Source organism: Agromyces intestinalis (assembly GCF_008365295.1).
GTDB lineage: Bacteria > Actinomycetota > Actinomycetes > Actinomycetales > Microbacteriaceae > Agromyces > Agromyces intestinalis.
The window spans coordinates 1,932,298-1,989,742 of sequence record NZ_CP043505.1 but is presented as its reverse complement, the minus strand read 5'-3'; the positions used below and the strand labels follow the sequence as shown (position 1 = coordinate 1,989,742).

The following is a 57,445-nucleotide window of genomic DNA, read 5'->3' as shown; positions in this document are numbered from 1 at the left end:
GCGGCGTTCGCTGCGCCTGCTCGGTTCGCTGCTGCGCCCGATGCGGTGGCGGTTCGCGCTCATGCTGCTGCTCGTGGCATCCGCCCAGGGTGCGAAGGCGCTCGGGCCGCTGCTCGTGGCATCCGCCCTCGATGCCGGGCTGCCCGCCCTGATCAGCGGCGACCCGACGCGGATCCTGTTCGACGGCGGCGCCTACCTGACCGCGGCCGTCGCGGGCGGGGTCCTCACGCTGTGGTTCATCCGCTTGAACGCGCGGATCTCGCAGGCCGCGCTGTTCGACCTGCGCAAGCGGGTGTTCCTGCACACGCAGCGGCTCAGCCTCGAATTCCACGAGACGTATACGTCGGGGCGCATCATCGCGCGGCAGACGTCCGACCTCGACGCGGTACGCGAAGTGCTCGACTCGGGCGTGAACCAGCTGCTGTCGGGATTCCTGTACATGGCGTTCATCGCCGGGCTCCTGTTCGTGCTCGACCCGTGGAGCGGGCTCGTGCTGCTCGCCGCGGCGGTACCCGTGTGGTTCCTGACGAGGTGGTTCCAGCAGCGATCGCAGCTGCACTACCGCTCGACGCGCGTCGCGTCGGCGAACCTCATCGTGCAGTTCGTCGAGACCATGGCCGGGCACCGCGCGGTGCAGGCGTTCCACCGCGAGCGCCGCAACCTCGACGAGCACACCCGGCTCGCCGACGAGTACCGCGTCGCCGACCAGCGCGCGGTCGGGCTCATCGGCGTCTACAACCCGGGCCTGGTGCTCATCGGCAACGTGACCGTCGCCGCACTGCTGGCCGTCGACGGATACCGGGTGTTCTCGGGCACGCTCGCGGTCGGTGCGCTCGTGGCCGCGGTGCTCTACGCGAAGCGGTTCTTCACGCCCGTGCAGGACATGGCGCAGTTCTACAATTCGCTGCAGTCGTCGGTCGCCGCGCTCGAGAAGATCTCGGGCCTGCTCGAAGAGCAGCCGAGCATCCGCCCGCCGCGCCAGCCGGTGCCGCTGCCGCGCGCGGCCGGCCGGATCGAGTTCGACGACGTGCGCTTCGGCTACACGCCCGAACGAGACATCCTGCCGCACCTCGACCTGGTGATCCCCGCCGGGCAGACCGTCGCGCTCGTCGGCTCGACCGGAGCGGGCAAGTCGACCCTCGCCAAGCTCGTCGCCCGGTTCTACGACGTGACCGAGGGTGCCGTGCGCCTCGACGGCGTCGACGTGCGCGAGGTGGCGTTCGCCGACCTGCGCCGCGCCGTCGTCATGGTGACCCAGGAGGCGTTCCTGTTCAGCGGCTCGATCGCCGAGAACATCGCCGTCGGCCGACCCGAGGCGACCCCCGACGAGATCCGCGCCGCGGCACGCGCGGTCGGCGCCGACCGGTTCATCGAACTGCTGCCCGACGGGTACGACACCGACGTGAACAAGCGCGGTGGGCGGCTCTCGGCGGGTCAGCGTCAGCTCGTGTCGTTCGCGCGCGCGTTCCTCGCCGACCCGGCCGTGCTGATCCTCGACGAGGCCACGAGCTCGCTCGACCTGCCGAGCGAGGCCCTCGTGCAGCGAGGGCTCGCTCGCCTGCTCGACGGACGCACGGCGATCATCATCGCCCACCGGCTCTCGACGGTCGAGATCGCCGACCGCGTGCTCGTGCTCGGCGGGGGAAGGCTGCTCGAAGACGGCTCGCCGGCCGAGCTCATCGCCGAGGGCGGCGAGTTCGCCGAACTGCACGCCGAGTGGGAGTCGACGACGGTGTGAGACAGACCCGCTCCGCTGGTCGAGGCGCGCGGGCGGGCAGCGACGGTGCGTCGAGGTCCACGCGACCCAGCGGATCTCACGGGGTCTCGATACGCGTGCTCCTTCGTCGCTCGCCACTCGCCCAGCGGATGGGTGCGGTCGCTACAGCCCCTTCACCGCGGTGAGCACCTTCGCGAGCGACTCCTTCGCGTCGCCGAACAGCAGCGTGGTCTGCGGTTCGTACAGCAGGTCGTTCTCGATGCCGGCGAAGCCGGGGCGCATCGAGCGCTTGAGGAACACCACCTGCTTCGCGTCGGCCGCCTCGAGGATCGGCATGCCGTAGATCGGCGACCCGGGGGTCGACTTCGCGGCGGGGTTCACGACGTCGTTCGCGCCGACGACCAGCGCGACATCCGCCTGTTTGAACTCGCTGTTGACCTCGCCCATCTCCTTCAGCGCCTCGTAGGGCACGTCGGCTTCGGCGAGCAGCACGTTCATATGCCCGGGCATGCGGCCGGCGACCGGGTGGATCGCGAACGACACCTCGGTGCCGCGCGCCTCGAGCGCCTGTCGCAGCTCGGCGACGGTGTGCTGACCCTGTGCGACCGCGAGCCCGTACCCCGGCACGATGATGACCTTCTGCGCGTAGCCCAGCAGCACCGCGACGTCCTCGGCGTTCGACGAGCGCACCGGGCGGTCGCTCTCGGTCGTCGATCCGGCGGTCGACCCGCCCTTGAAGGCCCCGAACAGGATGCCCGCGACGCTGCGGCCCATCGCGTGGGCCATCGCGCGGGTGAGGATGGTTCCGGATGCTCCGACCAGCGTTCCCGCGATGATGAGCAGCACGTTGCCGAGCACGAACCCCGATGCGGCGACCGCGAGGCCGGTGAACGCGTTCAGCAGTGAGATGACGATGGGCACGTCGGCGCCGCCGACCGGCAGCACGAGCAGCACGCCGACCACCGCGCCGAGGGCGAGCACGACGACGGCCGCCCACACGGGCGCCGCGACGACGACCCAGGCACCCGCCGTGATCGCCGCGACGATCACGAGCCCCATCACGACGGGCAGCCCCGGGAAGAGGATGGCGCGCGCCGACATGATCCCCTGCAGCTTCAGGAACGTGATGATCGACCCGGCGAACGAGATCGCGCCGATCACCAGGGTGAGCACGACCGCGAGGCGGATCCACCAGTCGCCCGCGTGGCCGAGTTCGAGCAGCGCGACGATCGCCGCCGCACCGCCGCCGACGCCGTTCAGCAGGGCGACGAGCTGCGGCATCTGCGTCATCTGCACACGACGTGCGACGGGCCAGGCGATCGCCGTGCCGACGGCGATCGCGGCCAGGATCCAGGGGATGTTCTCGAGCCGGCTCGACAGGAACACCGTGACGACGGCGACGAGCGCACCGAATGCGCCGATCAGGTTTCCGCGTCGCGCCGTCTTCGGTGAGGAGAGACCTTTCAGGGCGAGGATGAAGCAGATCGCGGCGACGAGGTAGAGCAGCGCGCTCCAGGTCGGGTCGAGCACGCTCACTCGGCGGCTCCCTTCGGGGTCGTGGGCTTCGAGGCATCCGCCGCTCTGCGTCCCTTGAACATCTCGAGCATGCGGTCGGTGACGACGAAGCCGCCGACCAGGTTGGCGGTGGCGAGCACGACGGCGAGCAGCGCGAGGGCGAGCACCCACGGGTCGGATGCCTGGCCGGCCACGATGATCGCGCCGACGAGCACGATGCCGTGGATCGCGTTGGTGCCGCTCATGAGCGGGGTGTGCAGGGTGCTCGATACCTTCGAGACGACCTCGAAGCCGACGAAGATCGCCAGCACGGTGATGGTGGCGAGGGCGATGGCGTCCATCAGGCGATCCCTTCCGTGGGGCGGGCTGCGACGGATGCCTCGGCGAGCGCCTGCGCGGTCGGCTGGTGCCGCACCTCGCCGTCATGCGTGAGGCAGGCGCCGGCGACGACCTCGTCGTCGAAGTCGGGCGCGATGACGCCGTCGTGGGTGAGCAGTTCGATGAGGTTCGACACGTTCTTCGCGTAGAGCTTGGATGCATCGTGCGGCATGCGCGACGCGGCATCTTTCATGCCGACGATCGTGACGTGACCGTGGCCGCCCGCGACGGGCACCGGGACATCCGACCCGGCGACCGCGCCCTCGACGTTGCCGCCGGTCTCGGCCGCGAGGTCGACGATGACCGAGCCGGGCTTCATGGCGGCCACCATTTCGGCCGTGACCAGTCGTGGGGCGGCGCGGCCCGGGATCGCGGCCGTCGTGATGAGCACGTCGGCCTCGGCCACGTGCGGGGCGAGCAGGCGCCGTTGCAGCTCGGCGCGATCCTCGCCGAGTTCCTTCGCGTAGCCCCCCGCGGCGTCGGCCGCAGCCAGGTCGAGGTCGATGAACGTGCCGCCCATCGAGCGCACCTCGTCGGCCGACGCCGCGCGCACGTCGTTCGCCGACACGCGAGCCCCGAGCCGCTTCGCGGTGCCGATCGCCTGGAGGCCGGCGACGCCGGCACCGAGCACGAGCACCTTCGCGGGCGGGATGGTGCCCGCGGCGGTCATGAACAGCGGAAAGAACCGCGGCAGCCGCATCGCCGCCTCGAGCACGCAGCGGTAGCCGCTGATCAGCGATTGGCTGGTCAGCGCGTCCATCGACTGCGCTCGCGAGATCCGCGGCACGAGTTCGAGGGCGAACGACGTCGTGGATGCCTCGGCGAGCGCGTGCACCGTCGCGAGCTCGCTCGCCGGCGAGCCGAGACCGACCGTCACGGCACCGGCCCGCAGCTTCGCCGGCGTCTCGGGGTCGAGCGGTCGCACGTGCGCGAGCACATCGAGCTCGCCGAGGTCGAGCGTGTCGACGAGCGTCGCCCCCGCGTCGACGTACCCGCCGTCGGGGAACCCCGCGGCATCCCCGGCCCCGCGCTCGACGATCACCTCCAGCCCGATGCCGCGCAACTGCCGCACCGACTCGGGTGTGGCGGCCACCCGTAGCTCGCCCTCGCGTCGCTCTCTGGCGATGCCGACCTTCACGTGTACTCCTCACGACTCCGCGGCGCGCGGGATCGTCGACGGAGTCGAAGATGCCCCGCGCTGCTGCATCTCTGGGACGAGCGTAGGCACCCGGGTGCGGGATTGGCCACGGTTCCGGTGTTTCCGTGGCGAAAGTTCGGCGATTCCTTCACCGGGCGGAACTCGAGCCGGCGCCGAGTCGTCCATCCTCGCGGATCAGGAAGGAGTCGGCGACACGCCGTCCATTCGGGTCCGACACGCCGGGGAGTCGGGCGGCCTTCCTGAACGGCGAATCGTGGGCGCGGCGGAAGAGGTCAGCACGGTAGGGACTCGTGCCGACCTTCGGCGAAGCTGACGCCGAACCGGCGCATCCGGACATGTACTGGGTGAATGCATCGAAGGAGGGCCTGATGACCGACCCGCTCGACGACCTCGTGCGCGCTGCCGCGCCGACCGCGCTCGGGGAGGCCGACGAGACCCGCGAGCTCGCCCTCGCGCTCGCGGTCGCCGCCGCACAACCCGCGAACCGGCGCCGCCGGCGAACCGGCCGCCTCGCGATCACCGTGATGCTCGGGCTCGGCCTGCTCGGTGCGGGAGTCGGCGCTGCCGCAGCGGTGCCCGCGATCGCCGGCTGGCTCGATTGGGCGCCCGACGCCGTCGCCGAGCGGTCGTTCGAGTTCGGCGAGGGCACCCCGCTCGGGCGGTGCGAGGTGCTGGTCCGCGTGCAGCCGGTGTACGGCGCGCTGCCCGACTCCGAGGTCGATGGTCGTCTCGAGCAGGCGCGACGGTTCCTCGCCGACGAGAATTGGGACGACGAGCTCGCGTCGATCACCGAGCGCGAAGTTCGTGCGGCGTTGCAGCAGGACCAGGCGAAACGCGATCAGCTCGCAGCCGAGGATCCCTCGGTGACACCGCCGCCGGCGACCCTGTCGCTCGCCGCGACCCGGATCATGTACGCGCGGTTCGCCGCTGAGTTCGAGCAGGCCGGGTTCTTCGACGACGGCAGCGTCTCGCTCGAGGCCGCTGCCGGCCCCTGCGACGGGGCCCGTGGTGGCGCCCGCGACGATGCCTCCGACGCGGACGACGAGCGATGACGGCCGAGCACGACACCGAGACATTCGAGGCATCCGAGGCATCCACCAGGCTCGAAGCGGCCTATCTGGCGAACGCGGCCGACCTGCTCAGCTATCTCGGGCGTCGAGTCGCCGACCGCGCCGACGCCGCCGACCTGCTCGGCGAGACCTTCCTCGTCGCGGCCCGCCGCGCCGCACTGATCCCGCGCGACGAAGAGCAGGCGCGGATGTGGTTGTTCGGCGTCGCACGACGAGTCCTGGCCAACGCCGCGCGCGGCGACGTGCGGCGCGTCCGGCTCGCAGCACGGCTGCGGGAGCAGGTCGCCGCGCTGCCGCCCGAGCTTCCGACCGACGATGCGATCGAGGTCCGGGCCGCCATCGAGCGCCTTCCCGTCGACCAAGCCGAGGTCGTGCGACTCGTGCTGTGGGACGGCTTCACCCTGGCGCAGGCCGCCGCGATCGTCGGTGCCAGCGAGCCGGCCGTGCGCAGCCGGTACCAACGGGCCCGCGCCACGCTGCGTGCGCTCCTGCACGAGCACCACTCCGGACGGAGCATCCGATGACCGAACGCATCGAGCCCGCCGCGATCGCCGCAGCCTCAGGAGCCGAGCGGACGGCGGCGACCCGCCACGAGCAGCCGCGCGGCGATCGCGAGCTGCATGGCGCCGGCGATCGCCAGCACGACGGGCCACGCGCCGGTGATCGCCAGCGAGTCGGTCAGTGAGGGGTTCGGGTCGGAGCCGTAGTAGCGCCCGCCCGCGGTCGCCGCCGAGTCGACGACGAGCAGCGCGCCCAACCACAGCAGCGGTGCCGAGATCGTGGCGATCAACCGGTCGGCCGAGCCCCAGCGACGCGATCGCAGCACCACGATCACTCCCACCAGCCAGAGCAACGACCCGGCGATCGCGAGCCACGCCGCCACGATGGCGGAGCCCGCAACCTCGCCCGGGGCGGCCGGCTCGGCGGTGCGCAGCGCGAACACGGCGGCCACCGCGACCGCGCCGAACAGCATCGCGACCGCTGCAGCGATCGCCGCGGGCCATCCGTCGAGCGAATCGACCTGTTCGCGCGCCGACCGGAACCGCGCCGCCGCCCAGCCGACCGCGACGAGCACGAACGGCAGCACGAACCGCGCGAGCGGGTCGAGCAGCGCGACGGGGTCTGGCAGCCCCGGCGCCAGATCGATACAGACATCGCCCTGACACGCCCGCACCCCGGGAATGGAACCGATCACTCCGCTCAGCGTCACGGCGAGCACCGCACCCGCCGCGCCGGTGGCGAGCACACCCAGGATCCGCTCGGTGGTGCTCCAGCCGCGCGAGACGAGGAGCTCGGCGATTCCGACGGTCAGCACGAGGGCGGCGATCCAGCCGGTGACGGGCAGCGCGGCCCACGAGCGCGACACCAGCGTCGGCACCGTCACGATGGCCGTCGCGACCGGCACCGCCGCGACCGCGAGCACCGCACCGGGCCAGCGATCGGCGACGCCGAGCACCCCGCCGCGCGGCGCGTCGTATCGAGGCGCCCGCGGCACCTGCAGCACTCGCCACCGGTCGTCGGCGCTGCGGCGCAACCGAAGCAGAAGCACGAGGGCGATCGCCGGCGGCGCCAGGACGAGGGCGGTCCAGAGGTACCCGAATCCCGTCGTACGCAGCACGAGCAAGAAGAAGGCCATGGTCGCCGGGATCGCCACCGTCGCGAACACCTTGTCGCCCAGCCGCCAGCGCCGCGAGTTCCAGAGCAGCACGAGGCCGACGAGGAAGGCCCAGAAGCCGGCTGAGATGACGGGGATCCCGATGAGCACGAGCGTGATCGCAACCCCCGCCGTCGAGTCGAGGAACCGGCGCACCCCGGCGGTCGGCACGGGGCGGTCGGGTCTCGAGACCGTCCCTCCTTCGTCGGTCGCTCCTCGCCCGGCGGTAGCGTCGTCGGTCGTTCCTCGACCAGCGGGTGCGACGGGGTCGCCTGCGGGCCGCTCGACCGCCGCCGCGATGACCGCCGGGTCGCCGAGGTCGCTGAGCGCGGCGTCGAGGTCGAACGCTTCGCCGCGCTCCGCGGCATCCGCCCTCGCCTCGCGAAGGTGCTCGGCCAACTCGGCGACGATGCCGTCGGCCTGCGCCGGATCGATCGCCGCGACCTCGCGGCGCACCTCCTCGAGGTAGGCGCGCTCGGTCACCTCGTCGTGCGTCTGCGTCACCGTCGGCCCTTCTCGTCGTGCTGCTCGTCGTCATGGGTCTCGGCCACGACCGCGAGCGCGGTGTCGACCGAGCGGGCGAGGTCGCGCCAGGCGCGCTCGAACTCGACCACCGCGTCGGCACCGGCCGCCGTCAGCCGGTAGTACCGGCGCGGCGGCCCGCTCGCGGATTCGGCCCAGCGCGTCTCGACCCAGCCCGACTCGCGCAGCCGGGCGAGCAGGGGGTAGAGCGAGCCCTCGCTCGCGAGGAGGCCGAGGTCGGCGAGTCGGCGCGCGAGGTCGCGTCCGTACACGTCGCCGCCCCGCATCACGGCGAGCGCGCACCACTCGAGCACCCCCTTGCGGAGGTTCGTCTGCACGCGCTCGGCTGGATACATGTGATGCAAGGTACCAGAGCACGCAAGGTAGGCGGAAGGGTCAGGGCGTGAGGACCGCCCGGCTCGGCCCGGTGTGCGCCCAGGCGCGCCCGACCTCGGCGAGCCGGTAAGGCGTGTAGGTGACGTCGAGTTCGCCGCGCCCGATGCGTTCGACGAGGCCCGGCAGCGTGCGGAGCACGTCGTGCATCGACGCCGACCCCGCACCACTGCCCGACACCCGGATGCGCCGCGAGCGAAGGAGCGAAGCGGGCAATGAGGCCATGGCGCCCGCGACGGCGCCGATCTGCACGTACGAGATGTCGGCTGCGTCCTCGTCGACACCGCGCCGGGCCAACGCGGTGAACGCCAGTTCGGCCACGGGCCCCCACACGAAGTCGAGCACGAGGTTCGGCGGGTCGTCGCGCAACGCCTCAGCGAGGGCCTCGCCGGGGTCGACGAGCGACACGATGTGCGCGCCGCGCGCCTCGAGCTCATCGAGCACGGCGGCATTGCGGCCCGCAGCGACCACGCGCGAGGCGCCGAGCGCCAGCGCCGACTGCACCGCGAGCCGCCCGGCCATTCCGGTGGCGCCGAGCACTGCGACGGTGCCGAGCTCGCCGCGCGCCTCGAGCTGCTGCTGCAACGGCATCCATCCGGCGCCGGCCGGATTCATCCCGGCGGCGACGGCGAGCGGATCGGCGCCATCGGGCAACTCGATCCCGAATCGCGCGACCATGCGCTCGGCCATCGTGCCCCACGGCGCGCGCACGAGCCCGGTGTAGTAGCACTTGCCGTCGTCGCCCCGGCCGACCGCATCGACCCCCGGCACCAGCGGGTACGCATCGGTGCTGCCGTAGTGCGCCCCGGCCGCCATCGACCGCACGACCTGATGCAGGCCCGCCCCGACGAGTTCGAACTCGCGAAGGCCCGGCCCCGGCGAGGGCTCGGCGAACTCCGCGTACACCGGGACCGAACCCGGCGCATTCACGACTGCAGCGTGCATCACGATCTCCTTAACAAAGTTCAAGTACGCCTCCACCATCGCTTAACTTTGTTAAGGTGTCAAGCATGGCGACCACCGCTCCGAAGGGCCTCACCCGTGCGCGCATCGTCGAAGCCGCGCTCGACGTGCTCGACGACGACGGCATCGACGCCGTCACCGTACGCGCAGTGGCCAAGCGACTCGGCGTGCAGGCACCGGCGCTCTATTGGCACGTGAAGCACAAGCAGGAGCTGCTCGATGAGATGGGCACCGAGATCCAGCGACGGGTGATCGCCGCGAGCCAGCCGGTCGCCGACGCCGCGTGGCCTGAACTCCTGGGCGGCTACGCCCGCGCGCTGCGCACCGAATACTTGGCCCACCGCGACGGCGCGCGCACGTTCAGCGGCACCCGGACGACCGACCCCGCCGTCCTCCGTGCGCAAGAGCCGATGCTGCGCGCAGCCGTGGCCCAGGGGGTCGACCTCGAGCACGCCGTGACCGCAGCCGAACTCGTCACGGCGTTCGTCGTGGGCTGGGTCATCGAGGAACAGGAGCGGGGTTCCCGCCCACAGGAGTACACGCTCGCAGAACGCACGGCCGCGCTCGGCGACGACGCTCCGCTGACGGCGGCGGCCGGAGGCATCCTGGCCCGCGACCGCGAGCAACGCTTCGAGCAGCAGCTCGCGACCATCCTCGCCGCGGCGACGGGCCCGGCCGCGGCCGCGGCGCCACGCCCCGAAAACTGATCAGCCGATTTCGTTCCCCAGCCCCTCGACGACCTCGACCCCGGGCAGTGCGCACAGCACGTCGCCGGGCAGCATGATCTTCGCGCCGCGGATGCCGGCGCCGATGATCGCATCGGGCACGTCGCGTACGCGCGCGTCGACGAGCACGCGCCAGCCGTCGGGCACGCCGATCGGCGTGATGCCGCCGTACTCCATGCCGGTGAGGGCCACCGCGTCGTCCATCGGCGCGAAGCTCGCCTTGCGCGCGTCGAGCAGTCGCCGCACCGCGCCGTTCACGTCGGCGCGGGTCGTCGCGAGCACGACGCACGCGGCGTAGGTGGTCGCGTCGCCGCGGCGGCCAGCGACCACGAGGCAGTTGGCGGATGCCTCGAGCGCGACGCCGTACGCGGCGCAGAACTCGGCGGTGTCGGCCAGGCCCGGGTCGATCGGCGCGACGCGCACTCGCGCCGCCGCGGCCGGGTCGGTCGCCGCGAATTCGGCGAGCGCCCGCGAGACGGGCGCGGCCAGCAGTTCGGATGCCTCGAGCGCGGGCCGCAGATCGAGCGACGTGCGAGCGGACGAGAGAGCGGGAGCGGCAGGGACGGCGGGGGAGTGGTCGGTCACGAGGGGAGCGTACTCTGCGCCGGCGGTTCGTCGGCCTCGGGCGAGTGCCCCTGTTCCCCCGCGCGGCGGTGGTGTTGGATGTGCCCATGAGCGGCTACATCACGCCCCATCGCCCGGCTCCGACGCATGTCAGCCGCATCGGCGGCCCCGAGGCCTGGCTCGTCTGGGTGCTCGCCACCACGTTCGTGGTGTGGTTGTTCGCGATCCAGACCGGGTACGCCGTGGTGTCGCCCGAGATCCAGGAGTCGGCCGATCTCACGCTCGCGCAGGTCGGGCTTGCCGCGTCGACGTACACGTGGGTGTTCGCCCTCGTGCAGTTCTTCTCGGGTTCGCTGCTCGACCGGTTCGGCAGCCGGCCGCTGCTCGCGATCGCCGTCGCGTTCGTCGCCGTCGGCGCGTTCCTCTATGCAGGCACCACGAGCTTCGCCACCCTCGCGATCGCCCAGGCCGTGCTGGCGATCGGCGCCTCGTTCGGGTTCGTCGGCGCCGGCTACATCGGCGGCAAGTGGTTCGAGGCTGCCAAGTACGGGTTGATGTTCGGTCTCGTGCAGGCCTTCGCGAGCCTCGGCTCGGCCGTCGGCCAGCCGCTCATCCTCGCCCTGCTGAGCGCACTCAGCTGGCAGCAGCTGCTGCTCGCGTTCGGCGTGTTCGGGGTCATCCTGGTGGTGCTGTTCCTGGTCTTCGTGCGCGATCCGGTCGTGACGACCGCGCCGACGGATGCCTCGGAGCCGCGTCGGAACGTCTTCGTCGACATCCTGACGGACCTCGGGAAGTGCTTCGCCAACCGCAACGTCGTGCTGTCGGCGCTGTTCGGCGGCGCCGCCTTCGGCACCATGCTCGCGATCGGCACTCTCTGGGGGCCGCGCGTGATGGAGGCCCGCGGCGCCGGCGCCGACTTCGCGACGGTGCTCACCGCGCTCGCGTGGCTCGGCCTCGCGGCCGGCGCACCGCTCATCAATGTGCTCTCCGACCGGTGGCACAGCCGAAAGGTGCCCTCGGTGATCTGGCTGCTGCTGCAGGCAGTCGCGATCACCCTCGTCATCTACCTGCCCGCCGAGGGCAACGGCGCGGCGATCACGCTGATGTTCGCGGTCGGCCTGTTCTCGGGCGTGCAGATGCTCGGGTTCACCGTCGCCGGCGAATCGGTCGACGGGTCGCTGATCGGCAGCGCGTCGGCGATCGTCAACGGCTTCTGCTTCATCATCGGGGGCCTGCTCACCTCGATCCCCTCGAGCCTGCTGCCCGCCGAGCCGACCATCGCCGACTACCAGGGCGTGCTCTGGCTCATGCCGGCGGTGCTGCTCGTCGGCGTGGTCGCGGCGGCGCTCCTGAGAAGTTCTCGCACATCGGCTGAATCGTGATCTAGGCTCGCGAACAGGGGTCCGGGGGGATCCGGAGAGCAGGGGGACGTGCCGTACCACCTTCCGACCGGACAGGACTCGCACGCGATCCGCGGGCACATCGTGACGCTGACCGGTGATCCGTTCTTCTCGTCCGACGCGCTCGTCGAGCACACCGACGGGCTCATCGTCGTGCAGGGCGGAGTGATCACCGCCGTCGGCCCCTGGGCCGACCTGAAGGACGCGATCCCCGACGACGTGCCCGTCGACCACTACCCCGACGGCCTCATCACGTCGGGATTCATCGACACCCACGTGCACTACGTGCAGACCGGCATCATCGCCGCCTTCGGCGCCCAGCTCATCGACTGGCTGAACACCTACACGTTCGTGGCCGAGCAGAAGTTCGAGGATGCGGACTATGCCGCGCGCGTGGCATCCGTCTTCTTCGACCAGCTGCTCGCGAACGGCACGACCACCGCGCTCACCTTCTGCGCCGTCTACCCGCAGTCGGTCGACGCCTTCTTCGAGGAGGCGACAAAGCGCAACATGCGCATGGTCGGCGGCAAGGTCATGATGGACCGCAACGCGCCCGAGCACCTGCTCGACACCGCCCAGACGAGTTACGACGATTCGAAGGCACTCATCGAGCGTTGGCACGGCACCGGACGAAACCTGTACGCCGTGACGCCCCGGTTCGCGCCGACCTCGACGCCCGAACAGCTGGCCGCGGCATCCGCGCTGCTGCAGGAGCATCCGACCACCCTCATGCACACCCATGTCAGCGAGAATCTGGGCGAGATCGCCTGGGTGCGCTCGCTGTTCCCCGAGTCGAAGGGCTACCTCGACGTCTACGACCGGGCCGGTCTACTGCGCCCGGGGTCGGTGCTCGCGCACGGCGTGCACCTCAACCCGCAAGAGCGCATCCGCGTGCACGAGACCGGTGCGGCGATCTCGCACTGCCCGACCTCGAATCTGTTCCTCGGCAGCGGGCTGTTCCACGTGCACCAGGCGAAGAACCACACCCACCCGATGAAGGTCGGCCTCGGCACCGACATCGGCGCGGGCACGAGCTTCTCGCTGCTGTCGACCATGAACGAGGCCTACAAGGTCGCGCAGCTCACGCAGTACCCGCTCGACTCGATCAAGATGCTGTACCTCGCGACGCTCGGCGGTGCCGAGTCGCTCGGACTCGAGGGCGAGCTCGGGTCGATCGAACCGGGGAAGACCGCCGACCTCGTCGTGCTCGACAAGAAGGCGACGCCCCTGCTCGAGTTCCGCAGCGGCCAGGTCACCTCGCTCGAGGAGCAGCTGTTCGTGCTCGCGGTCATGGGCGACGACCGCACCATCGAGACCACCTTCATCGCCGGCGAGGTCGCGTACTCGCGCGACGGCCACGAGCACTGACGCACCAGGGAGGATCCGAACGATGTCCCAGAGCACGAGCAGCGGCACGAGCACCGAACCCGTCACGTCGAGCGGCCACGCCGCGTACTTCCACGGATCGCACCGGTGGTCGACGGGCCACCGCCGCATCGGCGGCCCCGAGGCCTGGCTCATCTGGTCGCTCGCCACGATCTTCGTGGTGTGGCTGTTCGCGATCCAGACCGGGTACGCGGTCGTCTCGCCGAACATCCAGGACACTGCGAATCTGTCGCTCTCGCAGGTCGGCCTCGCCGCGTCGACCTACACGTGGGCGTTCGCGCTGGCGCAGTTCTTCTCGGGCGCGCTGCTCGACCGGTTCGGGTCGCGACCGCTGCTGGCGATCGCGGTCGCGTTCGTCGCCGGCGGTGCGTTCCTGTATGCGGGCACGACGAACTTCGGCACCCTGGTCGCGGCGCAGATCGTGCTCGCGGTCGGGTCGTCGTTCGGCTTCGTCGGCGCCGGATACCTCGGCGGCAAGTGGTTCGACCCGCTGAAGTACGGCCTCATGTTCGGCCTCGTGCAGACATTCGCGTCGCTGGGCTCGGCGATCGGGCAGCCGCTGATCCAGGCGTCGCTGGCGCATATCACCTGGCAGCAGCTGCTCGTCACCTTCGGCGCGTTCGGCGTGCTGCTCGTGGTGCTCTTCATCTTCTTCGTGCGCAATCCCGCGCCCGAGCCGGGCGTGCCCGTCGTGAAGCCGCAGGGCAACGTGTTCGGCGGGATCTTCCGCGATCTCGGCAAGTCGTTCGCGAACATCCGCGTGGTGCTGTCGTCGATCCTCGCGGGCGCGTCGTTCGGCGCGATGCTCGCGGTCGGAACGCTGTGGGGGCCGCGCATCATGGAGGCCCACGGCGCTGAGACCGACTTCGCGACGATCCTCACCGCGATGGCCTGGCTCGGCCTCGCGATCGGCGCCCCGATCGTGAACATCGTCTCCGACCGCTGGAAGAGTCGGAAGTGGCCCGCGTTCTACGGCCTCATCCTGCAGGCGGTCGCGATCGCGCTGGTGATCTACCTGCCGCAGGAGGGCAAGGGCGCAGCCCTCGTGTTCATGTTCGCGATCGGGTTCTTCGCGGGCGCGCACATGCTCGGCTTCACGATCGCCGGGGAGGCCGTGCCCGCCAACCTGATCGGCAGTGCCTCGGCGATCGTCAACGGCATCTGCTTCATCGTCGGCGGGCTGCTCACGTCGATCCCGAGCCAGTTCCTGCCGGATGACCCGACCCTCGCCGACTTCCAGGGCACGCTGTGGCTGCTGCCCGCGGTGGTGCTGGTCGGTGCGATCGCGGCCGCGCTCATCTCGGAGAAGAAGTCGGCGGCGGCCACGGCGCGCTGACCGGGGTCGGCCCGATGGAGGTCGATTCGTGCGGCTGAGGTCGGTCTGGGTCGGCCTCAATCACGCAAAACGGCCTCAGTCACGCGAAACGGCCTCAGTGATGCGGGGCCGCCTCACCTGCGCACGCGCGGCGACGACGTACGCCAGCGCGGCGCCGCCGGCGTACGCGACGAGGTCCCATGGGTCGAACGAGCTGCCGAGCACCAGGCGTGCCGGCGGCACGGCCGCGACGACGACGGCCGGCAGCCCGGTCAGCTGCAGCAGCTCGACCGCGGCGGACACCCCATAGGCGATCGCGCCGACCGCCCACGGCCGAAGGGTCGGGGCCGCGACGAGCACGAGGCATCCGATGAGCGCCGCGTACAGCACGCTGCCGAGCACGTCGACGACCGGCGTGCGGTCGAGGATCTGCAGGGCGAGGCCGAGCCCGAGACATCCGAACGCCGCGAGCGCGGCGATGAGCCGAACGCGACGGTGAGGGCGGGCGCGAGGCATCCGCTCAGTGAACCACAACCGCCGGCCGGCCCCGCCTGACCTGCCCGACCCGCGCGCCGACTCGCCGGCTCCGCCCGATGGAGCTCGATTTGCGCGACTGAGGTCGGTTTGGACCGGGCTCAGTCGCGCAAATCGGCCTCAGTGCTGGCAGGCTGCCTGCTCAGTCGCGGCGGCGGTACGCGTCGATCATCGGGCAGTCGAAGGGGTCGCGCGCGGCGAGGCCGACCCGGTTCAGGTACGCGATGACGATGCCGTACGACTCGATGAGCCCGGTCTCGGTGTAGCGCACGTCGTTCTCGCGGCAGTACTCGCGCACGATCTCCTGGGTGCGGGCGAGGGCCGGCCGCGCCATGCTCGGGAACAGGTGGTGCTCGACCTGGTAGTTGAGACCGCCCATGGCGGCGTCGATGAACCAGCCGCCGCGGATGTTGCGGCTCGTCAGCACCTGGCGCTCGAGGAAGTCGACGCGCACGCCACGGCCGATGAGCGGCATGCCCTTGTGGTTGGGGGCGAAGGATGCACCCATGTAGACGCCGAACACACCGAGCTGCACGAGCAGGAAGACGGCCGCGAGCAGCGGCGGGAACGCCCAGAACACGAGCGCCGTGACGCCGATCAGGCGCACCGCGATGAGCGCGATCTCGAGCCGGCGGCGCTTCACCGGCGCCGCGCCGAGCACGTGCCGGATACCGTGTGCGTGCAGGTTGATGCCCTCGAGCAGCAGCAGCGGGAAGAAGAGGTACCCCTGCTTGCGCGTGATGAGCCGCACGAGCCCGCGGCTGGCCGCGGCGTCCTCCTCGAGGAACGAGATGGTGTCCTTCTGGATGTCGGGGTCGCGGCCGATCACGTTCGGGTTGCCGTGGTGTCGGGTGTGCTTGTTCATCCACCAGCTGTAGCTGATGCCGACGACGAGGTTCGCGAGGATGAGCCCGGCCCAGTCGTTCGCGGGGCCCGAGCGGAAGACCTGACGGTGGGATGCCTCGTGCGCCATGAACGCGAACTGCGTGAACACCACGCCGAGGACGGCTGCGACGAGCAGCTGCCACCAGGAGTCGCCGATGAGCAGGGATGCCCCGATCGAAGCCGCCGCGACGAGGGCCCAGAGCACGGTCTTGCGCACGTAGAAGCCGACGTGCCGATCGAGCAGCCCCTCGGCCTTGATCTGTCGCGACAGCCTGGCGAACCCGCTCTGAGCGGGGTCGATCGCGTCATCGCGACGTCGACCGGCGGTGCGGATGACCGGCGTCAGGGTGCCGGTGAGTTCGGCGCCCTCGGGGCGCTCCAGGACCTGCAGGCTCATCTGCGCTCATCTCTTCGTCCGAACGAACGAATGGAGAGCCAGACGAACGCCGCGAGGGAGTGTCCCTCGTCGCCGGCCGTTGGATCCGACCGATGAGGGGAGCGTACGTGCGAGGCGGGTCAGGTCGCATCACACGCATGAGCCATCTCGACCCCGTACCCCGGTACGGGTGCGGGTGCGCAGCGAGCGGATGCCTCGCCGCCGGCGCTTCCCGCCGCCGACCTCGGCCGCGGCATCCTGCACGGGGATCGCGCCGGTCACGACGGTGTCGACCGTCATCGACCCGTCGACCGGACCGACCACCTGGATCGGCGTCGTCGGCGTCGCGGTGCGCGGCTCGACGCGCATGCGCGCGAGGCGACGGTGCTCGCGCACGTACGCGGGCACGAGCAGCACCACCGCGCCCAGCCAGGCGAGGGGGTTGCTCCAGACCACGCCGACGAACCCGAACATCGACCCGAGCACGACGGCAGCGCCGACCCGCATCACCAGTTCGATCACGCCCGTGATCGTGGGCACCATCGTGTGCCCGAGGCCCTGCAGCGCACCGCGCAGCACGAACAGCACCCCGAGGGCGGTATAGGTCAGGCCGTTGATCGTGAGCATCAGTGCCGCGTCGGCGACAACCGACTCGGCCCCGGCCGCGTCGCCGACGAAGAGTCCGACGAGGTGCGAGCCGAACAGGATCAGCAGGGCGCCGAGCACCAGTGCGGCGGCGATCGACATCCAGGTCGCCTGTACGACGCCACGGCGGATGCGATCGGGTCGGCGTCCGCCGAGGTTCTGCGCCGTGAACATCGAGACGGCCAGGCCCAGCGACTGCAGCAGCGCGACCGCGAGCGAGTCGACGCGGGCGCCCGTCGTGTAGGCCGCCACTGCGCCGGCACCGAGGCTGTTCAGCGCGACCTGCACGGTGAGCGTGCCGATGGCGATGATCGACGCCTGGAACCCCATCGGCAGGCCGACGCGCAGGTGCTCCGAGACATCCGCCCGCGTCACCCGCCAGTCGGCGCGACGCACGTGCAGCACCGGAACCCGGCGGCGCACGAACTCGAGGCAGAGCGCGACCGAGACCGCCTGCGCGACCACCGTCGCGAGCGCAGCGCCGGCGACGCCCCAGTCGAGCACGCCGACCATGACGAGGACCAGCGCGATGTTGAGGCCGCACGCCACGGTCAGGAACACCAGCGGCGTGCGCGAGTCGCCGATCGCACGGATGATCGCCGACAGGTAGTTGAAGAACATCATGGTGGATGCCCCGAGAAAGCTGACCTGGGTGAAGACCGTCGCCTCGGGCAGCAGCTCGGGCGGCGTCTGCAGCAGCTCGAGCGCGGGCCCGGCGATGATCGGAGCACCCACGGTGAGCACGATGCTCATCGCGCCGGTGATCAGCGTGCCGGTCGCGACCGAGCGGCGCACGGCATCGTGGTCGCGCGCGCCGAACGCCTGCGCGGTCGGGATCGCCAGACCCGAGGTGACCCCCCACGAGAAGCCGAGCAAGAGGAACAGCAGGCTTCCCGTCGCGCCGACCGCGGCGAGCGAGTCGACGCCGAGATGCCGGCCGACGACGATCGCGTCGGCGACCTGGTAGAGCTGCTGCACGACGTTGCCGAGCAGCAGGGGCACGGCGAAGACGAGGATGACGCGCCAGGGCGCGCCGGTGGTGAGGGTTCTGGCCATTGGATGCTCTCGGGGCGGGTCGCGAGGTCGGAGGGAGGGTCGACGGACGGATGCCACGAAGAGCACCGCGTGACATCCTATCGAATCGATTCGAGCCGCTCGACACCGGGGAGTGGACTTCGGCGCGGTATGCGTGGTTCACGGTGATTCCAGCGCATCGGTCACAGATGTGAGAGCGCCTCCGAGGCGACGAGTCCTGGCTCGCTGATCGGCACCATATGGCCCGAGAGCTCGGCCGGGACGTACCGGCCCCCGGCGAGCCGGCGGGCCGTCTCCCGGTGGGCGTCCACGATCGAGGCCCGCACCCTGGCGTCGAGCGCACCGGTGCGCTGGCCCGAGATCACGCTCACGGGGATGTCACCGAGGTCGAGCGGGCGTGCCCGCAGCGCGTCCAGGCCGTCGATGACGTGGCGCTGCTCGGCGGCGGTCGCACGGGCGGCCGACACCGAGGTCGATGCGGCCAGCACCGCGCGCCGCATCGGCTCGGCGAGACCCGCGACGAGACCGCGCGACAGCGCCGAGAGCAGACGCATGCGCGCCAGCGGCACCATCAGCGCAGCCTGGGCGGCGAACTGCCGTCGCGCGGCCGAGCCGAAGTACAACGACGAGTGCTCGTCGCTCTGGTCGACGAGCACGACACCCGCCGGCCGGTCGCCCCGCTCGCGGCGACGTGCCGCGAGCACTCGAACGACCGGCCCGCCCCAGCTGTGGCCGACGAGCACGAGCCGGCGGTGCGGGTGCGCGTCGACGACCGTCTCGAGGTCGGCGACGAGCCGGGCGAGGTCGCGCGGGCGGTCGTCGGGCGAACTCGCGCCGAACCCGGCCCGTTCATAGGCGACGACGCGCGCCCGTTCGGCGATGGCCTCGTGCACCGGGCCCCAGTACAGTCCGCTCAGCCCGAGACCGGCCTCGAGCACGACGAGGTCGTCGCCACTGCCCCCGACCATCGTGCGCAGGCGACGCGCGTCGGCGGTCGTGACGAACTCGTCATGCCCGACCAGCCCGCGACCGATGACCGCCTCGTCTGCCATGCGCTGCTCCTCGCTGCTGATCGGAAAGAACCGTCGCGCACGCCTGTGGATTCCCGACCCGGTCGACTTCGGTGGCGCAGGTCGCGCGCGGCGCGTCGCGCATGGCGCGCGGTCGCACGCGGCGCGCGGCGCGTCAGGGCCGGGGGGCCAGTCCCGCGGCGGCGTAGAGCTGATCGAGCGTGTGCGCGTGGCGCACCGCGGCCGCAGCATCGGTGGCGACGGGATGCCTCGACAGCACGGCGTCGCGGAACGCCTCGAGCTGGTACGAGTAGGTACTGCGCCGGTCGGTGCCCTCGACGCGGCTGCCGCGCCGACCGTCGACGCGGATGCGCGCTCCGCGATGCGGATGGTACGGCGACGACACCCGGATACGGCCGGCGTCGCCCTCGATGACGAGCCGCTTCTCGACGAGCCGGCGCGACCACATCGACGAGACGATCGATCCCGTCACGCCCCCGGCGTAGACGAGCGTCGCCTCCAGCCGCCGGTCGACGCCGCCGCGGAGCCAGGCTCGCGCCTGCAACACGTCCTCAGGTTCGCCGAATAGCTCGGTCAGGGCGCGAACCGGGTAGTACCCGATGTCGAGCAGTCCGCCGCCGCCGAGCGCGAGATCCCACCGGATGTTCCTTCCGGGCGGGATGGGCACGCAGAACGACGCGTAAGCCGACACCGGCCGACCGATCTCGTCCGATGCGAGGAGGTCGCGGACTCGCCCGATGAGGGGGTGGTAGTGCGAGTGATACGCCTCCATCACGAGCGTGCCGGCTCCCGCCGCTGCTCGCGCGACCTGCTCGGCGGTGCGGGCATTGCTGGTGAACGGCTTCTCGACGAGCACGTGCTTGCCGGCATCCAGCGCGGCGAGCGTCCACCGCGCGTGCAGCGCGGCCGGCAGCGGCACGTAGACCGCGTCCACGTCGGGATCGGCGAGCAGATCCTCGTACGTGGCGTGCACGGTCGGGATTCCGTGGCGCTCGGCGTACGCGCGGGCACGATGCGAGTCGCGTGCCGCGATGCATCCGATGACCACGCCGTCGACCTCGTGGCCAGGCTCGACCAGCGCGGTCTCGACGATGCGCGCTGCGCCGAGCACGCCGATCCGAACGGATGTGGAGTCTCGGTTCACCACGCACCTCCGCGATCCGTCGAACGCGCCTGCCGCGCCACCCCAGCATGGCATGCGCGCGGGACTCAGGGCTCGGCGATCACCGTCTTCGGCGTCCGGCTGCAGGTTTCCCTCGATCGGATGTGGGCGGCGCCGTTCGGGTCTCCGGTGGTGAGTTCGTGGGCGTACCGCGTCGTGAGCGGTGCGACCTTCTCGAGCGCTGCGAGCAGGTCCTGCACCGTTCCGGGCTCGAAGCGCATGAGCACGAGCCCGAGGCTGGACCCGTGCGCGTAGACGCCGACCAGGCCGGGCGCCGCGTCCAACTCACCGAGCGCCGCGGCAACGTCGTCGGTGACGTCGATCGCCGTGTTGAGCCCGGAACTCGGAATCTCGAGTTCACGCATGAGCCGGGTGGCGCGGGGTGACGAACGGCAGGTCGACGAGGTCGCCCGGCCCGTCGACCCGCCACGCGGGCACCGTCGCCAGTGCGGCGAGAATCCGAGCCCGACGCTCGCGCTGCGCGGCACGGAGGTCGGGCACGAACCGGATCCATCCGGCGTGCGTCCCGTCGAACGGCGACTCATCGTTCGCGTCCAGTCCCCGCACGCGCTCCTCCGCCGACTCGACGATCGGCTGCACCCGGGTGGCCTCACCGGGGCCGATGGCCGGCTCCAGGATTGCGACGGGCACCCACCGATCATCGGGCTCCGCGCTCGGGAACCGCTCCCGGAATCCGACCGGATCGACCGCGTACTTGTTGAAGGGTGAGAACGCGTGGCCCTCGGGAGCGGATGCCTCGGGGTCGATGCCCGCGATGGCCGGCAGCCCGTCGAACTTCGTGATCGTGGCGTAACCGAGGTGCGGGTAGTCGGGCCATCCCTGTACCACGATGCCGTTCGGACCCTCGACGACGAGCGCTTTGTCGCCGCTCAGGACGCGGTAGCCGAAGTGCTCGACGAGTTCGAGCAGGATCGTGCTCTTCCCGGCTCCCTTCGATCCGCTGACGAGCACCACACCTCCGTCGTGTGCCGCAGCAGTGGCGTGCAGCACGACCGCGCCGCGATTCTCTTGATCGCGGAGGATGAGGTCGCGCACGAGTTCGACGACGTCGAGCCATCCCTCGGCGGAGACTGTCACCTCGATGCGCCGGGCTTGCGGGTCGAACCGGAGGCGCGTGCCTGCACGCGTGCAGACCACCGTCTCGGTGCCGTCCGGGTTGCGCACACGATTCGCCTCGATCGTGAAGAACGGGCTCGCGCTCTTGCGCACGTAGATGGGCTCGCCGGCCGCGTCATCGGGGTCGGACGTCTCGTCGCGCTCCGCTGCGCGAAGTGCGGAGACGTGGAGCGTCGCGAGCGGTTCCTCGGCCGGAGAGAGCTCTTCTGCACGGAAGTGCGTGCCGAGGAATGCGAGCGTCCGGCTGAGATCGGCTCCGTCGGCGAGCTCGACTCGAAGCCGGGAGGTCGCGTAGACGAGGTCGAAGGTCCGGCTCATCGGATACCCTCGGCGAGCTTCTGCTGCGCACTGTCGCGGGCCGGTAGGGCGGACCCGACGATAAGAGACTTGTTCATGGTTCCCTCAGGTTAGCGACGGGGTCGCTCCCGAAGTTTCACGTGCCGAGGAGATTACCCGGGTCTTTCCCCGCAAGCGTCGATCTCGGCGCCTGCTCCCCCTTCGGGAGTAGACGGTCCCGTCCAGGATCTGCTCCACCAGAAGCACGGTGGCGATCAGAACGATGTTCCAGAGGTATGTGGAACAGCAAGGTCTCGAGCGTGGAGGAGATCGCCATCCCTGGCTTCACCCGCAGGGCAGATCTCGACATGTCGTGAGGCTACGGGTGCCCGGGCGTCAACCCCTGCAAGCGCGCGGACTTCCGCTTCCGCTATCGTGGGCACGACGCGGGCGGTGGGGCCAGCCGTGGGCAACCGGATTCCTCGCTCGCTGACTCGACGATGAGGAAGGCAGCCGCGTGGGCGACCGATCTGCAGAGTCCTCCTCCACCGTGACGCTCTCGGACGGCCGCCGCCTCGGCTACGCGCAGTACGGCGATCCGGTGGGGCATCCAGTCTTCTTCTTCCACGGAACGCAGAGCTCGCGGCTGGAGCACCATCCCGATGACTCGATCGCCCTGGCCCGCGGCGTCCGGATCATCGCCGTGGATCGACCCGGGCATGGGCTGAGCGACTTCCAGCCCGATCGGCACCTCCTCGACTGGCCGGAGGACGTGACAGCTCTCGCAGATGCACTCGGGATCGAGAGGTTCGCCGTCATGGGGATGTCGGGCGGCGGACCATTCGCGCTCGCCTGTGCCTCAGCCATCCCGGGCAGGCTCACGACCGCGACGATCATCGCCGGAATGGCACCGCTCGCCGACCCCACTGTCTTCGGGAACCTTACTCGGCAGCTCAAGTCGACCATGTGGCTGGCCCGTCGCGCGCCTCGGCTCGTCAGCGCGATGCTCTCGATGCAGCGCAGGCAAGCGCTGACCGACCCGCACAAGGCGGTTGCTCCCGTCATCGCGCAGATGTCGCCGAACGACCGGGCGATCATGGCGCGGCCGGAGATCGCGCCGATCATGCCCGCGATGTACGCAGAGGCCTATCGCACGAGCGCGCGTGGTCCCGCGTGGGACCTGACGATCCTCACCCGCCCGTGGGGATTCGCCCTCAGCGAGGTGTCGATGCCCATCATCTTGTGGCAGGGCGAAGACGATCGGAACGTCCCGGTCGCCTGGGGTCGCTACCTCGAGGCGAACCTGCCGCACTGCACCACGCACTTCATCCCCGACGAGGGTCACCTGCTGATCTTCGACCACTTCGACGAGATCCTCGCCGAGGCGGTCGGTTGAAGCTCGGGCCTCGGGGTGACGACGAGCAGTCGGCATATCACCGCGAGATGCCCGACTTCACGAAGACGGTGGAGGTGGACGGCACGACTTCGCGGACGGGGTCGCGTCACACCGCCTTCGCGAGCATCTGCACGAGAAGCACCAGGAGTCCGAGTACGAACAGCGCCTCCAACGCGAGCAGCTTCTTCCACCGTCCCGACGACGTCGCACCACGAAACGCGAGCAGACCGATTGCGCCCAGTTCGGCGACGTAGACCCAGGCAGCCGTCCAGAGTGCCACGTCGAGCGGTATCCATCCCAGCCACACGGCGCCGATGAGAGCGGCCGGCACGACGAGCGTGCCGAGCGCAGCCGCCGCGACGCGCAGCGAGAGCATCAGACCGGCCCGGGAAGCGAATTCACCGTAGACGACGTAGTACCCCACGATCTCCGAGACCAATCCCGCGACCACGATGCCGGCCACGCCGAGGACGAGCGACAGGAAGACACGTTGCGGTTCCGGATGTGTGCCGATGAAGACCGTCAGGATCGCCAGGCCGGTGAACATCGCGTACACACGCGCCTTGAAGAACGCGACGAGCCCCCGCACTCCCCCCGCGGCCATGATGCGCGCGCGACGCCGCTCGTCGTAGCCCTTCGGATCACTCGGCGCGAGACGCTCGAGTCGCTCGTTCGGCCCCTGCTCGTTCGTCAACCCCACATCCATCCGTCGCGGCCGACGTGACCCCGATCGATCCGCGACCGCCGTGACTCACATTTAACATGAGATCGCCCTTCCATGGCTCGTGCTCGCCAGGCAGATCACCGCCCCTGTGTTGGTCGCGCTCGGCGCGAGCCGCCACAGCGTCTCTATCTGGACGGGCATCTCCATCACGCTATGGGGAGTGTCTCAGTGAGGGTCGGCGGTCTGCACCGCTATGCGTGCGCCCCGTTGTCCGCACGAGCAGACCTGTCCCGACCGCTGAAGAGCAGCGTGATGCTGACCAATGCGAGCCAGGTTGAAAAGAGAAAGTCGAGTGGACCCGCAAACGCACCAGTGATGGTGAGCAACACGCCAAGCCCTTGTCCGATACGGGCGAGCCAGACCGGAAGTGCTTCGAAGCGCAGGGCGAGGGTGGACGTCACCATCATGAACACCCCGGCGAACCTGGACGCAGAGATCCCCCAGAGCCCGAACCAGAGGCCGTGCGCGAGCGCAACAGTCGAATCGTTCAGGCTCTCCTCACCGCCGAAGCGAGCGACCAAGGTCGGAGCGGCCGCGCATACCGCAGCAGTCGTCGCCAGGATCGCGAACACGATGCCACTGCCGAGAAAGACGGTCGCATAGAACTTGTCTTCGCGTTCAGCAAGCCGTCGACGAATCACCGCGATGAACCACAAGAACGAAACCATGCCGAGCACGCCCACGCTCAGCCCGAACTCCACCGTGGCGCGATTGCCCGGATCGCCGTACCAACTGAGATCAGAGGTGGCTGTGTCCACCGCGGTGCCCACGCCCGGCTGGCTTTCGATGAAATAGATCGACGCCGTCATCAGCACCGCAGCAGCAAGACCCTCAAGAGATGCCCCCACGCCCTCAAGAGCTGCCCCCACGGAAGACACTGCCCGACGAGCCCTGCCGGAGGCACCACGAAGACGACTTCTGTCTAGCCCGCGCCATGTGGCCATGCGGCCACGCTACCCTCTGGTCGACCACCCTCGATCAGTGCGGTCTGAGATGAGATGGGATCTCGGGATCGACCGGCGTACTACTCGCGGCAGACTTCACCGCACTCCGGGTAAGAACTCCCGAATCCGCGCCGTCGACAACGCGCGCATGGTCACGACACCCGTCAAACCCCGCCTAGACCTGCACCATGTCCGCGAACCGCGAGAAGTGGCCGAGGAACGCCACCTCGATATCCCGCGTCGGGCCGTTTCGGTGCTTGGCGACGATGAGGTCGGCCTCGCCCTGGCGAGGGCTGTCGCGCTCGTAGACGCTCTCGCGGTGCAGCAGGATCACCATGTCGGCGTCCTGCTCGATCGAGCCCGACTCGCGCAGGTCGCTCAGCGCGGGGCGCTTGTCGGCGCGCTGCTCGGGCCCACGGTTCAGCTGCGACAGCGCGATGACGGGCACCTGCAGCTCTTTCGCGAGGAGCTTCAGCGCACGCGAGAACTCGGCGACCTCCTGCTGGCGGCTCTCGACCTTCTTGCCGCTCGTCATGAGCTGCAGGTAGTCGATGACGACCATCTTCAGGCCCACGCGCTGCTTCAGCCGACGGCACTTCGCTCTGATCTCGACGAGCGTCATGTTCGGCGAGTCATCCAGGTAGAGCGGCGCGCTCGAGATGTTGCTGCGCACCCGGGCGATGGTCGTCCAGTCTTCGTTGTGCAGGTCGCCCTTGCGCACCTTCTGCAACGGCACGGATGCCTCGGCCGAGAGCAGGCGCATCGCGATCTCGGCCTTGCCCATCTCGAGTGAGAAGAAGATCGTCGGCAGCTGATGCCCGATCGCCGCGGAGCGCGCGAAGTCGAGCGCGAGGGTCGACTTGCCCATCGCGGGGCGGGCGGCCACGATGATCATCTGGCCGGGGTGGAACCCGTTCGTCAGGTCGTCGAGGTCGCGGAAGCCGGTCGGCACGCCGACCGACCCGTCGCTGTGCTGCGCGGCCTCCATCTCTTCGACGGCGAGGCCGAGGGCCTCGTTGAGCGGCACGTAGTCTTCACTCTCGACCGAGCCGGTGACTCCGTAGATCTCGGCCTGGGCGTTGTTGACGAGCTCGGTGACCTCGCCCTCGCCCGCGTACCCCATCTGCACGATGCGGGTACCGGCCTCGACGAGCCGGCGCAGCAGCGCCCGCTCGGCGACGATCTGCGCGTAGAACCCGGCGTTCGCAGCGGTCGGCACGAGGCTGGTGAGCGTGTGCAGGTACTCGACACCGCCGGCGCGCTGCAGTTCGCCCGTCTTGGTGAGTTCGTCGGTGACGGCGATGACGTCGGTCGGCTCGCCGTGCGAGTACAGCGAGAGGATCGCGTTGAAGATCGTCTCGTGCTTCGGCACGTAGAAGTCGACGCCGCGGATGGTCTCGATGACGTCGGCGACCGCGTCCTTCGAGAGCATCATGCCGCCGAGGGCGCTCTGTTCGGCGAGCAGGTCGTGGGGGGGAGTGCGTTCGCCTCGTCGGGCGTCGCCGTCCTCAGGTTCGGCGATCCCGATGTGCGCGAGCGACAACTCCATGACCTCCGTTCGGCCCGCCTGCGCGGGCACGCGTTCGTACCTGTGGACAGTCGTACCATCGACCACCCACACGGGCCGGCGGCTCATTCCCCCAGGCCACCGATCGGGACGCTGCTTCACGATAGGGACGCACCTGCCCGGGGCACAAGCTGGCCTGTGGATAACTCTGTGAGCAAAATGGGCGAAACGCCGACGATCATGTGCAATCCACCTGTGGAGAACTGTGGAAATTGCGTGAATTACACGGGTTGAATTCTGATCTGATCAGCCGAAAAAACTCTCCACACCTGTGGGGGAAAACTTCTTCTGATCTCCTTTCCACAGCGTTGCGCACCTGTGCACAACACTGTCGAAAACCCGAGCAACACTCTTGCGTCGAGGTGCACCGCGGGTGTACAAGTCGCAGCGGATCCCCAGCGAGCGAGAGACTCGCCCGCAGACGTCGAAGCGGCGGCTCCCCGAAGGGAACCGCCGCTTCGTGCAACGTGCCGCATGCGCGCCCGCAGGGCGCGAGCGACTACTTCGCCGCGACCACCTGGAGGGTGATCGTCGCGGTGAGGTCGTCGCGAAGACGAACCGTCGCCTCGTGCTCGCCGACCGCCTTGATGGGGGTCGGGATCTCGATCTTGCGCTTGTCGAGCTCGCCGATGCCGGCCGCCGCGACCGCAGCCGCGACATCCGCCGTCTTCACCGAGCCGAACAGGCGGCCGCCGAGGCCGGCCTTGACGGTCAGCTTGACCTTGCCGTCCTCGAGCTTGGCCTTGAGGGCCTGAGCGTCCTCGAGCGAGTGCAGCTCGCGCGCAGCGCGCGCGGCCTTGATCTGCTCGACCTGCTTCTGGCCACCACGGGTCCACGGCGTCGCGAAGCCCTGCGGAACGAGGTAGTTGCGGGCGTACCCGTTCTTGACCTCGACCACATCGCCCGCGGCACCGAGGCCGGTGACCTCGTGCGTGAGAATAACCTTTGCCATCGTCCTACTCCTTAGCGGCCCGAGCCCGAGTAGGGCAGGAGCGCCATCTCACGCGCGTTCTTGACGGCGCGGGCGATGAGGCGCTGCTCCTGCACGGAGACACCGGTGATGCGACGGGCGCGGATCTTGCCGCGCTCCGAGATGAACTTCCGAAGGGTCGCGACATCCTTGTAGTCGATGACGCCGACCTTGACGGACTTCGCGGGGGCGGCGTTCTTCGCGCCCTTGCCACCGCGAGGCTTGCGGCGGTCGCCGCTGCTCTTTCCAGCCATGGTTCTTTCCTGTCTGAGTGAATCTGATTCAAGCGACGGATGTCTCGCTGCGAGGCATCCGGCCGCCGGCCGCGTGCGGCCTAGAAGGGCGTCTCGTCGCCGTAGTTCGTGCCGGGCGTGTTCCACACGTCGCCGGCCGCGCCGCCGCCGCCCTGCTGGGCGGCCGGAGCGCTGGGAGCCCACGCGTCGTCGGACTGGCCGCCCCCGAAGGAGCCGCCGCCCGCGCCGCGATTCGACGGAGCGCGCGTGATGGAGGCCGTCGCGTACCGCAGGCTCGGACCGATCTCGTCGATCTCGAGCTCGATGACGGTACGGCGCTGGCCGTCCTTGTCGTCGTACGAGCGCTGCTTGAGACGACCGGAAGCGATGACCCGCGAACCCTTGGTGAGCGAACCCGCCACGTGCTCGGCGAACTCACGCCAGCAGCTCGCGCGGAGGAACAGCGCCTCGCCGTCCTTCCACTCGTTCGCCTGACGGTCGAACGTGCGGGGAGTGGACGCGATGGTGAAGTTCGCGACCGCCAGCCCGTTCTGCGTGTAGCGCAGCTCGGGATCGGCGGTGAGGTTGCCCACCACGGTGATGATGGTCTCGCCGGCCATGAGGACTAGGCGTCCTTCTTGACGGGAGCCTTGGCCGCAGCGGCGGCCTTCTTCGCGGCGCGGGCCTCTTCGGCCTGCTTCGCGGCGGCGACCTGGGCGATCGCCTCCTCGGCACGCAGGACCTTGGTGCGCATGACGGCCTCGCTGAGGTTCAGCTGGCGGTCGAGCTCCTTGGTCGTCGCGGGCTCGGCGGTGAAGTCGACGACGGCGTAGATGCCCTCGGCCTTCTTCTTGATCTCGTAGGCCAGACGACGGCGTCCCCAGATGTCGACCTTGTCGACGGTGCCACCGTCGTTGCGGATGACGTTCAGGAACTTGTCGAGGCTGGGAGCAACGGTGCGCTCGTCGATCTCGGGATCGAGGATGACCATCAGCTCGTACTGGTGCATGACGTACCCACCTCCTTCGGACTCAGCGGCCCCCGAGCGTGTCTCGGGAGCAGGAGGGTGTTCATACTGTGCGTCGTGGAGGCCGCGACTGCGGCACACGGGCAACCTGTCAAGTGTAACGGATGCCCCGGCCAGCCGCCATTCGAGGCGAGAATGCCTCGGGTCGAACTCGTGACTGGTGTGGGATCGCGTCGCCTTGTGTTGAGGATTCCTCACTGCAGAAGCTCTGGAGTGGGCGCAGCCTCCGAGCCATGCCGGTGACCGCGCTGTATGCGCTGGAGCGCCGAATCGATGTGTACGCCGCGGTGGATGTGGACCCGTCGAGCGATCGATTCCGCACGGCCCGCCTCGCCTCGCCTCGCCTCGCCTCGTACGACGATTCTCGACCCAGAGGGGCGCCCAGATGTCGCCGTTTCCGCGCGGTCGACAGCCCGGCCGTGTTCCACGTCGCGGCCTACCAGACCGGCCATCGGTGACGCGCAATCCGCGACGGTGAAGCACCTCCGCAAGATGCACGACGACTGGGCCACGATCTGACACCCCCGCCCCCTGAACCGTCGAATGTTTCCGTTCGCGCACCGTGTTTCCCGCACGGCGGAAACCTCCTGCGCGAACGGAAACATTCGGCGGGCGCGACGGGCCGGGCGCAGGACAGGTGGTCGGGCGGGAGCGAGGTCACGCGGGCGGGAGCGCAGTCACGCGAGCGGGCGCAGGCCCGCATCCAGGAGTTCGCGCCGCAGGAGTTCGGGTCGCATCGCGATCGGCCAATCCCATCGCGCGCCGAACGGCCGGTGCTTCCTGATGCGGTTCTCTCGCGCTTTCTCCTCCGCCACGATCTCGGCGATCGGCCGCCCACCGGTGAACTCGGCCTTGAAGTACTTGCCGAACCCGTCGAACTCCCCGAAGGCGCCGTGATCGGGCCAGTCGAAGTCGGCCACATCCTTGCCGCCGTCGGCCCGCGGGAATGCGACCTGAAGGTCGGGGGCCGGAAAGCGCAGCACGTGGATGTTCGCGCGGCTGATGGATTCGCCGGGCGAGGCTGAACGCGCATCGGCGAACCCGATCGAGGCGCGAGCCGGGCGGACACCGCGGGCCCGGCCGAGTTCGGCGACCGCCTCGAGCAGGCGTTCCTTCTCGATCACGATCACGCCGAGTCCATCAGGGGATCGTCGCGCGCGGATGCCGTGATCGACCGCTGCGACGGCCGACGCGAAGGGCAATGTACGGGCGAGGTCGACGAGCGTTCGTTCGTAGGACGTGACGAGCATTCCGCTCATCTCGACGACATCGTCGGCTTCGAGAGCGTCGTGATGCCACACGACCCCGTTCTTCGTGCGGGCGACCGACCGCCCCGCGGTCTGGAGGTGCACTCGGTCGAGGTGCGGACCGACGACCGGGATACCCCAGATCACCGCCGCAGAGACATGGGAGAACACCGGATCGACCGTGCGCGTGGCCGCCACTGCGGTGAGCATCATGCGATGGCGCTGCTCCCGCTTCGCCTGCTGCCAGTTCTGCGTAGTCACATAGACACCACGGCGCAACCGGTGAAGCGTCCCGGGCGGCTCGGCTCGCAGATCCGCGCCGATGGACCGCAGATCGGCCGCCCTGATCAGCGGTTCAGGTTCGGGAAGTGACATCCCGACATCCTTCCGACAGGTGCGCCCGCAGCGAGACGGATGCGCCTGGCCTGTGCGAACCGCACGCGGGATCACCCCCGGTTGAGGAGGACTCCTGACACGCACCCACCGGATGCTCCGCCGAGTGTTTCCCCTCCGTCACCGTGTTTCCGCTCGAACGGAAACACGGTGCGCGAACGGAAACATTCGCCGGAGGGAGAGGGAGAGAGGGAGAGGGAGAGGGAGAGGGAGAGGGAGAGGGAGAGGGAGGGGGAGGGGGAGGGGGAGGGGGAGGACGGGCGGTCTACGCGCCGCGCGCGGCCCACCACTCCAGCAGGCGCTCACGCGCGGCATCTTCACCGATCGGCCCCTCGTCGAGGCGCACGTCGAGCAAGAACCGGTAGGCCTCGCCCACGACCGGCCCCGGCGGCACGCCGAGAATCGCCATGATCTGCTGCCCGTCGAGTTCGGGCCGCACCGCGGCCAGCTCCTCCTGCTCGGCGAGCTCGGCGATGCGCTGCTCGAGGTCGTCGTAGGCGAACGACAGCATGTCGGCCTTGCGCCGGTTGCGGGTCGTCACGTCGGCGCGCGACAGGATGTGCAGCCGCTCGAGCTGGTCGGCCGGCCCCGCGTCGCGCACGTAGCGTCGTACGGCCGAGTCGCTCCACGAGGCATCCGTATAGCCGAAGAAGCGCAGGTGCAGCTCGATGAGCCTGGCGACCGCGTCGACCGTGTCGTTGTCGAACCGCAGCGCGCGAAGCCGCTTGCGGGCGAGCTTCGCGCCGACCGCATCGTGATGGTGGAACGTCACCGCGCCGCCCGGCTCGAACCGGCGTGTGCGCGGCTTGCCGATGTCGTGCAGCAGTGCGGCGAGACGCACCACGAGGTCGGGGGAGTCGAGCCGGCCGCGCGCCACCTCGTAGTCGATGGCCTGCTCGAGCACGGTCAGGCTGTGCTCGTACACGTCCTTGTGGCGGTGATGCTCGTCGCGTTCGAGGCGCAGCGCGGGGAGCTCGGGCAGCACCCGGTCGGCGATGCCCGAATCGACGAGCAGGCGGATGCCGCGCACCGGCGATGCGGTCGACAGCAGCTTGGTCAGCTCATCCCGCACGCGTTCGGCCGAGATCCGCTCGATCGCCCCGGCGAGTTCGGTCATCGCCGCGACCGCCGGTTCGGCGACCGAGAAGCCGAGCTGCGCCGCGAATCGCGCCGCCCGCATCATGCGAAGCGGGTCGTCCCCGAACGACACCTCGGGCGCCGAGGGCGTGCGCAGCACGCCGGCGAGCAGGTCGTCGACCCCGCCCGACGGGTCGACGAGCTCGAGCTTGGGCAGCCGCAGCGCGAGCGCGTTCACGGTGAAGTCGCGGCGCACGAGATCGCCCTCGATCGTGTCGCCGAAGACGACGTCGGGCTTGCGGGATGCCCCGTCGTAGGTGTCGGCACGGTAGGTCGTGATCTCGACGGTTTCGCGCGCGATCTTCGCGCCGATGGTGCCGAACTGCCGCCCGATGTCCCAGTGCGCTTCGGCGATCGGCTTGACGATCGCGAGGATCTCGTCGGGCGTGGCATCCGTCGTGAAGTCGAGGTCGTTCGTCGACCGCCCGAGGAAGGCGTCGCGAACCGGTCCGCCGACGAGGGCGAGTTCGTGCCCGGCCGCGTCGAACGCTGCAGCGAGGGTCGAGACGGTCGGCGAAGCGGCGAGCTCCGAGAGCCGGTCGAGCGCGGCCGCCACGTGGTGCATCCCCCCATCGTATTCGCTGCGTCTGCGCCCGCACCGGACTCCGCGAACGGTCGCACGGATCGCCCAGCGCGCTCCCCGTAGAATCGCGTGCATGGAGGCCGGGTCGAACGCATCGCGTCGACTCCGCCGACTCCCCGACACGGCCCGCCGCGGCCTCGTACTGCTCGCGGCCGGCCTCATGGTGGCCGGCGTCGCGGTGGCCCCTCGCGTCGCGGCCGGTCTGGCGGGGTCGAGCGTCGACGAGGTCGCGGTCGCGGGTTCGAAGTCGGATGCCTCGGCCGGCGCGCCGGCGGCAGCCGCGCCGTCCGAGGTCGACGAGACGCTCGTCGTGCGCATCGCACCGAGCGCACCGGGTGATGTCGACCCCGCAGCGCCGCTCACGGTCGACGTCGAGGTGTCGAACCGCACCGGCGAGGCCCTCGCCGCATCGATCGTGCGAGTGACCGCGCCCGCCACCCCGATCTCGGACACGGCCGCACTCGACGCGTGGACCGCCGAACCCGCCGGCGCGGTGGTGGGCGAGGCGCCGTTGCGCCCGATCGGCGTCGGCGGCACCGCGAGCGCGACGGTGTCGATCCCGGCCGACGCGCTCGGCGCGCAGGCGGGCGCCCCGATCGTGGCGGTCGGCGCCGAACTGGTCGTCGATGGCGAGACGGCCGCGAGCGGATCCGCGGCGTTCCCCTCGACGACGCCGACACCGGCTCGGGCGGTGTCGGTCGCGGTGGTCGGCGCGATCACGCTGCCCGCGCAGGTCACCGGAGTGGCCGACGCCGAACAGCTCGCCACCTGGACCGGCCCCGTGGGCCTGCTCACCCGGCAGCTCGACTCGCTCGCAGGCCGCCCGGTCGCGATCGGCATCGACCCGCGGATCATCGTCTCCATCCGCCTGCTCGGCACCGATGCACCGCCGGCGGCGGTCGCCTGGCTCGAGCGCCTGGCCGCGGTGCCGAACGAGGTGTTCCCGCTCTCCTACGCCGACTCCGATCTCGCGCTGCAGTCCCAGCTCGGCGTCGGCGTGCTGCCGGTCGGCGCGTTCGACGACTTGCTCGACCCTGCTCGATTCGAGACGGGCGCGGCGGATGCCACGGGCGGCATGCCGGCCGCGGACGCCGCTGCCGAGGCATCCGCCCGTCCGGCTGCCGCCGGCACCGCTCCCGCCGAGGCCGTCGGCGAGGCATCCGAGACCCCTGCACCGACCACGCCCGCCGATCCGTCCGAACCCGATGAACCCGGCACCGTGCCCTCCACCGAGGATCTGTTCGCCTGGCCGTACACGCGCACCGATATCGCGTGGCCGGCCGAGGGCACCGTCGCGGCCGGCGACCTCGCGACCTTCCGCAACGCAGGGCTGACCACCACCATCCTCGCCGCGGCCAACGTCGATCCGGGTTCCGACGGCAACGCCGCCTCCTCGCTCGACGGCGAGACCGCCCTCGTGTCCGACGCGCGCATCACCGGCGCGCTGCGCGCGGCCGCGACCGCGCCGTCCGAGGTGGCGCAGCGCGAGGCATCCGCCCGGCTCCTGGCAGAACTCGCGCTGCGCGCCGCCGCACCCGGTGACCGGGCTGTCCTGCTCGCGACGCTCCCTCGCACCGCGGGTGAGAACGCCACGCGCGTCGCCGCGGCGCTCGACCGGCTCGTCGAGTCGCCGGTCGCGGCGACCGCGTCGCTCGCCGACATCGTCGGCGCGCCGCCCACCGCACGCACGCTGACCGATGGAACCGAGCCCGAGCCCCGGCCTTCGTATGCGCAGCGCATGCTCGACGCCGAAGCCGGGCAGGTCGCGTTCGCGACGGTGCTCGACGATCCCACGCCGCTCACGGCGCCGGTGCGTCGCGAACTGCTCGCGCTGCTCGACATCGCCTGGATCGATCAGCCCGACGAGTGGGCCAGCGCCGTCGGCGGCTGGCTCGTCGAGCGGTCCGCGACGGTCGACGCGATCTCCATCGTGCCGTCGAGCCCGGTGAACGTGCTCTCCACCGAGACGGGCGTGCCGACGACGATCGAGAACCGGCTGCCGTACGCCGCGAACGTCATCGTGCACGTCGCCCCGTCGAACGGCCGGCTCATCGTCGACGAGGAGGTTCCGGTCACCCTCGCCCCCGAGTCCCGCAGCAATGTGCGCGTTCCGGTCGAGGCGGGCGTCGGCAACGGGCAAGTGGTGCTCACCGTGACGCTCCACTCGCCGACCGGCGTCGCCGTCGGCTCGGCGGTCGACATCCCCGCGAACGTGCAGGCCGACTGGGAGGGCGTCGGCGCCACGGTGCTTGCGATCCTGGTGGTCGCGTTCTTCGCGTTCGGCCTTTGGCGCACCATCCGGCGGCGCCGCCGAGCGCGCGCCGAAGAGGCGGCGGAAGCGGGCGCAATCGACGCGGATGCCTCGAACGACACCCATGACGAGAAGGATGCCTCGAACGGAATGCATGCCGACGACCCGGCGGTGCAGCCGGCCGACGCCACCGAGTCGCGCGATGGCTGAGGACCGCATCGGGCGAGCGAGCGCCTTCCTCGCGAGCGGCACGATCGTCTCGCGCATCCTCGGGTTCGTGAAGACCGCGCTGCTCGCCGCGGTGATCGGCGCGAGCGGCGCTGGTGCCAATGCCTTCGCCGCGGCCAACCAGCTGCCGAACACGATCTACGTCGTCGTCGCCGGCGGCGTGCTGAGCGCGGTGCTGGTTCCGCTCATCGTGCGCTCGGCCGCGCACCCCGACGGCGGCACCGCATACCTCAACAAGATCGTGACGCTGGGGCTCTCACTGCTGGCCGCAGCCGCCCTGCTCGCGACCCTGCTGACGCCGCTCCTGACGCTGCTCATCGGCGGCCGCATGAGCCAGGGCGTGTTCGCCCTCGCGGTCGCGTTCGGCTATTGGTGCCTGCCGCAGATCTTCTTCTACGGCATGTACTCGCTGCTCGGCGAGGTGCTGAACGCCAAGCGCGTGTTCGGGCCGTTCACCTGGGTGCCGGTGCTGAACAACGTGGTGGCCCTCGCCGGCCTCGGCGTGTTCGTGCTGATGTTCGGCACCGACCCGACCGGAACGCTGTGGTCGGCCGGCGACTGGTCGCCCGCGATGATCGCGGTGCTCGCGGGCAGCGCGACCCTCGGCGTGGCCGCCCAGGCGCTCATCCTGTTCTGGTTCTGGCGCCGCGCGGGGCTTCGTTACCGACCCGACTTCCAGTGGCGCGGCGTCGGACTGCGCTCGACCGCCGGCATCGCCGGGTGGACGTTCGGCATGCTGCTGCTCACCACCGTCGCCGGCTTCGTCGAGACCTCGGTGGTCGGGTACTCGGCCGATTCGCCCGATGAGGCGTCCATCTACGTGCAGCAGACCGCCTGGCTGATCTTCATGCTGCCGCATTCGGTGTTCACGGTCTCGATCGCGACCGCGTACTTCACGCGTATGAGCGAGCACGCGGCAGGAGGCGCGATCGATCGGGTGCGCGCCGACCTGTCGAGCGCGGTGCGCGGCGTGAGCGTCATCATCTTCGTGGCCACGGCGGTGCTGATCGTCTGCGCCTATCCGTTCGCACGGGTGTTCACGGCGGTCGAACCCCTCATCTTCTCGATGGGCGACGTGATCATCGCGTACGTGGCCGGCCTCATCGGGTTCAGCATCCTGTTCATCGTGCAGCGCACGTTCTACTCGATGCACGACACGCGCACGCCGTTCTTCTTCACCCTCGCGCAGGTCGTGCTGTTCATCGCCGGCTCGCTCGCGTGCATCGCACTGCCGTCGGCGTGGGTGGTGTTCGGCATCGCGGTCGTCACGACCGTCGCCGGCACGGTGCAGCTCGTGATCGCTGCGGTGCTGCTGCGGCGACGGCTCGGCACGCTCGACGGGCGCCGGATCGCGGTCGCGTTCGGTCGCTCGCTCGTCGCGCTCGTCGTGCCGGTCATCGCGGGGGTGCTGCTGCTCGTCGCGCTCGGCGGAACCAGACCAGACGGTTACGCGCTCTCCGGCATCTTCGCCGCGATCGTCTCGATGGTGATCATCGGCGCGGTCATGTCGGCCCTGTACTTCGCCGGGCTGTGGGTGCTGCGCTCGCCCGAGCTGCGCGGGTTCGCCGAGCCGCTGCTGGCCCGCCTCGGGCGCAGGTGAGGCAGCCGGGCGAGCGGATGCCTCGCCGGCACGCCTGCGGCGACGCATCCGTCTTCAGCGACGCATCCGTCTTCAGCGACGCATCCGTCCTCGGCGACGCCCGGCGCAACCCTCAGGCCGCCGGAATAGCCGCCGCCTAGACTGTGTTCACCATGTCGTGACATCCGCTCGGTGCGGGTGCCACATGCACGCCGAACGAGGAGCTGTGTTGCGCGACATCATCATCATCGGATCCGGGCCCGCGGGCTTCACCGCCGCCATCTACGCCGCCCGCGCCGAGCTGAAGCCGCTGCTCATCGCGAGCTCGGTCGAGATCGGCGGCGAGCTCATGAACACGACCGAGGTCGAGAACTTCCCCGGGTTCCCCGAGGGCATCATGGGGCCCGACCTGATGACCAAGATGCAAGAGCAGGCCGAGCGCTTCGGCACCGAGGTCGTCTACGACGACGTCGTCGAGCTCGACGTCGACGGCCCGGTCAAGCGCATCAAGCTCGGCAACGGCGAGACCCACGAGGCGCGCTCGCTCGTCTACGCGACCGGCTCGGCGTACCGCAAGCTCGGCCTCCCCGAGGAGGAGATCCTCTCGGGCCACGGCCTGTCGTGGTGCGCGACGTGCGACGGGTTCTTCTTCCGCCAGAAGACGATCGCGGTCGTCGGCGGCGGCGACTCGGCGATGGAGGAGGCGACGTTCCTCACCCGGTTCGCCGACAAGGTGTACGTCATCCACCGCCGCGACTCGCTGCGCGCCTCGAAGATCATGCAGCAGCGCGCCCGCGACAACGAGAAGATCGAGTTCGTGTTCAACGCCGAGGTCACGCAGATCCACGGTGACACCGCGGTGAGCGGCGTCACCCTGCGCGACACCGTCACCGGCGAGCTTCGCGCACTCGACCTCGACGGGCTGTTCGTCGCGATCGGCAACGACCCGCGCACTCACCTCGTTCACGGCAAGCTCGAGCTCACGCCCGAGGGCACCATCTGGGTCGACGGCCGCTCGTCGCGCACCTCGGTCGCGGGCGTGTTCGCGGCCGGCGACGTCATCGACCCCCACTACCGCCAGGCCGTCACGGCCGCCGGCTCGGGCACGGTCGCCGCGCTCGACGCCGAACACTACCTCGCCGCGCTCGACGACAGCGCCACCCCCGAGGAGGCCGAGGTAGAGGCCGAAGCGATCGAACGGCTCGCCGCCGTCAACGGCTGAGCCGAGGCATCCGGCCGGTTCGCAACCGACTTGTCCGACTTCACCAAAGGAGAATCCATGACCGCACGTGCTGTGACCGAAGCCACCTTCGACCAGGAGGTGCTGCAGAACGAGAAGACCGTCATGGTCGACTTCTGGGCCGAATGGTGCGGCCCGTGTCGCGCCGTGAGCCCGATCCTCGACCAGATCGCGACCGAGCACGCCGACAAGCTCGACATCGTCAAGCTCAATGTCGACGAGAACCCGCAGCTCGCGATGAAGTACCAGATCACCGCTATCCCCGCGATGAAGGTGTTCAAGGGCGGCGAGGTCGTGCAGACCGTCATCGGCGCCAAGCCGAAGCCCGCCCTCGAGGCCGACCTCGCCGCCTACCTCCAGTAGCCGGCCGCCTCGACCAACCCAGAGACCCGCCCGGCAGAAGCCGGGCGGGTCTCTCGCATCTCCCCCCAACCGCCCCGATTCGTTCGCAATTCAGGCACGCACCGGCGTGTCGCATCCGAAATGGGTGCGATTTCGCCGACACGCCGTCTGCGGACCCGAATCGCATACCGGGGTGGGGATCCACCGACGGATGTCTCGCTCCGAGTCATCCGTCTGGTTGCGCCGATCGCGGCGCATACGATGAAACCCTGAGCAGAACGGATGTGATGTGACCACCGACGGCGTCCCCCAGCGGACCGGCAACAACCTCGACCCCTGGTACGCGAACTACGCCGAGCGAGCCGCCGGCTTCGCCGCATCCGAGGTTCGAGCCCTGTTCGCCGTCGCGTCGCGCCCCGAGGTGGTCTCGCTCGCCGGCGGCATGCCGTTCGTCTCCGCGCTGCCGCACGAGCTCATCCGTTCGGCGATGGATCGCGTCATGGTCGAGCAGGGCCCGGTCGCGCTGCAGTACGGCGGGGGAGCGGGCATCCCCGAGTTGCGCGAGCACATCCTCGAGGTCATGTCGCTCGAGGGCATCCGGGGCGCATCGGTCGACGACGTCGTCACCTCGACGGGTTCGCAGCAGGCGCTCGATTTCGTGGCGAAGCTGTTCCTCGACCCGGGGGACGTGGTGCTCGCCGAGGCCCCGTCGTACGTAGGGGCGATGGGGGTGTTCCGGTCGTACCAGGCGTCGGTCGTGCACGTCGCGATGGACGACGACGGGCTCATCCCCGAGGCGCTGCGACACACCATCGCGCACCTGCGCGGGCAGGGCCGGCGCATCAAGTTCCTGTACACGATCCCGAACTTCCACAATCCGGCGGGTGTCACGCTCTCGGCCGCCCGCCGCCCCGAGATCCTCGAGATCTGCCGTGCGAACGAGATCCTCGTGCTGGAGGACAACCCGTACGGGCTGCTGCACTTCGACGAGCCCGCACCGAACGCGCTGCGCTCGCTCGACCCCGAGGGCGTCATCTACCTCGGTTCGTTTTCGAAGACCCTCGCCCCCGGATTCCGCGTGGGCTGGGCGCTCGCACCGCACGCCATCCGCGAGAAGCTCATTCTCGCCGCCGAGTCCGCGGTGCTCTCGCCGTCGTCGTTCAGCCAGCTCGTGGTGTCGGAGTACCTCTCGACCGCCGACTGGCGCGGCCAGATCGACACGTTCCGCGGGGTGTATCGCGAACGCAAGGACGCGATGATCGAGGCCCTGTCGGAGTACCTGCCGCAGTTGTCGTGGACGAACCCCAACGGCGGGTTCTACGTCTGGGTCACGATGCCCGACGTGCTCGACTCGAAGGCGATGCTTCCGCGCGCGGTGCGCGAGCTCGTCGCCTACACGCCGGGTACCGCGTTCTTCGCCGACGGGCGCGGGCGCCACGCGATGCGACTCTCGTTCTGCTATCCGACGCCCGACGCGATCCGCCTCGGCGTGCGGCGCCTGGCGACCGTGGTGAACGGTGAGCTCGACCTGCTCGACACGTTCGCCGGCACGGGCACGCTGCAGGCGCCGCTGACGCCCGGCATCGAGCAGGCTCCGCCATCGGACCTGAAGTAGACGCCCGTTGAGTTTCGTAGAGAGACCGGAGAAATCCCAGATCATGGCTGATTCTGAAGAGATCGTGTCGGATGCCCCGCAGCAGCTCGGCCCGAACGTGACTGACGGGCGTGCACTTCGCGTGGTCGTGCTCGCCGGTGGCATCTCGCACGAGCGGGATGTCTCGCTGCGATCGGGTCGACGGGTGGCCGACGCGCTCGACGCCGCCGGGCACCAGGTCGCACTGCGCGATCCCGATGCCGGACTGCTGCCGTTCCTGGCCGATCACCGCCCCGACGTGGTGTTCCCCGCACTGCACGGCTCGAGTGGTGAAGACGGGTCGCTGCTCGACCTGCTCGCCGCGCTCGGCGTGCCGACCGTCGGCTCGACTGGCGCGGCTGCGCGTCGGGCGTGGTCGAAGCCGGTTGCATCCTCACTGGTGGGTGATGCCGGCATCTCGGTTCCCGAGTCGGTCGTGCTCTCGCACGAGGCGTTCCGCGAACTGGGTGCGGCGAGCGTGCTGCGCGTCGTGCGCAAGGCGCTGCCGGGCGATGTCGTCGTGAAGCCCGCGAGCGGTGGGTCGGCCCAGGGCGTCACCATCGTGGACGCACCCGATGAGCTGCCCCGGGCGATGGTCGACGCGTTCACGTACGACGATGTCGCCGTCGTCGAGAACCGCGTGTTCGGCACCGAGGTCGCCGTGACGGTGGTCGACACCGCCGACGGCCCCGTCGCGCTGCCCGCCGTCGAGATCGAACCGACGGCGGGCATCTACAGCTTCCAGGCGAGGTACAACGCCGGAGAGACGACGTTCTACGCACCATCGCGCCTGCCGGTCGATCGTGCCGATGCCGTTGCCGATGCCGCCGTGCTCGCGCACCGGACCCTCGGGTTACGCGACCTCTCGCGGGTCGACTTCATCGTCGACGAGCAGGGCGAGCCCTGGTTCCTCGAGGCGAATGTGGTGCCCGGACTCACCGAGACCTCGCTCGTGCCGCTGGCGATCGAAGCGTCGGGCGCCGACGCCTCGACCCTGTACGACGGACTCATCCGCCGCGCAGTCGCCCGCGGCTGACAGCGTTTCACGTGAAACGGGGTGACGGCTGCGCCCCGGCACGCTCGACGAGGTCTTCCACGCGCACGCACACGCGGCGAACCTGATGTGGGAAGCGCAGAACGAACTCCCCGCCCCTGCCCCGCTTCCCGGCGGTCGAGACTTCGCCGGCGGCAGAAGCCGGATCGAGCTCCCGGAGCCGACCGAGCGGAAGCCGCGGCGCTAGTCGGGTCGTTCTGCAGTATCTGTGTGCGGCGCTCGTGCAACCCGACTCGGCGCCGCACTCGGATGCGGTGGTGCGGAAGCGAAGTCTTCGCTCCGCGCGGTTACGCCGCGCACCGGACTGAACGTCGATGCGCGGCGTACGGCGCACACTCGGACGACTTCGACTACAGCCCCTCGAGCTCCTCGCCCAGATCGTTCAAGATGCGACGGAGATCCTGCACGGTCGCGAAATCTATGTTGATCTGGCCTTTTCGCGCACCGAGCGAGATCTTCACCCGAGTGTTGAGGCGGTCGCCGAGTCGGCCCGCGAGGTCATCGAGGAACTCCTGGCGCTTGCCGGCGGCGGGCTTCGCGCGCGCCGGCTTCGGCTCGGCCGACGCGAGCGCCTCGGCGGCGCGGACCGAGAGATCTTCGTTCACGATCTTGTCGGCAAGGCGTTGCATCGACTCGGCGTCGGGCATCATCAGGATCGCGCGAGCGTGTCCGGCGCTCAGCACACCGGCCGCGACGCGGAGTTGGACGGCTTCGGGCAGCTTCAGGAGCCGCAGCGTGTTCGAAATCTGCGGACGAGACCGACCGAGGCGGTTGGCGAGCTCCTCCTGGGTGATACCGAAGTCCGCGAGGAGCTGCTGATAGGCAGATGCTTCCTCGAGCGGGTTGAGCTGCGAGCGATGCAGGTTCTCGAGCAGCGCATCGCGCAGCATCGACTCGTTCGCCGTGTCCTTGACGACCGCCGGGATGCTGTCGAGCCCGGCCGCCTTCGTCGCGCGAAGGCGACGCTCGCCCATCACCAGCTCGTACTTGCCTGCCTGGTCGGGGTGCGGGCGCACCACGATCGGCTGCAGCACGCCGAACTCCCGGATACTGTGCACCAGCTCTGCGAGGTCTTCGGGGTCGAAGACCGTGCGCGGCTGCTGCGCGTTCGGCACGATGTCATCGGGGGAGAGGCGTGCGAGGCGCGCTCCGGGAACCGCGATCAACGACTCGGCCGTGGCGGCCTGCTCGACGGCGCCGACCGCAGTCTCGGGTCGCTCGCCGTCCGGGAAGAACACGTCGACCGGCCGCGACGCCTTCACCGCCGACTCGTCCGTTGGAATGAGTGCGCCGATACCACGGCCGAGGCCGGTACGTTTCGCTGCCATCAGTTCGACTCCTCGATCTCGGGTGCGCCGCGGCGGGCGATCTCAGCCGCCGCTTCGCGATACGACAGCGAGCCGCTGGAGCCGTAGTCGTAGGTGATGACGCTCTGACCGTAGCTCGGCGCCTCCGAGACCCGGACGGAACGCGGAATGATCGTCTGCAGTGTCTGACCGGGGAAGTGGTCGCGCACCTCCTGCGCGACCTGCTGCGCCAGATTGGTACGCGAGTCGTACATCGTGAGCAGAATCGTCGAGAGCCGCAGTGTCGGGTTCAGGTGCTTTTCGATGAGCTCGATGTTGCTGAGCAGTTGCGAGAGGCCCTCGAGCGCGTAGTACTCGCACTGAATCGGGATCAAGACCTCACGCGCGGCCACGAACGCGTTGATCGTGAGCAGTCCGAGCGAAGGCGGGCAATCGATGAACACGTAGTGATAGGGATCGGACATCGCGGCGAGGTGCGCATCGAGGGCGCGTCGCAGGCGCTGCTCGCGCGCGACCATCGAGACGAGTTCGATCTCGGCACCGGCGAGATGGATCGTCGCAGGCACGCAGTCGAGTTGCTCGTGCTCGGTCGACTGACGCACGACCGCGGACAGCGGGAGATCGGAGACCAATACCTCGTAGACGCTCTGCTGCTCGGATCGGTGGTCGACACCGAGCGCGGTCGACGCGTTGCCCTGCGGATCGAGGTCGATGACGAGCACGCGCGCACCCGTTCGTGCGAGGGCCGCCGCCAGGTTCACCGCGGACGTCGTCTTGCCGACGCCGCCCTTCTGGTTCGAGATGGTGAACACGCGCGTCTGCACGGGAAGAGGCAGGACGGCCTCTTCGAGTGCGATGCGCCGACGAGTTTCTTCGGCGAGCTGATCAGCCAGGGGAGTTCCTCCGTAGATCGGGGATGTTTCACGTGAAACGTCGGTGGAAAAGGCGGTCGGAGGGGCGGAGTCACTGGTGAGTGCGGCCGGCGGGGCGACCGCAGGCGCTGCCGACTCGTCGGATCCTTCGCTCGTCACCGTTGGAGCGGAGTCGGAACCGCGGTCGTCTTCCGGCGCGTAGCCGACGGCAGGTTCATCGCCCGATTGAGCGCTCGATCCGCTTACACCGGTGATGGTCGGTGACTGCGTAGAGGTCGCGTGTGACGAAAGGTCCGCTGCGGAGGGCTCCACGGGCGACTCGGAGCGCGCTGGTGCCCCGGCGGCCGCGCGGACTCCTGCGTCGTCACCGAGTTCGTGCTGCTGGGTGTCGTGCGTCGGCGCTGGGGCTCTCTCCGCCTCCCCAGTCGAAGGGGACTGAGGGATGGCCTGCGCGGAAGCCTCGGGGGCTGAACCATCGGGAGTTGATTCATCGGATGCAGCCGTGCCGGAAGTCGATTCATCCGTCGCGGTCGGCTTCGGCTGATGGAGCGACGACACCGTGTCGGCTGCGGCGCCTCCGACGATCTCGCGGATGATGTCTTCGAGCAGGCGGTCTGGCGAAGCATCCGAATGCGGCGCGTGCTGCGCGAAGGCCTCCGATGCCGGATCGGCCGGCGCGTCAGGGGAGTCCGTCAGCGCCGCAGCGGTAGCCGCATCCCAGTCGAAGCGCGTCTCGGAACCGGTCGTCGCCGCGTCGCTCGAGTCAGGAATGGCAGAGGCGGATGCGATCGGGGTCGCCCCGTTGCCGGACGGCGGGAGAGTTGCCGACGACGGCTGCGACTGCACCGCTCCCTGAGGCAGCGAGGGATTCGAATCGGGCTGCCCGGTGGCGTTCGATTGCACTGCTTGAGCCGGCGGAGCCCAGGTGTGCGTGTCGCTCGCGGTCACCTCGGTGGCGCCGGGCGCGGTCGCCGCGGGGACGGGGGCGGGCACCGTTGCCGATGGAGTCGTCGGGGGAGCGGTGGGCACTTGCTTCTGGTTCTCCTCGGATCGTGCACGTCTGCGTCGGAACCAGCCGCGAGCCCCACCCTGCGCCATCCCGAGTTCTCCAACCCACGCTCGTCGTGTGATGATGCGTCGCCCGACCGACCTCGGCCGGTCCGACACCCAAGCCTAACTGGGCCGTCGGACCCCGGCACTCACGCACGCCCGAACACGGGAACAATCGTTGTCGACAGCGGTGCTGAGGAGAGGTTCAGGCCCTCTGGGGAGGTTGCCCCATCCAGGCCCGGCCGTTTCACGTGAAACATCGCTCAATGGTGCAGAGCTCGCCACCCAGAGCGTTTCACGTGAAACGCTCTGGCACTCAAAGGAGAAGAACTTCATTGATCCCGGGGTGCCGCGGCCGTTCTTGGGCACTACCTGACACACGAAGCTGCGGTGAAGCGACGATCGACATCCCTCGAGTTCACTGTGTCGGAAGCAGCCGCGCACGCCACTCAGTCCTACCCCGGGCTCGAGTACACGGCGAGCGCCTCTGTTGTATTCGGCGGCCAGGGGTGCACTCGATCACGCCCGAGCCTTCATTGAAGCCGCACTCGCGCCACACGATCGCAGTAGTGGGACGAGCGCTTCGACTCCTTCTTGGCACGTCGCTCAGCGCGTTCGCCCCGCCGTATAGCCTCGGTGCGGGGATGCGAACGCTGGTCGAAGCTTCGGAACGGAACCTGAATGTCGGCGGCGGTGCCGCCCGGCCTGGCACCCGGGTGTGCTCCGAGGTAGCCGCGCGCCGTCCTGCACACGATCGCTGGGGCGAACGGTGTCTCGATCTCGTGCCCCACGACGCGTGCGTCGACCGTCGTGCAGACCGGGGTCGTCAAACGCATCGCGAGCCACGCAGCTACGCAGCCACCCAGCCACCCAGCCACCCTGCGCTGCTGCGCTCCGCCGTACGCGGGCGGGCGAGAGCGGAGCTTGAGCGGTCGCTCGAAATCTTCACGGGCTCCGAGGCGAGAGTGTTTCACGTGAAACATCGACCCCGGGTCGGAAGAATCGAGACTCTCGGCACTGCGCGTGATGCCGTGGCCTGATCACAACCGACGCGTGACCCAGGGAAGGAGCTCTGAGAGACATCATCGGCGTGCTGATGATCGTCACTGTCACCCCGCCGATCCTGGCAGCGTTCGTGTTGGAGTGAGGCAGATCGCCCGCCACACGTCGCTCAACTCGCTCGACACGGCGATCTGGATTGCCGCGCTGAGCTTTCTTCCCGGTCCTCGCGTTGATCGTGTGGTTCGCCGCTGGGCCGCACCCCTCGGGATTCGCGTACAGCGACAGACGTACTCGGGGCCATATCCGGCTCGCGGGGGAGGCGGCGGGTCGACCTCGGCCGCATGATTCTCGGTATGAGCACGACCATCTTCACACCAGGAGCCGAGGCACTCACTCCACGCGGACGCGGAGAAGTCGTCGACGTCCGGGCCACTCCCTCGGGCAAGTTCGTCATCGGTGTCGAGGATGCCGACGGCGAGGTGACCTACTTCACCGAGAAGGCGCTCCGCCTCGTGCGCGGCTAGCACCGGTGTTACCCGGCTGAAGCCACCGCACCCAACTCCCTTCGAACGCTCGCACGATAGGCGGGCGAGCGGGCGAGCCGTTCAAGTCCTGCGGAGGAGAAGAACCGCACCGCATCGCGCTCGTCGGCCCCCGCAGCACGCCGAGCGATGCCGGCGTGCAGGCGTCGATGACGAGTGCCACCGCGCTCGACAGACCGACGGGGATGATGGCGCAATCGACCAGGTCACCGCCCTCCACCTCGAGCCCGATCTCCTCGAGTACTTCACAGGCGACCGCGGAGACCGCGACGTTCCGGTCAGCCCACCGTCGCCCGGAACACCCGCGTGACCTCGCCGACGACGCCCTCGCCGAGCACGAGTACCTCGGGGTCGTGCACGCGGAACTTGCGCATGGCCTTCTCGGCGTTGCCGATCTCGCCGTCGACCGCGGCGCCCTTCAGGAGCACCAGTTCGCCTCCAGGCTTCAGCAGGGGAGCCGTGATGGGAATCAACGTCTTGAGGGCGCTGACCGCGCGAGCGGTGACCTGGTCGAGTTGTCCGTTCAGCTTGGCCTCTTCCGCACGAGCGCGACGAACCTCGACGTTCGAGAGCCCCAGTGCGGCGACCTGGTCGCTCAACCACGCCACCCTGCGCTCCATGGGCTCGATCAGCACGAACGAGACATCCGGCCGGATGATGGCGAGCACCAGCCCCGGCAGACCGGCGCCCGACCCGACGTCGCCGACGAGCCCGGGATGAAGCAGCGGAGCGACGACCGCCGAGTTCAGGATGTGTCGGGTCCAGAGCCGCGGCAGCTCGAGCGGACCGATCAGGCCGAGTTCCTCACCGTGGTCAGCGAGTGCTTCGGTGAACGCGCGCCCCTGGTCGAGCCGATCACCGAAGAGCACCGCGGCACCCGGGGGTTCGGGTTCGAGAAGGAGTCGATCAGTCATGTTTCACGTGAAACGTCGGAGTGGAAGCGGTGGATCGAGCGGTAGCGACCCCGAGGCGCCGACGCTCAGCCCACCCGGGTGATGACGGTGTGGCGCTCGGCACCCTCACCGCGTGACTCCGAGTGGAAGCCCCGCTCGGCGACGAGGTCGTGCACGAGCTTGCGCTCGTACGACGACATCGGCGGAAGCGCAGCCTCGGTCGCGCCGGCCTCGATGCGCTCCACCGCGCGAGACACGAGCGCGCCCAGCTCGACCCGTCGCGCGTCACGCGAGCCGCCGATGTCGAGGATCAGGCGCGAGAAGGCGCCGGTCTTGGTCTGCACCGCGAGGCGGGTGAGCTCCTGCAGCGCCGACACCGTCTCAGGCTTCGACAGCACCGCGATGTTGGCGCCGTCGCCGGCGTTGACGGAGACGTACGCGCGACCGTTGCGGGCATCGATGTCGATGTCGCCATCGAGGTCGCAGATGTCGAGCAGTTCCTCGATGTAGTCGGCGGCGATGTCGCCTTCCTCCTCGAGTTGGTCTCGTGAACGCTCGACGGTCTCTTCATGCACGGCAGTCATCGGTTGCCTCCGTTCGGCTTCTTTCCGGCGTTCTTCGCGCGGGCCTTGCCCATCGGCTGCTGACGCTGGGTCGTGACGGGCTTCGCCGGCTCCTCGGCCTCGGCAGCTTCGGGCTTCTCGGTGACGAGCTTGCCCTTCTTCGCCAGCCGAGCCTCGCGCGCCTTGGCGGCCTCACTGCCGGGGGTCGGCATATTGCGGATGACGATGAACTGCTGGCCCATGGTCCAGAAGTTCGAGACCAGCCAGTAGAACATCACGCCGAGCGGGAACGCGACACCCGAGAACGCGAACACGAGGGGGAGCAGGTACAGCAGGATGCGCTGCTGCCGGAACATCGGGCTCGCCTTGGTCTCGGGCGACATGTTCTTCGACACGATCTGCAGCTGCGTGATGAACTGCGAGGCCGTCATGAGCACGATCATGGTCAGCGCGATGACCATCACCGAGACGCTGAACGGCTGACCCGAGGTCATGGCGTTCCACTCGTTGATGAACGTCGAGCTCAGCGGGGCGCCGAAGAACTCGGAGTGGGCGAACGAGTTCGCGAGCTCTTGGTTGAGCACGCCGACGCCGGCCTGGTCATGCTGGGCGCCGTTCAGCACCGAGAAGAGCGCGAAGAAGATCGGCATCTGCAGCAGCAGCGGCAGGCACGACGACAGCGGGTTGGTGCCCGTGCGCTTGTAGAGCTCCATCGTCTCGCGCGACATCGCCTCACGAGAGAACTGGTCCTTCTTGCCCTTGTACTTGTCCTGGATCTTCTTGAGCTGTGGCGCCACCTCGAGCATGCGGCGCTGGCTCTTGATCTGGCGCACGAAGATCGGGATGAGCGCTGCGCGCACCACGATGACGAGGCCGACGATCGACAGGACCCAGGTCGCACCGCCGTCGGGGTCCATGCCGATGGAGGTCCACAGCCAGTGGAAGGCGACGAGGATGACCTCGATGGCCCACTTGATGGGCCAGAGGATGAAGCCGATGGGGTCCATGGAGGGGATCAGGCCTTTCGGGATGAAACGGGGGAGAGCCGGGATGCCACGGGCCGGGTGCCGGTGGCATGGGAGTGGAGTTCGTGGGCTGTGCGATCCGAGGACGCCCCGGAACCGGTGACCCAGGCGGCGGGAAGCACCCACCCGAACGGAGTGAGGCGATACCGGTCGTGCCGGGCGGGGCGCACGTCGTCGACGCCGCCGCGCGACCACGGATTGCAGCGGAGGATGCGCCACGCCGCGAGAGCCGAACCGACGACCAGCCCGCGCTGCTGCACGGCCCCGAGCCCGTAGGCCGAGCACGACGGATAGTAGCGGCAGACGTCGCCGTAGAGCGGCGAGATCACAGCACGGTAGCCCCGAAGCAGCAGGACGCCGAGATTGCGGGGCAGCAGCAGCACGAACAGGGCGAGGTCACGCATGCCCATCACCCACTGACGACTCCGAGCCCGCTGACACGGGCCCCGCTGAATACGACGACGAGCCGCGCACGACCCGGCGGTCGTGCGCGGCTCGACGAACCTCGGCGCGCAGTGCCGCCCAGTCTGCGGCTGCGGCGGTCGGCAGTGCACGCACCACCACATCGACGCCGGTGATGCCCTCGGACACGAGTTCGTGGCATGCGGCCTTGAGACGACGGCGAACGAGATTGCGGCGAACGGCGGTGCCGACCTTCTTCGAGACGATGAAGCCGAAGCGCGCGTCGGAGCCAGCTTCACGGGAGCGCAGATAGCTCACCGTGTGGGCACCGGCGACCTTCGCCCCACGACGTACCACCGACCGGTAGTCGTCGGCGCTCGTGAGGCGGTTGGCTTTGGCGAGCACCGAACGGACTACGCGGAGAGTTCGGTGCGCCCCTTGCGGCGGCGTGCCGCGAGGATGGCGCGACCCGCGCGCGTGCGCATGCGAAGGCGGAAGCCGTGCTTCTTGGCGCGACGACGGTTGTTCGGCTGGAAAGTACGCTTGCTCATTCTCTACTCCGGAGGTGTCGGATGCTCCGCGCATGGGAGCGTCACAGGTGCTCCGGCGGGAAAGCTCAGTGCCCCGAAGGGCTGCGGTCAACTGATTAAAACTACGGCTTGATCGGCGCGCGGTCAAACTCGGACCCCGGCACAGGCGTCTGGTCCGAACCTCAAAGTATCGCGCGGACCTGCGCAGCGGCTGTGGATCGACACGCCCGGGCCCGCTGATCACGCTCTCGGCATTTGTCGTGCCCGGGCGCATTCGCTAGCGTGTTCAACCAGTTATCCCCAGCCTGCGGCGCGGAATCTCGGGCATCGGCCCCTACCACCCACAGCCCGTGGATAACGTTGTGAACAGTTACCATCGCGCCCGCTCGCACGTCGTTCGGGGGAATAACGACGAACGGTGCGTCGATGGCGCCGATGATTGCGGGGAGCCCATGACCGAACAGCCCATCACCGATGTCTGGGCAGCGGTCCTGGATCGCCTGAGCGAAGACGAGAGCATCACCCCGATGCTGCAGGGGTTCCTCAACCTCGTGCTGCCCAAGGGCATCGGTGGCGGCACGTTCTATCTCGAGGTGCCGAACGACTTCACCGCGAGCATGCTGAACCAGCGCATGCGGGTGCCCCTGCTGCACGCGATGACCGCGATCACGGGTCCGCCGGTCACCTCGTTCTACGTGGTGGTGAACCCCGAGCTCGAAGAGCCGCGCGCACCCGAGAACGCCGCGCCGGCTCCTGGCAGCGCGCTCGGGATCGGCGGCGGCACGGCCGGCACAGTCGGCTCGGCCGGCGGTCCGATGCTGCGCGCCGTCGAGGATCTCCCCGACAGCGTCGACTTCCCGGGCGCTCCGCACGCAGTGTTCGAGACATCCGCCGATCGTCCGCGCGACGCGCGCCTGAACCCGAAGTACTCGTTCGACAGCTTCGTGATCGGCCAGTCCAACCGCTTCGCGCACGCGGCTGCGGTCGCGGTGGCCGAGGCGCCGGCGAAGGCCTACAACCCGCTGTTCATCTACGGCGACTCGGGCCTGGGCAAGACCCACCTGCTGCACGCGATCGGGCACTACGCGATGAGCCTGTACCCGGGCATCCGCGTACGGTACGTCTCTTCCGAGGAATTCACGAACGACTTCATCAACTCGATCGCGAACAACCGCGGTTCGCTCTTCCAGCAGCGGTACCGCAACGTCGACATCCTGCTCATCGACGACATCCAGTTCCTGCAGGGCAAGGCCGAGACGCAGGAGGCGTTCTTCCACACGTTCAACAACCTGCACGATCACAACAAGCAGGTCGTGATCACGAGCGACGTGCCGCCGAAGCACCTGACCGGCTTCGAGGACCGCATGCGCAGCCGCTTCGAGTGGGGCCTCATCACCGACGTGCAGGCGCCCGACCTCGAGACGCGCATCGCGATCCTGCGCAAGAAGGCGCAGTCGGAGCAGCTGCAAGTGCCCGACGACATCCTGGAATACATGGCGTCGAAGGTGTCGAGCAACATCCGCGAGCTCGAGGGCACCTTGATCCGCGTGACGGCGTTCGCGAGCCTCAACCGCACTCCGGTCGACATGCCCCTGGTGCAGACGGTGCTGAAAGACCTCATCACGGATGACACGGACAACGTCGTGGCGCCGGTCGACATCATCACGGCGACGGCCGACTACTTCAAGCTCACGGTCGACGACCTGTACGGGTCGAGCCGCTCGCAGGCGGTCGCGACCGCGCGCCAGATCGCGATGTATCTCTGCCGCGAGATGACGAGTCTGTCGCTGCCGAAGATCGGGCAGCTGTTCGGCAATCGCGACCACACCACGGTGATGTACGCGAACAAGAAGATCTCCGAACTCATGAAGGAACGACGCTCGATCTACAACCAGGTCACCGAGCTGACCTCGCGGATCAAGCAGACGTCGCGCGTGCGCTGAGCCGCGGCGTCAGCCGCGACATCCGATCGCTCGACAACGCGAGGTTGTCGGAGCCCATCGGTTAACCAACTGTCTCTTAACGGTGTTAACCGTTGTGGAAACTGTGGATGGTGTTCGGCGATCCGCATCAGCGCGCCGATCGGCGGTCATGCGAGCTGTGCACGGTGTGTGGGATTCGAGAGGTCGGGGGTCGGCCGGCCGGATGTCGCGCCGCACGTTGTCCACATGGCGCCTCGCCGTCTCAACAGGCGCCAGGCGGTTGCTCGTTAACAATCCACAGGATTTCCACAACTGTGAGGAACGGTCGCGAGCGGGCCCCGCAGCGCGTCGGAACTCGCCCGTGCGCGCCGCAGCCGTCCCGATAGCATGGGGATGCCATCCAGCTGCACCACGACGGGAGAACCGTGAAGTTCCAGGTCAATCGCGACGTCTTCAGTGAGGCGGTCTCGTTCGCCGTCAAGCTGCTGCCCCAGCGCACCACCCTGCCGATCCTCTCCGGCGTGCTCATCGAGGCCACGGCCGACGGGCTGGTGCTGAGCTCGTTCGACTACGAGGTGTCGAGCCGCACCGAGATCCAGGCCGACGTCGAAGAGCCGGGCACCGTGCTCGTCTCGGGCCGCCTGCTCGCCGAGATCGCCGGCCGCCTGCCGAACGCGCCCGTCCGCATCGCCACCGAAGACAGCCGCATCTCGGTCAGCTGCGGCTCGGCGACCTTCACGCTGCTGTCGATGCCGGTCGAGGAGTACCCGTCGATTCCCGAGATCGGCGAGCAATCGGGTGTCGTGCCGGCCGATGAGTTCGCGGCCGCCGTCGCGCAGGTCGCGGTCGCCGCGTCGCGTGACGACGTGACCCCCGTCATCACGGGCGTGCAGCTCGAGGTGCGCGAGAACAACCTGAGCCTCGTCGCGACCGACCGCTACCGCGTCGCGATCCGCGAGATCGAATGGGACGGCGGCGGCGTTGCCGACAGCACCGAGCTCACGGCGCTCGTGCCGGCCCGCACCCTGCAGGAGGTCGGCAAGACCTTCGGGCACTCGGGAACGATCTCGGTCGCGATCACCAGCCGAGACGACCGCGAGCTCATCGCGTTCAGCGCCGAGAAGAAGACGGTGACGTCGCTGCTCATCAAGGGCAACTTCCCTCCGGTGCGCCGGCTGTTCCCCGACACCGTCGACAACTACGCGGTGATGAACACGGCCGAGCTCATCGAGGCCACCCGACGCGTGGCCCTGGTGCTCGAGCGCGAGGCCGCGCTGCGCTACAGCTTCAGCCAAGACGGTCTGGTGCTCGAGGCGATCGGCAGCGAGCAGGCGCAGGCGTCCGAGCAGGTCGACGCGATCCTCACCGGCGACGACACCGTGGTGTCGCTCAAGCCGCAGTTCCTGCTCGACGGCTTGAGCGCCGTGCCGAGCGAGTTCGTGCGCATCTCGTTCACGAAGACCGAGAACCCGAACAAGCCCGGCCCGGTGCTCATCACCAGCCAGACCTCGCGCGAGCAGGCGGGCGCCGACACGTACCGCTACCTGCTGCAGCCGAACCTGCTGCTGCGCTGAGGTCCGGCCCTGCGCAGGCCGAGGTGCGCCCGACGGAGTCGGACGCACCTCGAGACGAGCCCCTTCGGAGTTGCTCGACCAGCTGCTCGACCAGCACGGGGTCGGAGGTCGGCGGTAGCGTGATGAGCCGAATCGTCGAAGGGAGCCCTGCGTGCACGTCGTCCGGCTCTCGCTCACCGATTACCGCAACTACGCGCGCGCCGAGCTCGACCTCGAGCCCGGCGCGACCGTGCTGGTCGGGCGCAACGGCCAGGGCAAGACGAACCTGGTCGAGTCGATCGGCTACCTGGCCACCCTCGGCTCGCACCGGGTGTCGGGCGACCAACCGCTGATCCGCGCCGGTGCCGACGCCGCGATCGTGCGCGCGCTGCTCGCGCACGGCGACCGCGAGGTCCTCGTCGAACTGCAGCTCAACCGCCAAGGTCCCAACCGCGCCCAGGTGAACCGGTCGCCGGCCAAGCCCCGCGACCTGCCGCGCGTGGCGCACTCGGTGCTCTTCGCGCCCGAAGACCTCGCGATCGTGCGGGGCGAGCCGTCGGTGCGGCGTCGCATGCTCGACGAGCTTCTCGTGCAACTGACACCGAGGTTGTCGGGCGTGATGGCCGACTACGACCGAGTGCTGCGCCAGCGCAACTCCCTGCTGAAGTCGGCTCGCGCACGCGGCCTGTCGGCGGCCGCACTGCCGACGCTCGATATCTGGGACGAACGGCTCGTCGAGCTCGGCTCCGAGCTGATCGATCGCCGTGTGGCGCTCATCGCCGACCTGGCCGAGCCGCTCGCGGTCGCGTACGGCGCGATCGTCGACGCCGACCACGGGCCGACGTTGCGTGCGGTGCTCTCGATCGATGGGGCCGACGCCGAAGACCCAGGTGCAGCTCAGCAACCGGCTGCAGGACTCGCACCCGTCGTCGGGGAGGGGGCGAGCACCGCCGACCGCTTCGCCGCCGCACTCGAACGACTTCGTCCGAAAGAGCTCGAGCGCGGTGTGACGCTCGCCGGCCCGCACCGCGACGACGTGCTGCTGCTGCTCAACGAGCTGCCGGCGAAGGGGTACGCGAGCCACGGCGAATCGTGGTCGTTCGCCCTCGCGCTGCGGCTTGCCGCGGCCGAGCTGCTGCGCCGCGACTCGTCGACGGGCGACCCGGTGCTGGTGCTCGACGACGTGTTCGCCGAGCTCGACCGCCGCCGGCGTGAACGACTGGCCGCCGCGATCTCGGGCTACGAGCAGGTCCTCGTGACGGCGGCCGTGCTCGAGGACGTGCCCGAACCGCTGACCGCGCGTATCGTGCACATCGAGGCCGGGCGCATCGTCGACGGCGAACGTGCGGGGGAGGCATCCGATGGCTGAGACCTCCGAGGCATCCCGCCTCTACCGCCACTTCCGCGAGATCTTCGGCGACGACCGGCCGCGCCGCCGGCTGCGGCGCGACGGGGCGGAGGCCGCGGCCCGAACCGGCAGCGAGCCGTTCGCGCCGGGCCGCGACCCGAAGCCGCTCGGCGACGCCATCGACCAGCTCAGCACGCAACTCGGCTGGCAGGGTCCGCTGTCGCAGCACGACCTGCTCTCGAACTGGGCCGAGATCGCGGGTGCCGAGATCGCGAAGCACTCCGAGCCGGTCGCGATCGAGGGCGGGGTGCTGCAGGTGCGCTGCGAGTCGACGGCGTGGGCGACGCAGTTGCGGATGATGCGCTCCGAACTGCTCTCGCGGATCCTCGAGCGGAACCCCGACGCGGGCGTCGACACCATCCGCTTCCAAGGACCGGACGCCCCCACCTGGAAACACGGCCCCAGATCGGTTCCAGGGCGTGGCCCACGCGATACCTACGGCTAGGGAACCGAATTCGGTCGCTTCGACCTTGTAATCGCCTCAGAACGGCGTATTCCGACCAGGGTGGCGGCCTCGGTGCGATAGGATCGAGAGTCGCCAGAACGACGGTTTGGAGCCTGATTCACCCATGACAGCGGAACCGACGAAGGCCCAGAGTGCGCCCGAATACGGCGCCGACGCGATCCAGGTACTCGAGGGCCTCGAAGCGGTCCGCAAGCGACCGGGCATGTACATCGGCTCGACGGGTCCGCGCGGCCTGCACCACCTCGTGTACGAGATCGTCGACAACTCGGTCGATGAGGCGCTCGCGGGGTATGCCACCGACATCGACGTGACGATCCTCGCCGACGGCGGCATTCGCGTCATCGACGACGGCCGCGGCATTCCGGTCGACACCCACCGCACCGAGGGCCGCTCGACCGTCGAGGTCGTCCACACCGTGCTGCACGCGGGCGGCAAGTTCGGCGGCGGCGGATACGCGGTCTCGGGCGGCCTGCACGGTGTCGGCGCGTCGGTCGTGAACGCGCTCTCGACCCGGTTCGAGGTCGAGGTGCGCCGGCAGGGCCACGTCTGGCGTCAGACCTACCACCTGGGCGTGCCCGACGCGCCGCTCTCGCAGGACGAGGCGATCGACGAGTCGATCACCGGCACGACGACCACGTTCTGGCCGACGCCCGACATCTTCGAGACCGTCGAGTTCGAGTACGAGACCCTGCGCACCCGGTTCCAGCAGTACGCGTTCCTCAACAAGGGGCTGCGCATCACGCTGACCGACCTGCGCGGCGCGGATGAAGCGGCCGACCCGGCCGACGTCGACCTCGACACCGATGCCCCGACCGTCGGGCCCCGCACCGACACGTTCCTCTACGAGCGCGGACTCGTCGACTACGTCGAGTACCTCAACCGGTCGAAGCGAGCCGAGCTCGTGAACGACGAGATCATCTCGTTCGAGGCCGAGGACACCGAGCGCAAGATCGCGCTCGAGGTCGCGATGCAGTGGACGACGGCGTACACGGAGTCGGTGCACACCTACGCGAACACGATCAACACGCACGAGGGCGGCACGCACGAAGAGGGGTTCCGTGCGGCGCTCACCACGCTCGTGAACAAGTACGCCCGCGAGAAGGGCATCCTCAAGGAGAAGGACGACAACCTCTCGGGCGACGACGTGCGCGAGGGGCTCACCGCCGTCATCTCGGTGAAGCTCGGCGAACCGCAGTTCGAGGGCCAGACGAAGACCAAGCTCGGCAACACCGAGGCGAAGTCGTTCGTGCAGCGCATCACGGGCGACCAGCTCGGCGACTGGTTCGACCGCAACCCGACGCAGGCGCGCGAGATCATCCGCAAGGCCCTGCAGGCGGCCACCGCACGCATCGCGGCGCGCAAGGCGCGCGAGGCGACCCGCCGCAAGGGGTTCCTCGAGTCGAGCGGCATGCCGGGCAAGCTCAGCGACTGCACGTCGAAGGATCCGACGATCTCCGAGATCTTCCTCGTCGAAGGCGACTCGGCCGGCGGATCGGCCAAGACGGGGCGCAACCCCGAGACCCAGGCCATCCTGCCGCTGCGCGGCAAGATCCTGAACGTCGAGAAGGCGCGCCTCGACCGGGCGCTCGGCAACGCCGAGATCCAGGCCATGATCACCGCCTTCGGCACCGGCATCGGCGAGGACTTCAACGCCGAGAAGGCCAGGTACCACAAGATCGTGCTGATGGCCGATGCCGACGTCGACGGCCAGCACATCACGACCCTGCTGCTCACCCTGCTGTTCCGGTACATGCGGCCGCTCATCGAGATGGGCTACGTGTACCTCGCGCAGCCGCCGCTGTACCGCCTGAAGTGGACGAACGTCGACCACGAGTACGTCTACTCCGACCGTGAGCGCGATGCGCTGCTGGCCGAGGGGCTGGCCAACGGCAAGCGTCTGCAGAAAGAGAACGGCGTCCAGCGCTACAAGGGTCTCGGCGAGATGAACCATCAAGAGCTCTGGGACACCACGATGAACCCCGAGTCCCGCACGCTGCTGCAGGTCACGGTCGACGACGCGGCCGCGGCCGACGAGATCTTCTCGACCCTCATGGGCGACGACGTCGAGAGCCGTCGCTCGTTCATCCAGAAGAACGCGAAGGACGTGCGCTTCCTGGACATTTGATCGATCCGCGTCGCCTTCGGGCGGCGCTTACGATCACCGGTGGCGAGAGACGAGACTGACGAAGAATGACTGACGAGAACACCATCGAGCCGGGCGACGAAGGTCCTGGCATCCACGGCCGCATCGACCAGGTCGACCTGAACCTGGAGATGCAGCGCTCCTATCTCGACTACGCGATGAGCGTGATCATCGGTCGTGCGCTGCCCGACGTGCGCGACGGGCTGAAGCCCGTGCACCGCCGCGTGATCTACACGATGTACGACGGCGGGTACCGGCCCGACCGCGCGTTCTCGAAGTGCACGCGCGTCATCGGCGACGTCATGGGTCAGTTCCACCCCCACGGCGACTCGTCGGTGTATGACGCGCTCGTACGGCTCGTGCAGCCCTGGTCGCTGCGCTACCCCCTCGCACTCGGTCAGGGCAACTTCGGCTCGCCCGGCAACGACGGCGCGGCCGCGCACCGATACACCGAGACCAAGATGTCGCCGCTCGCCATGGAGATGGTGCGCGACATCGAGGAAGAGACCGTCGACTTCCAAGACAACTACGACGGTCGCACCAAAGAGCCGACGGTCCTGCCGGCCCGGTTCCCGAACCTGCTGGTGAACGGTTCGGTCGGCATCGCGGTCGGTATGGCCACGAACATTCCTCCGCACAACCTGCGCGAGGTCTCCGAGGGCGCACTGTGGGCTCTGGAGCATCCGGATGCTTCGCACGAAGAGCTGCAGGAAGCCCTGATCCACCGCATCAAGGGGCCCGACTTCCCGACCGGGGCGCAGATCCTCGGTCAGAAGGGCATCATCGACGCGTACCGCACCGGTCGCGGGTCGATCACGATGCGCGCGGTCGTCAGCGTCGAAGAGATCCAGGGTCGCACCTCGCTCGTCGTCACCGAGTTGCCCTACCAGGTCAACCCCGACAACCTCGCGATCAAGATCGCCGACCTCGTGAAGGACGGCAAGATCTCGGGCATCGCCGACATCCGCGACGAGTCGTCGGGCCGCACGGGCCAGCGGCTCGTGATCGTGTTGAAGCGCGACGCGGTCGCGAAGGTCGTGCTGAACAACCTGTACAAGCACACCCAGCTGCAAGAGAACTTCGGCGCGAACATGCTCGCCATCGTCGACGGCGTGCCGCGCACACTGTCGATCGACGGCTTCATCACGCACTGGATCGACCACCAGGTCGACGTCATCGTGCGCCGCACCGAGTTCCGGTTGCGCAAGGCCGAAGAGCGCATGCACATCCTGCGCGGCTACCTGAAGGCGCTCGACGCGCTCGACGAGGTCATCGCGCTGATCCGCCGCTCGGCGACCGTCGACGACGCGCGCGAGGGCTTGAAGAAGCTGCTCGAGATCGACGATCTGCAGGCCGACGCGATCCTCGCGATGCAGC

52 protein-coding genes and 1 pseudogene (2 of these 53 running past the window's edge) are annotated in these 57,445 nt (G+C 69.3%); 22 read left to right on the top strand and 31 right to left on the bottom strand.

Annotated elements, in window-relative coordinates:
* Positions 1-1,738, top strand: the 3' portion of a protein-coding gene (locus tag FLP10_RS09110; RefSeq protein ID WP_149160580.1) for an ABC transporter ATP-binding protein. 62 nt of this gene lie to the left of the window's left edge; only the last 1,738 of its 1,800 coding nucleotides appear in the window; its start codon lies beyond the left edge, outside the window; it ends in the stop codon at positions 1,736-1,738.
* Positions 1,739-1,879: 141 nt separating this feature from the next.
* Here FLP10_RS09110 and FLP10_RS09105 read toward each other — a convergent pair whose 3' ends face one another.
* Genes FLP10_RS09105 through FLP10_RS09095 form a run of 3 tightly spaced genes read right to left on the bottom strand, consistent with a single transcriptional unit; the run spans position 1,880 to position 4,748 of the window.
* On the bottom strand, positions 1,880-3,253 hold the full coding sequence (locus tag FLP10_RS09105) for an NAD(P)(+) transhydrogenase (Re/Si-specific) subunit beta (RefSeq protein ID WP_149160579.1): 1,374 nt from the start codon (positions 3,251-3,253) through the stop codon (positions 1,880-1,882).
* Entirely contained in the window at positions 3,250-3,573 is a 324-nt protein-coding gene (locus tag FLP10_RS09100; protein ID WP_149160578.1) for an NAD(P) transhydrogenase subunit alpha part 2, read from the bottom strand. The genes FLP10_RS09105 and FLP10_RS09100 overlap by 4 nt, the downstream gene beginning before the upstream one ends.
* Positions 3,573-4,748 (bottom strand): Re/Si-specific NAD(P)(+) transhydrogenase subunit alpha, encoded by a 1,176-nt coding sequence (locus FLP10_RS09095; RefSeq protein ID WP_149160577.1) that lies wholly within the window; start codon positions 4,746-4,748, stop codon positions 3,573-3,575. Before FLP10_RS09095 ends, FLP10_RS09100 begins: the two co-directional genes overlap by 1 nt.
* Positions 4,749-5,137: 389 nt before the next feature.
* On the opposite strand from FLP10_RS09095, the gene FLP10_RS09090 reads away from it, so the two are divergent.
* Positions 5,138-5,821 carry a hypothetical protein gene (locus FLP10_RS09090; protein WP_149160576.1) on the top strand — a complete coding sequence of 228 codons (684 nt, stop codon included), beginning with the start codon at positions 5,138-5,140 and terminating at the stop codon, positions 5,819-5,821.
* Positions 5,818-6,363: an RNA polymerase sigma factor gene (locus FLP10_RS09085; protein WP_149160575.1), complete on the top strand. Its 546-nt coding sequence runs from the start codon at positions 5,818-5,820 to the stop codon at positions 6,361-6,363. The genes FLP10_RS09090 and FLP10_RS09085 overlap by 4 nt, the downstream gene beginning before the upstream one ends.
* 35 nt (positions 6,364-6,398) lie before the next feature.
* Here FLP10_RS09085 and FLP10_RS09080 read toward each other — a convergent pair whose 3' ends face one another.
* Genes FLP10_RS09080 through FLP10_RS09070 form a run of 3 tightly spaced genes read right to left on the bottom strand, consistent with a single transcriptional unit; the run spans position 6,399 to position 9,353 of the window.
* Positions 6,399-7,997 carry an HAAS signaling domain-containing protein gene (locus FLP10_RS09080; protein WP_149160574.1) on the bottom strand — a complete coding sequence of 533 codons (1,599 nt, stop codon included), beginning with the start codon at positions 7,995-7,997 and terminating at the stop codon, positions 6,399-6,401.
* Positions 7,994-8,371 (bottom strand): PadR family transcriptional regulator, encoded by a 378-nt coding sequence (locus FLP10_RS09075; protein ID WP_149160573.1) that lies wholly within the window; start codon positions 8,369-8,371, stop codon positions 7,994-7,996. Before FLP10_RS09075 ends, FLP10_RS09080 begins: the two co-directional genes overlap by 4 nt.
* A gap of 40 nt (positions 8,372-8,411) precedes the next feature.
* Positions 8,412-9,353 (bottom strand): zinc-binding dehydrogenase, encoded by a 942-nt coding sequence (locus tag FLP10_RS09070; RefSeq protein ID WP_149160572.1) that lies wholly within the window; start codon positions 9,351-9,353, stop codon positions 8,412-8,414.
* 65 nt (positions 9,354-9,418) lie between these two features.
* Between FLP10_RS09070 and FLP10_RS09065 the strand changes: the two genes are divergently transcribed.
* Positions 9,419-10,078, top strand: coding sequence for a TetR/AcrR family transcriptional regulator C-terminal domain-containing protein (locus FLP10_RS09065; RefSeq protein WP_149160571.1), 660 nt, complete (start codon positions 9,419-9,421; stop codon positions 10,076-10,078).
* On the opposite strand, the gene FLP10_RS09060 is transcribed toward FLP10_RS09065, so the two are convergent.
* Positions 10,079-10,681: a YbaK/EbsC family protein gene (locus FLP10_RS09060; protein WP_149160570.1), complete on the bottom strand. Its 603-nt coding sequence runs from the start codon at positions 10,679-10,681 to the stop codon at positions 10,079-10,081.
* A gap of 86 nt (positions 10,682-10,767) precedes the next feature.
* On the opposite strand from FLP10_RS09060, the gene FLP10_RS09055 reads away from it, so the two are divergent.
* From FLP10_RS09055 to FLP10_RS09045, 3 genes are read left to right on the top strand one after another with little or no spacing between them, the layout of a single operon-like run.
* Positions 10,768-12,042 (top strand): MFS transporter, encoded by a 1,275-nt coding sequence (locus tag FLP10_RS09055; RefSeq protein ID WP_149160569.1) that lies wholly within the window; start codon positions 10,768-10,770, stop codon positions 12,040-12,042.
* Between the two features lie 48 nt (positions 12,043-12,090).
* Positions 12,091-13,428 carry a guanine deaminase gene (gene guaD, locus FLP10_RS09050; protein ID WP_210418363.1) on the top strand — a complete coding sequence of 446 codons (1,338 nt, stop codon included), beginning with the start codon at positions 12,091-12,093 and terminating at the stop codon, positions 13,426-13,428.
* A gap of 22 nt (positions 13,429-13,450) precedes the next feature.
* The gene (locus FLP10_RS09045; RefSeq protein ID WP_149160568.1) at positions 13,451-14,782 is read left to right on the top strand and encodes an MFS transporter; all 1,332 of its coding nucleotides are present in this window, start codon (positions 13,451-13,453) and stop codon (positions 14,780-14,782) included.
* Between the two features lie 75 nt (positions 14,783-14,857).
* Here the strand turns inward: FLP10_RS09045 and FLP10_RS09040 are convergent, their stop codons facing one another.
* The 7 genes from FLP10_RS09040 to FLP10_RS17410 form a co-directional block, all read right to left on the bottom strand.
* A complete protein-coding gene (locus FLP10_RS09040; RefSeq protein ID WP_149160567.1) occupies positions 14,858-15,277 on the bottom strand; it encodes a ribosomal maturation YjgA family protein in 420 nt (139 codons plus the stop codon).
* A gap of 160 nt (positions 15,278-15,437) precedes the next feature.
* Complete coding sequence (locus tag FLP10_RS09035; protein WP_149160566.1) at positions 15,438-16,577, bottom strand: fatty acid desaturase family protein; 1,140 nt, start codon at positions 16,575-16,577, stop codon at positions 15,438-15,440.
* Between the two features lie 129 nt (positions 16,578-16,706).
* Positions 16,707-18,257, bottom strand: coding sequence for an MATE family efflux transporter (locus tag FLP10_RS09030; RefSeq protein WP_149160565.1), 1,551 nt, complete (start codon positions 18,255-18,257; stop codon positions 16,707-16,709).
* A 161-nt stretch (positions 18,258-18,418) separates the two neighbouring features.
* On the bottom strand, positions 18,419-19,288 hold the full coding sequence (locus FLP10_RS09025) for an alpha/beta fold hydrolase (protein WP_149160564.1): 870 nt from the start codon (positions 19,286-19,288) through the stop codon (positions 18,419-18,421).
* A gap of 133 nt (positions 19,289-19,421) precedes the next feature.
* Positions 19,422-20,411 carry a Gfo/Idh/MocA family protein gene (locus tag FLP10_RS09020; protein ID WP_168209148.1) on the bottom strand — a complete coding sequence of 330 codons (990 nt, stop codon included), beginning with the start codon at positions 20,409-20,411 and terminating at the stop codon, positions 19,422-19,424.
* A gap of 65 nt (positions 20,412-20,476) precedes the next feature.
* Positions 20,477-20,794: a YjbQ family protein gene (locus FLP10_RS17415; protein WP_168209147.1), complete on the bottom strand. Its 318-nt coding sequence runs from the start codon at positions 20,792-20,794 to the stop codon at positions 20,477-20,479.
* Entirely contained in the window at positions 20,787-21,884 is a 1,098-nt protein-coding gene (locus FLP10_RS17410) for a P-loop NTPase family protein (protein WP_168209146.1), read from the bottom strand. Before FLP10_RS17410 ends, FLP10_RS17415 begins: the two co-directional genes overlap by 8 nt.
* Positions 21,885-22,392: 508 nt before the next feature.
* Here FLP10_RS17410 and FLP10_RS09005 point away from each other — a divergent pair.
* Positions 22,393-23,238 (top strand): alpha/beta fold hydrolase, encoded by an 846-nt coding sequence (locus tag FLP10_RS09005; protein ID WP_168209145.1) that lies wholly within the window; start codon positions 22,393-22,395, stop codon positions 23,236-23,238.
* A 106-nt stretch (positions 23,239-23,344) separates the two neighbouring features.
* Here the strand turns inward: FLP10_RS09005 and FLP10_RS09000 are convergent, their stop codons facing one another.
* The 7 genes from FLP10_RS09000 to rpsF all read right to left on the bottom strand — a co-directional run bounded on the left by FLP10_RS09000 (position 23,345) and on the right by rpsF (position 28,685).
* The gene (locus FLP10_RS09000) at positions 23,345-23,932 is read right to left on the bottom strand and encodes a hypothetical protein (RefSeq protein WP_149160559.1); all 588 of its coding nucleotides are present in this window, start codon (positions 23,930-23,932) and stop codon (positions 23,345-23,347) included.
* 221 nt (positions 23,933-24,153) lie between these two features.
* Entirely contained in the window at positions 24,154-24,777 is a 624-nt protein-coding gene (locus tag FLP10_RS08995; protein WP_149160558.1) for a hypothetical protein, read from the bottom strand.
* Between the two features lie 304 nt (positions 24,778-25,081).
* Entirely contained in the window at positions 25,082-26,449 is a 1,368-nt protein-coding gene (gene dnaB, locus FLP10_RS08990) for a replicative DNA helicase (RefSeq protein WP_149162176.1), read from the bottom strand.
* 523 nt (positions 26,450-26,972) lie between these two features.
* Positions 26,973-27,425, bottom strand: coding sequence for a 50S ribosomal protein L9 (gene rplI / locus FLP10_RS08985; RefSeq protein ID WP_149160557.1), 453 nt, complete (start codon positions 27,423-27,425; stop codon positions 26,973-26,975).
* Between the two features lie 11 nt (positions 27,426-27,436).
* Entirely contained in the window at positions 27,437-27,697 is a 261-nt protein-coding gene (gene rpsR / locus FLP10_RS08980) for a 30S ribosomal protein S18 (protein ID WP_067947514.1), read from the bottom strand.
* A gap of 80 nt (positions 27,698-27,777) precedes the next feature.
* Complete coding sequence (locus tag FLP10_RS08975) at positions 27,778-28,296, bottom strand: single-stranded DNA-binding protein (protein WP_149160556.1); 519 nt, start codon at positions 28,294-28,296, stop codon at positions 27,778-27,780.
* A gap of 5 nt (positions 28,297-28,301) precedes the next feature.
* Positions 28,302-28,685 (bottom strand): 30S ribosomal protein S6, encoded by a 384-nt coding sequence (gene rpsF / locus FLP10_RS08970; RefSeq protein WP_149160555.1) that lies wholly within the window; start codon positions 28,683-28,685, stop codon positions 28,302-28,304.
* Between the two features lie 251 nt (positions 28,686-28,936).
* Here rpsF and FLP10_RS08965 point away from each other — a divergent pair, with 251 nt between their 5' ends.
* Positions 28,937-29,161, top strand: a complete 225-nt coding sequence (locus FLP10_RS08965; protein ID WP_149160554.1) for a hypothetical protein — start codon at positions 28,937-28,939, stop codon at positions 29,159-29,161.
* Between the two features lie 219 nt (positions 29,162-29,380).
* On the opposite strand, the gene FLP10_RS08960 is transcribed toward FLP10_RS08965, so the two are convergent.
* Positions 29,381-30,211, bottom strand: coding sequence for a hypothetical protein (locus FLP10_RS08960; protein ID WP_149160553.1), 831 nt, complete (start codon positions 30,209-30,211; stop codon positions 29,381-29,383).
* 397 nt (positions 30,212-30,608) lie between these two features.
* Positions 30,609-32,045 carry a CCA tRNA nucleotidyltransferase gene (locus FLP10_RS08950; RefSeq protein WP_149160551.1) on the bottom strand — a complete coding sequence of 479 codons (1,437 nt, stop codon included), beginning with the start codon at positions 32,043-32,045 and terminating at the stop codon, positions 30,609-30,611.
* Positions 32,046-32,136: 91 nt separating this feature from the next.
* Here FLP10_RS08950 and FLP10_RS08945 point away from each other — a divergent pair, with 91 nt between their 5' ends.
* The 6 genes from FLP10_RS08945 to FLP10_RS08920 all read left to right on the top strand — a co-directional run bounded on the left by FLP10_RS08945 (position 32,137) and on the right by FLP10_RS08920 (position 40,372).
* On the top strand, positions 32,137-34,524 hold the full coding sequence (locus FLP10_RS08945) for a DUF6049 family protein (RefSeq protein WP_149160550.1): 2,388 nt from the start codon (positions 32,137-32,139) through the stop codon (positions 34,522-34,524).
* Positions 34,517-36,142 (top strand): murein biosynthesis integral membrane protein MurJ, encoded by a 1,626-nt coding sequence (murJ, locus tag FLP10_RS08940; RefSeq protein ID WP_149160549.1) that lies wholly within the window; start codon positions 34,517-34,519, stop codon positions 36,140-36,142. The genes FLP10_RS08945 and murJ overlap by 8 nt, the downstream gene beginning before the upstream one ends.
* 208 nt (positions 36,143-36,350) lie before the next feature.
* Entirely contained in the window at positions 36,351-37,343 is a 993-nt protein-coding gene (trxB, locus tag FLP10_RS08935) for a thioredoxin-disulfide reductase (protein WP_149160548.1), read from the top strand.
* A gap of 57 nt (positions 37,344-37,400) precedes the next feature.
* On the top strand, positions 37,401-37,724 hold the full coding sequence (trxA, locus tag FLP10_RS08930; RefSeq protein WP_149160547.1) for a thioredoxin: 324 nt from the start codon (positions 37,401-37,403) through the stop codon (positions 37,722-37,724).
* A 268-nt stretch (positions 37,725-37,992) separates the two neighbouring features.
* The gene (locus FLP10_RS08925) at positions 37,993-39,318 is read left to right on the top strand and encodes an aminotransferase-like domain-containing protein (protein ID WP_149160546.1); all 1,326 of its coding nucleotides are present in this window, start codon (positions 37,993-37,995) and stop codon (positions 39,316-39,318) included.
* Positions 39,319-39,361: 43 nt separating this feature from the next.
* Positions 39,362-40,372 (top strand): D-alanine--D-alanine ligase family protein, encoded by a 1,011-nt coding sequence (locus tag FLP10_RS08920; protein ID WP_149160545.1) that lies wholly within the window; start codon positions 39,362-39,364, stop codon positions 40,370-40,372.
* A gap of 368 nt (positions 40,373-40,740) precedes the next feature.
* Here the strand turns inward: FLP10_RS08920 and FLP10_RS08915 are convergent, their stop codons facing one another.
* Together FLP10_RS08915 and FLP10_RS17695 are read right to left on the bottom strand one after the other, a co-directional pair.
* Entirely contained in the window at positions 40,741-41,718 is a 978-nt protein-coding gene (locus tag FLP10_RS08915) for a ParB/RepB/Spo0J family partition protein (RefSeq protein ID WP_149160544.1), read from the bottom strand.
* On the bottom strand, positions 41,718-42,608 hold the full coding sequence (locus FLP10_RS17695) for a ParA family protein (RefSeq protein WP_246150367.1): 891 nt from the start codon (positions 42,606-42,608) through the stop codon (positions 41,718-41,720). The genes FLP10_RS08915 and FLP10_RS17695 overlap by 1 nt, the downstream gene beginning before the upstream one ends.
* Before the next feature lie 2,366 nt (positions 42,609-44,974).
* Here FLP10_RS17695 and FLP10_RS17405 point away from each other — a divergent pair.
* Complete coding sequence (locus FLP10_RS17405; protein WP_168209144.1) at positions 44,975-45,145, top strand: hypothetical protein; 171 nt, start codon at positions 44,975-44,977, stop codon at positions 45,143-45,145.
* Between the two features lie 296 nt (positions 45,146-45,441).
* Here the strand turns inward: FLP10_RS17405 and rsmG are convergent, their stop codons facing one another.
* The 6 genes and pseudogenes from rsmG to rpmH form a co-directional block, all read right to left on the bottom strand.
* Positions 45,442-46,077 carry a 16S rRNA (guanine(527)-N(7))-methyltransferase RsmG gene (rsmG, locus tag FLP10_RS08905; protein ID WP_149160542.1) on the bottom strand — a complete coding sequence of 212 codons (636 nt, stop codon included), beginning with the start codon at positions 46,075-46,077 and terminating at the stop codon, positions 45,442-45,444.
* A gap of 65 nt (positions 46,078-46,142) precedes the next feature.
* The gene (locus FLP10_RS08900) at positions 46,143-46,640 is read right to left on the bottom strand and encodes a Jag family protein (RefSeq protein ID WP_149160541.1); all 498 of its coding nucleotides are present in this window, start codon (positions 46,638-46,640) and stop codon (positions 46,143-46,145) included.
* Positions 46,637-47,626: a membrane protein insertase YidC gene (yidC, locus tag FLP10_RS08895; RefSeq protein ID WP_149160540.1), complete on the bottom strand. Its 990-nt coding sequence runs from the start codon at positions 47,624-47,626 to the stop codon at positions 46,637-46,639. Before yidC ends, FLP10_RS08900 begins: the two co-directional genes overlap by 4 nt.
* Before the next feature lie 131 nt (positions 47,627-47,757).
* Positions 47,758-48,048: pseudogene (gene yidD / locus FLP10_RS08890) on the bottom strand (membrane protein insertion efficiency factor YidD); the annotation flags it as partial.
* Positions 48,041-48,451, bottom strand: a complete 411-nt coding sequence (rnpA, locus tag FLP10_RS08885) for a ribonuclease P protein component (protein ID WP_149160538.1) — start codon at positions 48,449-48,451, stop codon at positions 48,041-48,043. The gene rnpA and the pseudogene yidD, both read right to left, overlap by 8 nt.
* A gap of 8 nt (positions 48,452-48,459) precedes the next feature.
* Positions 48,460-48,597: a 50S ribosomal protein L34 gene (gene rpmH, locus FLP10_RS08880; protein WP_021010601.1), complete on the bottom strand. Its 138-nt coding sequence runs from the start codon at positions 48,595-48,597 to the stop codon at positions 48,460-48,462.
* A gap of 431 nt (positions 48,598-49,028) precedes the next feature.
* Between rpmH and dnaA the strand changes: the two genes are divergently transcribed.
* The 6 genes from dnaA to gyrA form a co-directional block, all read left to right on the top strand.
* Complete coding sequence (gene dnaA, locus FLP10_RS08875) at positions 49,029-50,519, top strand: chromosomal replication initiator protein DnaA (protein WP_149160537.1); 1,491 nt, start codon at positions 49,029-49,031, stop codon at positions 50,517-50,519.
* 404 nt (positions 50,520-50,923) lie between these two features.
* Positions 50,924-52,072: a DNA polymerase III subunit beta gene (dnaN, locus tag FLP10_RS08870; protein ID WP_149160536.1), complete on the top strand. Its 1,149-nt coding sequence runs from the start codon at positions 50,924-50,926 to the stop codon at positions 52,070-52,072.
* A 151-nt stretch (positions 52,073-52,223) separates the two neighbouring features.
* A complete protein-coding gene (recF, locus tag FLP10_RS08865; protein WP_149160535.1) occupies positions 52,224-53,420 on the top strand; it encodes a DNA replication/repair protein RecF in 1,197 nt (398 codons plus the stop codon).
* On the top strand, positions 53,413-53,904 hold the full coding sequence (locus FLP10_RS08860; RefSeq protein WP_149160534.1) for a DciA family protein: 492 nt from the start codon (positions 53,413-53,415) through the stop codon (positions 53,902-53,904). Before recF ends, FLP10_RS08860 begins: the two co-directional genes overlap by 8 nt.
* Positions 53,905-54,028: 124 nt before the next feature.
* Positions 54,029-56,050: a DNA topoisomerase (ATP-hydrolyzing) subunit B gene (gene gyrB / locus FLP10_RS08855; RefSeq protein ID WP_149160533.1), complete on the top strand. Its 2,022-nt coding sequence runs from the start codon at positions 54,029-54,031 to the stop codon at positions 56,048-56,050.
* A 65-nt stretch (positions 56,051-56,115) separates the two neighbouring features.
* A protein-coding gene (gene gyrA, locus FLP10_RS08850; protein ID WP_149160532.1) for a DNA gyrase subunit A crosses the window boundary here: on the top strand, positions 56,116-57,445 show its 5' portion. The gene runs 1,298 nt beyond the window's last position; 1,330 of the gene's 2,628 nt are visible here — the first part of the coding sequence; its start codon is at positions 56,116-56,118; its stop codon lies beyond the right edge, outside the window.

Coding starts and splice junctions, on each gene's coding strand:
- FLP10_RS09075 (WP_149160573.1), bottom strand. CDS start 8,371: ATGTATCCAGCCGAGCGCGTGCAGACGAACCTCCGCAAGGGGGTGCTC.
- gyrB (WP_149160533.1), top strand. CDS start 54,029: ATGACAGCGGAACCGACGAAGGCCCAGAGTGCGCCCGAATACGGCGCC.
- FLP10_RS09070 (WP_149160572.1), bottom strand. CDS start 9,353: ATGCACGCTGCAGTCGTGAATGCGCCGGGTTCGGTCCCGGTGTACGCG.
- FLP10_RS09040 (WP_149160567.1), bottom strand. CDS start 15,277: ATGCCTCGCGCCCGCCCTCACCGTCGCGTTCGGCTCATCGCCGCGCTC.
- rsmG (WP_149160542.1), bottom strand. CDS start 46,077: ATGACTGATCGACTCCTTCTCGAACCCGAACCCCCGGGTGCCGCGGTG.
- FLP10_RS08975 (WP_149160556.1), bottom strand. CDS start 28,296: ATGGCCGGCGAGACCATCATCACCGTGGTGGGCAACCTCACCGCCGAT.
- yidC (WP_149160540.1), bottom strand. CDS start 47,626: ATGGACCCCATCGGCTTCATCCTCTGGCCCATCAAGTGGGCCATCGAG.
- FLP10_RS09085 (WP_149160575.1), top strand. CDS start 5,818: ATGACGGCCGAGCACGACACCGAGACATTCGAGGCATCCGAGGCATCC.
- rpsF (WP_149160555.1), bottom strand. CDS start 28,685: ATGCACCAGTACGAGCTGATGGTCATCCTCGATCCCGAGATCGACGAG.
- FLP10_RS09055 (WP_149160569.1), top strand. CDS start 10,768: ATGAGCGGCTACATCACGCCCCATCGCCCGGCTCCGACGCATGTCAGC.
- murJ (WP_149160549.1), top strand. CDS start 34,517: ATGGCTGAGGACCGCATCGGGCGAGCGAGCGCCTTCCTCGCGAGCGGC.
- FLP10_RS08920 (WP_149160545.1), top strand. CDS start 39,362: ATGGCTGATTCTGAAGAGATCGTGTCGGATGCCCCGCAGCAGCTCGGC.
- FLP10_RS09090 (WP_149160576.1), top strand. CDS start 5,138: ATGACCGACCCGCTCGACGACCTCGTGCGCGCTGCCGCGCCGACCGCG.
- FLP10_RS17405 (WP_168209144.1), top strand. CDS start 44,975: ATGAGCACGACCATCTTCACACCAGGAGCCGAGGCACTCACTCCACGC.
- FLP10_RS09100 (WP_149160578.1), bottom strand. CDS start 3,573: ATGGACGCCATCGCCCTCGCCACCATCACCGTGCTGGCGATCTTCGTC.
- FLP10_RS08900 (WP_149160541.1), bottom strand. CDS start 46,640: ATGACTGCCGTGCATGAAGAGACCGTCGAGCGTTCACGAGACCAACTC.
- dnaA (WP_149160537.1), top strand. CDS start 49,029: ATGACCGAACAGCCCATCACCGATGTCTGGGCAGCGGTCCTGGATCGC.
- FLP10_RS09025 (WP_149160564.1), bottom strand. CDS start 19,288: ATGGCAGACGAGGCGGTCATCGGTCGCGGGCTGGTCGGGCATGACGAG.
- FLP10_RS09030 (WP_149160565.1), bottom strand. CDS start 18,257: ATGGCCAGAACCCTCACCACCGGCGCGCCCTGGCGCGTCATCCTCGTC.
- FLP10_RS08860 (WP_149160534.1), top strand. CDS start 53,413: ATGGCTGAGACCTCCGAGGCATCCCGCCTCTACCGCCACTTCCGCGAG.
- FLP10_RS09035 (WP_149160566.1), bottom strand. CDS start 16,577: ATGAGCCTGCAGGTCCTGGAGCGCCCCGAGGGCGCCGAACTCACCGGC.
- rplI (WP_149160557.1), bottom strand. CDS start 27,425: ATGGCAAAGGTTATTCTCACGCACGAGGTCACCGGCCTCGGTGCCGCG.
- rpsR (WP_067947514.1), bottom strand. CDS start 27,697: ATGGCTGGAAAGAGCAGCGGCGACCGCCGCAAGCCTCGCGGTGGCAAG.
- trxA (WP_149160547.1), top strand. CDS start 37,401: ATGACCGCACGTGCTGTGACCGAAGCCACCTTCGACCAGGAGGTGCTG.
- FLP10_RS09045 (WP_149160568.1), top strand. CDS start 13,451: ATGTCCCAGAGCACGAGCAGCGGCACGAGCACCGAACCCGTCACGTCG.
- FLP10_RS17410 (WP_168209146.1), bottom strand. CDS start 21,884: ATGAGCCGGACCTTCGACCTCGTCTACGCGACCTCCCGGCTTCGAGTC.
- FLP10_RS08950 (WP_149160551.1), bottom strand. CDS start 32,045: ATGCACCACGTGGCGGCCGCGCTCGACCGGCTCTCGGAGCTCGCCGCT.
- FLP10_RS08915 (WP_149160544.1), bottom strand. CDS start 41,718: ATGGCAGCGAAACGTACCGGCCTCGGCCGTGGTATCGGCGCACTCATT.
- rpmH (WP_021010601.1), bottom strand. CDS start 48,597: ATGAGCAAGCGTACTTTCCAGCCGAACAACCGTCGTCGCGCCAAGAAG.
- FLP10_RS08945 (WP_149160550.1), top strand. CDS start 32,137: ATGGAGGCCGGGTCGAACGCATCGCGTCGACTCCGCCGACTCCCCGAC.
- FLP10_RS08965 (WP_149160554.1), top strand. CDS start 28,937: ATGCCGGTGACCGCGCTGTATGCGCTGGAGCGCCGAATCGATGTGTAC.
- FLP10_RS17415 (WP_168209147.1), bottom strand. CDS start 20,794: ATGCGTGAACTCGAGATTCCGAGTTCCGGGCTCAACACGGCGATCGAC.
- FLP10_RS09065 (WP_149160571.1), top strand. CDS start 9,419: ATGGCGACCACCGCTCCGAAGGGCCTCACCCGTGCGCGCATCGTCGAA.